Source organism: Streptococcus sp. 2018162 (assembly GCF_019754175.1).
Classification (GTDB): Bacteria; Bacillota; Bacilli; order Lactobacillales; family Streptococcaceae; genus Streptococcus; species Streptococcus hashimotonensis.
Genome location: NZ_JAIJZP010000008.1, coordinates 1 through 57,671, shown reverse-complemented (window position 1 = coordinate 57,671; position 57,671 = coordinate 1). Strand labels below are relative to the sequence as shown.

Here is a 57,671-nt window from a genome sequence, read left to right as displayed (position 1 = left end):
ATTTCACCTTGTGGGTAGTAAGTCCCTTCAGGCATATCATTGATGAAGACATGAATGGCTTCTTTTGGCGCATTAGTATTACGAGATACAACTTCGGTAACTTCACGTGCTAAGGCAATCTTTTGTTCTTCTGTGCGTCCTTCAAACAAATCAATACGTACAAACGGCATATATTTCCTCCTTTATTTTTCGTTTATTGTACCATAGTTTTTATGATTCTCCAAGGATATTTTCATAATGTATTGCAAAATATATTTATATTTTGTTATAATAATATCGCGATCAACAATAAGGAGAATGATTTATGTTTAAGAAAAAAGCAACTCAGATAGTTAGCGAAACGTCAATAAAAAAATCTAGAAAGTTTCTTAATCGGAAAACAGCAGGAATAACTGGTGGCGTCCTACTTACAACATTTATCGGTTCACAATTAATGACTGCTGAGCTTCCGAAAAAAGATGACCTTTATGGACAACAGTATGTAACAGTCGTAAAACATCTTCAAGAAGCAGGTTTTAAAAATATTCAGGGGGTGGAAATTACTGATTTAGAATTTGGAAAAATAGGGGAAAGCGATCTTGTCGAACTCGTCTCTGTTGACGGAGAAGATTGGAAGGAAGGACGGGCTTTAAAAAATATCCCAATTACAATCTCCTACCATGTTCCCAAAAAAGATGCCGTTGAATTCAACCTACCAGCTTCTAAAAATTTAGCAGATGTCGAGAAAGAGCTGAAAGATTCAGGTTTTAAACAAGTCGAACTAACTCCTGTTCTGCTAGTAGAAGAAGGCAATGCGGACAAAAAAGATAAGATTGATCGCCTTCAAATCGGAAATCACACCTATCAATCCAATCATTTTTACTCTACTAGTCTCCCTGTTACATTAACCTATTTTGACGTTAGCAAAGATAACATCAAACTACCAGAAAATCTAGCAGAGGCTAAAACAAAACCAGAGCTCGAAAAACAGCTAAAAACAGCAGGATTTACAGACATCAAGTGGACTGCTGTTGCGGACAAGGATAAAGCAAAGCACGAAAAAATTCAAAAAATTAGTCTCGGTGGCGCAGAGCTTCAGTTGCCCACCAAACAGGAGATTATCAGCAAAAAATCAACCCCCATTGTAATCACCTACTACGATTTCTCTAGCTTCGCTGAACTGCCATCATCCATTTCAACAAAAACAGCTGCAGATACTAAAAAATTGTTTACTGACGGTGGTTTTTCTCAAGTATCTGAAGTAGCAACAGAGACCAATGAAATTGCTAAAAATGGACAAATCATTGCGGTCGAGATTGATGGAAAATCTTTTAACGAGATGAACGATAAGGTCATCAAAAAAGATAGCAAAGTCATTATCAAATATTGGAACGCTGAAAAAGCTATTGCTGAGAAAGCACGTAAAGAGGAGGAAGAGCGTCTCGCCGCCGAAGCGCAAAAAGTTGCAGAAGCAGAAGCACAAAGCCAAGTTCAGCAATTTGCTGCTACACCATCTCAAAACACATATTATCCAAATTGTAAGGCAGTTAGACAAGCAGGAGCTGCACCAATCTATCGTGGAGAACCAGGTTACGGTAGTCATTTAGACCGTGATGGAGATGGAATTGGGTGTGAGTAAGAAAAACGTTGACAGCGTTTACATTGTATGCTATACTGCTCTTATAAGGAGGGATTACTCATGGCCTATAAATACCGTATGATTTTATCGTTCCTACTCGCTGGATTATGTTTGTATCTAGTAGCAACTGTTTTTGCCAAGAGTATATGGGAAGGACCTTTGTTTCTTGCATTTTCTTTTTACAGCCTAATATATGGTTGTGTTATGCTCTACAAGTGGAAACCAACGGCAGCTAAAATTATTTTTGAGTGTGTCGGAAATTTCTTATCATTCCCTTGGTCTTAATATCAAACAAGCTCAAAACGGGCTTGTTTTTCTATTTCCATAAGGACCATTTTATGATAAAATGGAGGGAGTGAAAATTTAAGATTGGAAAGAGAAAAGTGGCTCAATTATATTATAAATATGGGACAATGAACTCAGGAAAAACCATTGAGATTTTGAAGGTTGCCCACAACTATGAAGAACAAGGAAAACCTGTTGTTATCATGACATCTGCACTTGATACTCGTGATGCCTTTGGTGTTGTATCCAGTCGTATAGGCATGAGAAGAGATGCAGTGGCGATTGACGATGATATGGATATCTTTGGTTTTATTGAAAAAATGGAACCGCGTCCTTACTGTGTTCTCATTGATGAAGCACAATTTCTTCGACGTCATCATGTCTACGCACTTGCTCGCGTAGTCGATGAATTAGATGTACCCGTTATGGCTTTCGGTCTTAAAAATGATTTCCGAAATGAACTGTTTGAAGGTTCCCAACATTTGCTCTTATTGGCTGATAAATTAGATGAAATCAAAACAATCTGCCAATATTGTTCTAAAAAAGCGACAATGGTTTTAAGAACGCAGGATGGAAAACCTACTTATGAAGGAGAACAAATCCAAATTGGTGGCAATGAAACCTACATTCCTGTCTGTCGCAAACATTATTTTTCACCAGAAATTAAAGATTTACCCTAATTTTTGAAAATGAAATGAGAAGCGGCTGTAAACCGAGCATCTGTATAGAACTGAATTTGCCTATGACTCTGTGCCAATTTTCATGACCTACAAATAACAGAATGGAAATGAACACGCCCTACAAGCTAACTGGAAGTGTGTTCGGTCAAATATTTAGAAAGGAATTGAATACGGGCTACGAACTGTGCCCGCTTCATGACCTACATATTACAGAAAGGAAATGAACACGCCCTACAAGCTGTGTCAAAAAGATAATTTCTCCAAGTGTTTGTAACACTTGGTCAAAATTCCTATTTTGACTGTGCTTGCTTAACGGGCTTTGTATCTTAATTTTATGAACATCTACGATCAATTACAGGCGGTGGAGGACCGCTATGAGGAACTTGGTGAATTGTTGTCTGACCCTGATGTGGTCAGCGATACCAAGCGTTTTATGGAGTTGTCTAAGGAAGAAGCTGCAACTCGTGATACAGTAACAGCCTACCGCGAATATAAGACTGTACTTCAAAACATTGTCGATGCAGAAGAGATGATTAAAGAATCTTCTGGTGATGCTGATTTGGAGGAAATGGCTAAGGAAGAACTCAAACAAGCTAAAGCTGACAAAGAGGCTTACGAAGAAAAGCTGAAAATCCTTCTTTTACCAAAAGACCCTAACGATGACAAAAACATCATCTTGGAAATCCGTGGTGCTGCAGGTGGTGATGAAGCTGCCCTCTTTGCTGGAGACCTTTTGACCATGTATCAAAAGTATGCAGAAGGTCAAGGCTGGCGTTTTGAAGTCATGGAGGCTTCTTATAATGGTGTCGGCGGTATCAAGGAAGTGGTTGCCATGGTCTCTGGTCAATCCGTTTATTCAAAACTCAAGTATGAATCAGGAGCTCACCGTGTCCAACGTGTCCCTGTGACAGAAAGCCAAGGTCGTGTCCACACCTCAACCGCAACCGTTCTCATCATGCCAGAAGTTGAAGAAGTAGAATACGACATCGATCCAAAAGATCTTCGTGTCGATATCTACCACGCATCTGGTGCTGGTGGACAGAACGTCAACAAGGTTGCAACTGCCGTGCGTATCGTTCACTTGCCAACCAACATCAAAGTAGAGATGCAGGAAGAACGGACCCAGCAGAAAAACCGTGAAAAGGCCATGAAGATCATCCGTGCCCGTGTTGCGGACCACTTCGCACAGATTGCCCAAGATGAGCAGGATGCAGAGCGTAAATCAACCATTGGTACTGGTGACCGTTCAGAGCGTATCCGTACTTACAACTTCCCACAAAACCGTGTGACAGACCACCGTATCGGCTTGACCTTGCAAAAGCTGGATACTATCTTGTCAGGTAAGATGGACGAAGTCGTAGATGCTCTTGTACTTTACGATCAGACGCAAAAACTAGAAGAGCTTAACAAATAATGAATTACGCTCAATTATTTGCAGCATACGAGGAACAATTAGTCGCAATCGGTGAAGAGGCAGAATCCCTGTCCTTCACCTTTCGTGGCTTAAAGGGATTGAACTTTACGGAATTTCTCCTCCTGCTCCGTCAGGAAGTTACACCGACTGACAAAGAAGAGATTGATGCGATTTTTCAGCAACTTTCCCAGCACCGACCTGCCCAGTACATTATCGGCAAGGCTGATTTTCATGGCTTGGAGTTTGCGGTGGATGAGCGAGTCTTGATTCCAAGACCTGAAACGGAAGAATTAGTTGATTTGATTTTGCAGGAAAATAGCGGAGCAGGTTTGCGTATCTTAGACATCGGTACAGGAAGCGGTGCCATAGCTATTTCCCTTGCAAAAGCTAGACCTGATTGGGAAGTGGTTGCGGTTGATATTTCAAAGGATGCCCTAGCAGTGGCTCAGGAAAATGCAAGAACCAACCAAGTCTCTGTTCACTTTCTAGAATCGGATGTCTTGCAAGCAGTGAAAGGGCAATTTGACATCATCGTTTCCAATCCGCCCTACATCTCACCAGATGACACAGATGAAGTTGGACTCAATGTATTGACTTCTGAGCCACATCTGGCCTTATTTGCGGAAGAAGATGGCATGGCTATTTATAGACAAATTGCGGAGCAAGCAGGGACATTTTTGAAGGAGAATGGAAAACTCTACTTTGAAATTGGCTACAAGCAAGGGCAAGACCTAACTGACTTACTCGCTCTGCATTTCCCCAAAAAGCGAATTCGAGTCCTCAAAGACCAATTTGGACAGGATAGAAAGGTCGTAGCGGATGACAATGGATAAACTCCGAAAAATTCTTGAAAATGGTGGTGCTGTTATCCTTCCAACTGAAACAGTCTATGGGCTTTTTGCTCGAGCCTTGAATGAAGATGCAGTCAATCGCGTCTATCAGTTGAAACAGCGGCCGAGGGATAAGGCAATGAACTTAAACGTCTCAAATCTGAACGATATTTATTTTTTCAGTCAAAATCCACCCCATTATCTGGAAAAACTGTATAATAGATTTATGCCAGGACCACTAACGATTATCCTGAAAGCGAACAAAAACGTTCCTTTTTGGGTTAATTCTGGACTGGATACTGTTGGATTTCGTCTTCCAAAGCACGAAAAAACTTTACGTTTGATTGCGGAAACGGGTCCCTTAATCGGACCATCAGCTAATGTTTCAGGACAAGAAAGCGGCAAGAAGTTTTCGGACATCCAGGTACAATTTTCAGTTGATTTGCCTGGCATTGAGGATGACCAAGCTCTGACAGGTATTGATTCAACGATTTTGGACCTTTCTGGACAGAAAGCGCGGATTTTGCGCCAAGGTGCTATCAGCCGCGAAGAGATTCAGAAAGCCATTCCCGAAATAGAATTTGAGGTAGTTTTATGATTCGTCCCATTGAGAAAGGTGACTTGGTAGTCATCCGAGAAATCAATGCTCAATCCTTAGGGTATGATTGTTCATTAGAACAAACTGAGCGACAGTTTTTTAGATGCACGAGTACATTGGGGCATATCTTATTGGTCTATATAGATGACATAAGTGGCGCAGTGCAAGGCTACATTCACGCACAAGTCTATGAAAGTCTCTATTCGGATACAGGCCTCAATATTCTCGGACTAGCTGTTTTGCCTAGTCATCAAGGACAAGGGATTGGAGCAAGTCTGCTGAAAGCCGTTGAGCAAATTGCACAGAAAGAGGGCTGCCATTTTATTCGCCTCAATTCTGCTGATAGTCGTCTCCAAGCCCATCTTTTCTACGAAAAGAATGGCTATCACTCCGATAAAATGCAGAAGCGTTTTATCAAGCACATTTAGCCCAATACAAAGGAGTACCGCACATGATTTTTGACAAAGTTAACTACAAAGAATTTGATAAAGAAGTTTGGGAAGCTATCCAAGCTGAAGAAAAACGCCAACAAAATAATATCGAATTGATTGCGTCTGAAAACGTTGTTTCTAAAGCTGTTATGGCAGCTCAAGGTTCTATTTTGACCAACAAATATGCTGAAGGTTACCCAGGTCGTCGTTACTATGGCGGTACGGAATGCGTTGACGTAGTTGAAAGTTTAGCTATTGAACGTGCTAAAGAAATATTCGGTGCAAAATTTGCTAACGTTCAGCCACACTCAGGAAGTCAGGCCAATTGTGCTGCCTACATGGCCTTGATTGAGCCAGGAGACACTGTTATGGGGATGGACTTAGCTGCAGGTGGTCACTTGACTCACGGTGCATCCGTTAGCTTCTCAGGACAAACTTACAACTTTGTCGCTTACAATGTTGACGAAGAAACTGGCTTGCTTGATTACGATGCAATTTTAAAACAAGCAAAAGAAGTACAGCCAAAATTGATTGTAGCAGGTGCTTCAGCCTATGCACGTACAATTGACTTTGCTAAATTCCGTGAAATTGCTGATGCAGTTGGTGCCAAACTGATGGTGGATATGGCTCATATTGCTGGTCTTGTAGCTGCTGGTCTCCATCCTAACCCAGTTCCTCACGCTCATATCACAACAACAACAACTCACAAAACACTTCGTGGGCCACGTGGTGGTTTGATTTTGACCAATGACGAAGAACTTATTAAGAAAATCAACTCAGCCATTTTCCCTGGAATTCAAGGTGGTCCATTAGAGCATGTTATTGCTGCAAAAGCCGTATCTTTCAAAGAAGTTTTGGACCCAGCTTTCAAAGACTATGCTCAGAAAGTGATTGAGAACAGCAAGGCCATGGCCGAAGTCTTCCTTGCAAACCCTAACTTTAAAGTCATCACAGATGGAACAGACAACCATCTCTTCCTCGTTGACGTGACCAAAGTTGTTGAAAATGGTAAAGTTGCTCAGCATCTCTTGGATGAAGTAAATATTACTCTCAATAAAAACTCAATTCCTTACGAAAAACTCTCACCATTCAAAACAAGCGGTATCCGTATTGGCTCTGCGGCCATTACTGCTCGCGGTTTTGGAGTAGAGGAAGCTCGCAAGGTTGCACAACTAACTATCAAAGCACTTGAAAATGCAGAAAATGAAACCGCTCTTGAGGAAGTCCGTCAAGAAGTGCGTGCTTTGACAGATCAATTCCCACTTTACGAAGGTTTATAATGGATATATTTGTAAAAAAAGCCATCATACATCAATTTAGTCCTGATGATACAGAGCTGGTCCTTGCCGACCAGCTTTTGACTGTTAGCCCAAAAATAGAAGAATATTTGCGTAAAAAGATTGAACGTGTCTTTTCTGATGAAGCAAAAACAGGACAATTTAATCCCGACAATCCTTTTCTTGACTATTTAGATGGTGACCTACTGACAAACTCTGTCAAGATTGCTAATCTCTGGAAAGAAGAATTTTCAATTTCTGAGAATTTAAAAACCAATGACCTCATTTTCATAGAGTTTGAACGAAATGGTGTTGAACATTTTGCCTTTTTGAGAATCTCACTGCGTGAAAATCTCGCCCACGTTGGTCTGGAAAGTGGAAGTCCTTTAAAAATCACCCAGAATAATTTACCTGGAGCGGGTTCAGCACCTGATGAAGCCTTGATTGTCAATCTTCAAACGCGGAAGTATCATTTGATTGAGAAAAGAATCAAACACAATGGAGCCTTCCTCAATTATTTCTCAGATAATCTTCTGCAAGTTACACCAGCTATTTCTGCAAAAAAATCAATCAAAGCAGTAGAGCAAACTGCACAGAAGATTGCTGACAATTTCCATCAAGGCGATTTTCAATTTCAATCAAAAGTCAAGTCAGCTATTTTCAACAATTTGGAAGAAGATAACGAGCTTTCACCTGAAAAATTGGCTGATCAGTTATTCGACAACAACCTGACTGCTCGTTTAAATTTCGTCGATCAACTGAAAGAGGTCATACCTGATAAAATTTCCTTCGATGAAATTGATAGTAGCCGTCAACTTAAGAAATTTGAAAATCAGAAGCTATCTTTATCAAACGGAATTGAGTTGATTGTGCCAAATGCAATCTATGAGGATGCAGAATCGGTTGAATTTATTCAAAATGACAACGGAACCTATTCTATTCTTATCAAAAATATTGAAGACATAAAGAGTAAGTAAATGAAAAAACTGATACGTACGCTGATACTTCTTTTACTGATTTTTCTCGGTTACAAATTCTATCAAACCTACAGTGCAGTAAAGCAAGTGATGACCTATCAAACTATGGTACAAGAAGTATTGGCAGAAAACGACACACCAGCTAATGAAGAACTAGTCCTAGCAATGATTTACACAGAAACCAAGGGACAAGAAGCAGATGTCATGCAATCAAGTGAGTCCGCTACTGGCTATGCTAACACCATCACGGATAGCAGAGAGAGTATCCGGCAAGGAATTATCTACCTGACAGAAAACCTACGGTTGGCTGAGGAAAAAGGAGTAGAGGTTTGGACAGCAGTTCAGGCATATAATTTCGGTCCAGCCTATATTGACTATATTGCTGAGCATGGTGGAGAACATACACTCTCTTTAGCGAAAGAATACTCCAGAACAGTAGTAGCACCAAGCTTAGGGAATACTACAGAAGAAACGTATACCTATTTTCATCCTTTGGCTTTGCTAAATGGTGGGAAGTTATATGTAAATGGTGGAAATATCTACTATGCTAGACAGGTTCGTTTTAATATGCACCTGATGCGCCTCATTAATTTATTTTAATACCTATCAAACTCATCGGAAATTTGATGAGTTTTTTAACTACAGCATTTTTACAAACTAGGTAAAATTGTAGTATAATAAAGAGAATAGGAGACAGAGTGATGAAACGAAATGTATTGATTACAGGTGCAAGTAGTGGCATTGGCAAAGCAATCGCTTATGTGTTTGCTGCTAATGGTGATAATATCATCATTACAGGGCGAAGATTGGACAAACTAGAAGAAATTAAGCAAGATATTGAAAAGCAATACCATGTTCAGGTATCAGTTCATTCATTTGATGTTACGAATATGGAACAAACGATTGTAAATTGTCAAAAAATCTTAGAAGAAGTTGGACAAATTCATATTTTGGTAAACAATGCTGGCCTGGCATTGGGATTGGATAAATTCCAAGACTATGATTTGACTGATATGATGACAATGATTGATACCAATATTAAAGGATTACTAACTGTGACACGTCAGTTATTGCCACAAATGGTTGAAAATAATGAGGGTCATATTATCAATATTGGATCAACAGCCGGTATTTACGCCTATGCAGGAGCTGCTGTCTATGCTGCAACCAAATCAGCTGTCAAGGTGCTTTCAGACGGGATCCGTATTGACACGATTGATAAAAATATCAAGGTAACTACCTTACAACCCGGTATCGTTGAGACTGATTTTAGCAAAGTTCGTTTTCATGGAGATAAAGAGAGAGCAGCGACAGTCTATCAAGGAATTGATGCTCTTCAAGCAAATGATATTGCCAACTGTACGCTATTTGTTGCAAATCAACCTGCACACGTGCAGATTTCTGATATGACCATTATGGCAACCAAGCAGGCAACTGGCTTTACTATTCATAGAGATTAGAGGGGAGATAGCTAGAATGAAAAGAAAATATTTAGCACTCGCTCTTGGCTTGCTCACTATCATGTCGCTTTCTGCCTGTCGAACTGAAAAGAAGGGCGGTTCCGCAAGTACCTCAACTGCTGATACCCAGGTTTCTAATGCCAATACAAGCACTTCATCAACAATCCAACGTGAGATTTCTCTTAGTTCTATGGATATAGATGCTCTAATGCAAGGCAATTACGATAGTATACTAGGCACCTGGCAAAATAGTCAAGGAAATTCACTGGTCTTCAATAGCAAAGGATTAGTAGCAGATAGCCAGTCCTTACTTGGCCGAGGAAAAATAACTGACGGAATTTTTGAAACAGGCTATGTAGACGCAACGATTGGCGATGTAACACTATTAATGATTCCCAAAGGAACACAAGCAAATACAACTGAGACAGACACTACTGACTCTACGCGCGATAGAATGATTGTAATAAGCCAAGAAACAGCAGCAGACGTAGTAGATGTTTATTATCGCTTGACCAATTCAGCCACTAGCGGTATAGACCCATTAAAAAATACTGAAACAGGTGTCCAGTTGGATAGTGGACCAAAAACGATTGATTATGCCAACTCAATTTTAGGCGAAAACAATTGGCGCGTCATTGAAGGTAACTACACGCGCACCGAATCTATTCCTTATAATATTTTGGAAGGCGATGATAATGCCCGTTACACTATTTACCAAAACGGTGTCATTATCAATGCAGATTATCAAATTGTTTATCAACCATAATGATTCTCTAGTTGGTTAGACATGACATTCACATCATTTGAACCAACACGCAATGTTCAAGATTTTCATTTGGCAGCCTTTGCCTACTATGATGGACTAGATGTAATCGACCAACTCAAACCAGGAACACCTGTTCAGCTAGTCGGAGAGCCGTCAAACCCACATGACTCAGAAGCTGTAGCAATCTTTTATCAGGGCACAAAGTTAGGATATATCCCATCAGATAAAAACTCACTAATCAGTCGGTTAATCTATTTTGGACACAGCGATATTCTAGAGGCACGTATTCAGATGTCCAATACAGAAAATCATCCTGATCGCCAGTTTCGAGTCGTTGTAAAACTAAAAGATAATCGTAAAAATGATAGTCGGTAATTTACCAACCTAACCATTTTCTACTTAACACGGAGCTGTGCCCTCCGTTTTTGTTCTTCAATAATACTTAAAAAGGCTGCAAACTCCCTATCCAGGCGATGTTGGTAGGCCTTATTTTTTATTGTGAGGTCTTCAAGGAACACTGGATAGGTTCCTTTTTTATACAATTCTCCTTGAAAGAAGAAGCGGTCCGATAATTTATCAACTGAAACAAGCGAAGAACGCCAGCGGCTTTTACGAGAATGAGAAGGTTTCCAAGATATTTTTAATTGCTTCTCATAAAAGTACCAGCCCATAATATAGATTTTAGTAAGCTGATTTCGTTTTCTGTCTTGGTAGAAACAAGGAACTGCATAAACATTTCCATGCTTTGTTTGCAAAAAAGGATGAAAATCTTTTATCTTTTCGTATTCTTTCTTTGGAATAAGGGTTAATTGATTATCCTTAATAACCTTTTTCTCATCAATAGTATACGAATATCGGTAGGGGTCATAAATGGTTGACTGTCCACGCGCTCTATAACGCTCTGCCATTTCCTTAAAAATAGGTAGACGTCCATAACTATTCATCAGACTAGATAGACTAAGTCCTCGTCGATTATTATTTTTCTTCACACCAAGAATCTGGCAGGTAGGCCAATAATTGATAGGAATGGCTCCTAATCCAACCAGAAGACCGGCGCTGTCAAAATGACTGGCAAAGCGTACCTCACGAGTGTGACCAGTCTCATTTTTCAAATCAACAAATACAGGTTGCTTGTCCTGTTCAAAAACAATTATATAATTTCCAGAAGACTCCGTATTTTCTCTAATTGGAACGGTGTAGAAGTGGTGAAAATTTGGTAATTCTAGTAACTTTCCAAGTGTTGATGTTTTCATAACACAAGTATAACAAAAAATATTTTTCAAATCCACAAAAACGTTTAATTCGTTAAACAAAAAATATAAAGAAGCTGGGAAAGACATCCATGACGACTTTCCCACTCCCACCGTTTATTCAAGGATAGGCGATAATTGTCTTATCTACCGAATCTTCCAAAGCCTGGCGCGATTCTTCTGATAAACGCAAATCTGCAAGGGTTTGTTCTGAAAAATAGTAGGGATTTAAACTATCTACAAATGCAGAAATTGAAATGATAGCTTTCTCCAATATCAGAGATTTTTCAGTGTAAGAAAAGGGAATAGCAGACCAATCATCACTATCAAACATTTCTAAAATATCTTTTTGAACTTGAATTTCAGCCTCATTTTTAGCTGAAACTAGGATTGTTTTTAGTGTAGTACGAAAACTTTCCTTGTCTTGCACCAAGTCTTCCAAGGTCAGCAAGCTTTCATCTGCCTTCTCATAAAAAATATCTAATTCCGTCTCTGACGAAGTAGTCACATGGAGCCAGTCAGCCTTGATACTGGTTTTCATTACTGCATAGGCAGAAGTATTTTCAAAGGGACTGCTGCGCGTTTGAGGATAGAGAACAATCCACTCTTTCTGGAATAGATTGTCAGGTTTAGCTATTTTCAGTTCCTCCTCAGAAGCTGTACCAATCCGCTGGCTGATAGCAGTAGTGGCATCTCGTTGATAGAATCCAATGATACGCGGATTTTGCGGACCACCAATGGCATCAATTTTTGTTCCTAGATCATTAATAATACGTATGTTCAAGGAATGACACTGCTCATTTAATAGTCTATTTTGCTCTTTTCCAAGCCAGTAGATTCCGATACAAGATAGACCAGTAGCAATAAGCAAGACAAGTAACAGCACTTTCGAGTATTTCAGCACAGCCATCACACCTTTCTAAAACGTTTTCATTCACATATTATCATATAAAAATATCAAAAGCAACTATTTTAAGGTACCGCATTAAACGGTTACACAAGTATATAAATTCTAAGTTTACGACAGGAATGTTTAATGATAAAATATAGGTAAATGCGAACTCATAATTTAATAGGTGTAGATACAACACCGTTGGAGGATACTATGGATGAACAAAATCAATTCAATTGGGTAAACTTTTATAAGGAATTTGCTTGGAAATTAGTAGACTATAAAGATAATAGAGCAGAGCTGGTTGAAAAAGTAAAAGCTATCTATACCAAAACAAAGATACATATGCCCACGTTAGAAAAGGACAATCAACTGATAGATATTGATCCTTTTACGATATTTGGACTCTTCAATAAGCAAATAAAAGAGAAGAATCGCATCAAAATTCTGATAGCTATAGCAGAATTATTCCACCTCCAAGCGGAAATCCCATCCTCTTTTGAAAGCATACCAGTACTGATGAATCAGAATGCGACTTTCTATTACTTTATCGGAGATCGTGATGAGAATGATATTGATGACTTATGGGAACTTTTCATTGCTGCTTTGACCTATAGCAAGGAGCCTACGGCTGAGAAGAAAGAAAAATTTTCACACTATTTTGATTTGGCTATAAACAAGAAAGGAAATGGTAACAGCAAGATTACGATGGCCTTGTATTGGATTGCTCCTGACTTTTTCTTGAACTTAGATAGCAGAAATAAGTGGTATGTGTACGAATCTGGGGAGATTCCTACTGATGTCATCAAAAAACTACCAAAGATGAAGTCAAAAATTTCTGCCGATGATTATTTTTATATATCGGACTCTATGCATCATTATTTAAACAGTGCAGAGAGCAAACTGAAAGATTTTAAAGAATTATCAGCCATGGCTTGGAAATACTCTAAACAGATCAATCAAGAAGAGAAGGAAAGAAGTGCAAGAGCAATTTCTCCACTGGCTGAGGAAGCTGATACTGGAAACGTGATAGGTGGAGAAGAGGTAGTAGAAGATAGCTATACGAAAAATCACTTCCTATCAGAAGTCTATATGACAGAAGAAGAGTATGATAAATTAACCTCCATACTCCAAATGAAAAAGAATATCATCTTACAAGGAGCACCAGGAGTTGGAAAGACGTTTGTTGCAGAACGCCTAGCATTTTCATTAATGGGTAAGCCAGATTTAGAAAGGGTCATGACAATTCAGTTTCACCAAAGCTATTCCTACGAGGACTTCATCATGGGCTTTAGACCTTCGACAAGTGGCTTTGAGCTGAGAAGGGGGGCATTCTATACTTTCTGCAAAAAAGCAGAATCTGACAAGGGTCATGATTATTTCTTTATTATTGATGAAATAAACAGGGGAAATTTGAGCAAAATTTTTGGTGAACTGTTTATGCTGATAGAAAATGACAAACGAGGCAAGTCTTTACAGCTCCTCTACTCGGATGAGCAATTCTCAATTCCAGAAAATCTATATCTCATCGGCATGATGAATACCGCAGATAGGAGTTTAGCCCTACTTGATTATGCACTGAGACGTCGCTTTGCCTTCTTTGACATTAAGCCAGGTTTTTCAACTGCGGGATTCAAATATTATCAAACAAATCTGAAAAACGAAAAATTCGATAGACTCATTTCCTGTGTAGAAAAGCTAAATCAGGCCATTTCAACAGAGGAAGTACTGGGAGATAGCTTCTGTATTGGGCATAGTTACTTCTGCGGTTTATCAGCAGAAGTACTGGACCAAGGCTTACTAGAAGCCATTGTTGAATATGAACTGATTCCCCTATTGAAAGAATATTGGTTTGATGAACCGACAAAAATTCATGATTGGAGTAGTAAGTTAAGGAGTACCATCCAGTGATACCTGTCCAAAATATCTACTATATGCTATCTTACGCATTCAAAATCCTTCATAAGCAGGAATATAAACGGATCGCTACTGAAGAATTTAAAAATGCTGCAGATCTACTGGCGGAAATAATGATCATTAGCCTCTCGATACAGGTGAAAAGAGGACTTGGTAGAGAGTATCGTTCTCAAACCGAGTCACTCTCGGCACTTAAAGGTAAAATACATATCGCTGAATCTTTAACACCTCCGAATTGGCGTAGAAAGCAACTTGTTTGCCAATACGATGATTTTTCTCTTGACAGCACAATGAATCGCATTATCAAAGCAAGCATTGAGATACTGCTAAAAGCTGATGTAAGCAGAGACAGGAAAAAGAAATTGAGAAAACTCTTAGTTTTCTTTGGAGAAGTCTCAAAAATTAATCTACACTCAATCAATTGGAATTTACAATATAATCGAAACAATCAATCGTATCAATTACTAATGTCAATCTGCTATTTGGTAGTGAATGGATTAATTCATACAGAGAGGGAGGGGAATAAGAAATTGATGAATTTTCTTGATGAGCGGAGGGAATCCTTGCTATATGAGAAGTTCATTCTTGGATATTATAAAAAGCATTATCCCCAAATACAGGTTACCGCCTCTCAGATACCTTGGGCACTAGATGATGGTTTTGGAGATATGCTCCCCATCATGCAGAGTGATATTTACCTCAAATATAAAGATACTATATTGATTATTGATGCTAAATATTATTCTAGTAACACACAGATTCGCTTTGATAAGCGCACACTCCATTCACATAATCTATACCAAATTTTTACCTATGTGAAAAATCAGGCTTATCGCCTGTCAGATTCAAACAATACAGTAGCGGGAATGCTTCTATACGCTAAAACAGATATAGATATTCAACCTAATCAGGTCTACCAAATGCATGGAAACCAGATTAGTGTCAAAAATTTGGACTTAAACCTGCAGTTTGCAAGTATTGCTGAACAACTGGATGACATCATTACATCGCATTTTCTATCCCCTCCAAAACGGTACTAGTTAGAGTTTTGAGCTAGAAAACAAAAAAACAATCAAAGTAGTAGCACTAAACTACTCTTTGATTGTTTTTTTTATAAGACTCTTTCCTATTTTGGAGTGTCGGGTTAGTTGATTTCCCAGATCAGCGACGCTTTCTTGTTTTCAGTCGTCGGGTAAAACAGTCTTGAGAGACTGGCTGATAGAGCCTCTCCCCAGGCTCTATCACTCCCACTCAATTGAAACAGGTATTCTCCTATCCCTTGTGGGACAAGGGATTAGAAGTAGTATATACTTCAAGGGGGGGATTTTTAGGGGGGAATGATTTTTTCATATGTTGATTTCCATTAAATTTTACTCTAGTTTCATGTGCAGTTTGTATGTTAATTGCATTAGTGAGTAACTGGGCTATCTCTTTATCAGCACCACTGTATAGGTGAGCATAGTGACGCAAAGTTATCTCAGGACTTGAATGTCCTAATCTCTTTGAAAGCGCAAGAATAGAAGCTTTTAACTCATTTAAGACATAGCTTGCATGACTATGTCTTAGACCCTTAGGTTGAATCCTACGAACACCTGCAAGCTCTGCATATCTATTTAATATTCGGTTTATGGTTGATTTTATCATAGGATAGCCATCGTAAGTAAATATAAAGTCATTTTCTTTACCAAGTCCAATTTGAGTTTGTATTTCTCGCCATTGCCTCAATATACTGACAGTTGTATCATCTAATTCAATGATTCTTTTTCCATCATCTGTTTTTGTATATTCTTTTCTAATGTATTTTTTTCTTGATTGAACCTCAAGCATATGGTGGATGCGTAATTGTTGTTGGCCAAATGCAATATCACTCCAATACAAAGCAGTTCCTTCATTAACTCGAATACCAGTCGTATAATATAGATATAGCATTACAAAACATAAATGTTCGTATACATCATCAAGGCATATTTGTTGCAAGACTAACTCGAATTCCGTCCTTGTCCAATAAGGGACAATTTGCTTTCCTTTTGGAATTGCTTTTACTTTTTTTGAAATATTGTATTCAAGAAAATTTCTCTCGACAGCTTTATCAAGTGTTTTACGAAACATACCAAAAACTAGGGAAGCATATGATTGACTGTAACCTGAGCCTCCATTGTTTGCATCTGTCAGTAGCCAAATCTTAAAATTATCAACATCGGTCACGCTTATTTCACGTAGTTTTATATCACCAAATTTTTCAATAATAAGTTGTAAAGCTGGATATCTAGTATTAAACGTTGAGGTCTCGACATATGAACGATAGTAAGGAATATATACTGTGTCCATAAATTCTCGATACTTCATATGATAAAAAGAATAGCCATCTGCCTTATGATACTCTCTTTTTATCCTAGTAACTTCTTTATGCGCTTGAAGTGCTGATGTAAAAACATTCCCGAATCTATCTCTTGATTTTTTCCTCCTTATCCTTTCACCTGTAGCTTTGTCAGTACCTAACTCAATCTGATAAAAAAATTTACCTGATTTTAGGTCTTTGTAAACACCTGGATATTTAGTTTTTTGTTGGGTTTTGTTTGCCATTCTCTGCTGTCTCCTCTGAAATTGTTACTCCAATTAATGATTCGACAGCAGAAGCTGGAACAATAGCAAGTCTCTTGTTATTATACAAATAATAACCTTGATTGACAAGATTCAGTTTAACTTGTTTGATAATGCCTGTGGCTTGATATTTTGTAAAACCCATCTTTATCAAATGGGATTTTTCAATCATTCTGTCTGTCATCATCTTCCTCCTTTGAAATTTTGAGAGTCATTTTTTTATACTTATCATAAACATCTGAATTAAATTCAATTTTATTTTTATCGGACTCGTAGTAAGGATTGTCTATTCGCTCATATTCCACATAATTATTTTTTTCATTATCGAATTTGTATGTAATAATAGATTTATCAGTTACTTCTTGAAGAAGTGTAATCCGTCTAATGAGCTGAATCACAGTGTCAATTTTCTTATCAAAGCCAGCTTGTTTACTAATTGATTCATAAAATTGAAAAGGTGAAAATGGGGTGTTTATTATTATTGTCGTTGCAATAATTGGTTTATCAAAGAAACGACTGGAAGCAGTAGCGTCAGCATTAAATGGGTCAATGATAAGTAAGAAATCAGCATAATTAAAATTACCTCCCCGACCTGGTCTGATTTCTTCGATAATTATAGTTTCTTGCGAACCGACATTTTGAAATGGGTCACGTGAGGAGCCTGTTGTATAGAATGGTTTTCCAATTGATTTTGCAAAGTGTTTGCATAATCTCGATTTTCCAGTTCCAGATGGACCATAAAGCCAAATAATTTCTCTCTTAAATCCATTTTTTAGTGCATTTTCTTTCCAATTTTCAAAATCAATTTCTGTTCGTCTTTTCTTAGCTTTTGAAAATTCTCTATCGTATTTCACAAGTGTATATCCATCAACCTCTTTAATTGCTTCGTCGAATGTTATATCTCCAGCGATTATTTTATTTATGAGGTTTCGTACAACATTGATTGTTTTTTCTTTTCTAGAGTTAGATTGAATTTTTGATTCAATGTTCTCGATTCTTTCAGCATAGTCAAAATTTGCGAAAACTTCATCTACTGAATATTGATATTTTTCACTTGCATCCGCCGTACGATGGATTAAGTAAGAATAAGCATTGTTTACTTTACCTTTCCAAGCTTCGAAAAAGTTTGATTGAACCTCAAACCCATTTTGTGAAAGCTTGTTGATAATTGAATTTAACCAAATAGCATTTTTAAACCTGATGATAATATGATAGTGTGATTCTGTATCAATATCTTTATCGTGGATGATACCTGCAATTTCAAATGGATTCAGTGTTTCTTGAAATAATTTGATTATTTCTTGCAAATTTTTAATTGAAACACTTTCTACTGTTGAACAGAACATATAAGCAGTATGTCGAATAGAAGGTACCTTTTCTGACATTTTTCTCTTTTTCTTCATTTTATTCCTTTCAAATTTTGACAATGACAATGTAATTCATGCTGTCTATAACAAGCCCAGACAGCATTTTTTTCAAGAGCAGATGTTACTCTTGACAATGACAAAATAAAAATTTGGATAATTTAATCGCTATGTTTCGTCAGTGCAAATCTTCAATAAATGTTCTTACGAAATGCACAATTGAAATAGAATTTTAGAGGAAATATGATAAATTTTTCGTTATTTTTCTCAATAATGTATGCTAATTCTTGTATAAACTAGAATGATAGAAAATTTGATTACTTGTTAAGTGATACTGCTCAATAGCTATCCTTTGCTCTTGTTGATGCTGATTTTCTTAAGAACTATGATTTCATTCATCTGTCTTGCAGGCTTCAACAGACTACATTCAATCACAGTTCTTAAAAGAAATTATCAGCAAAACAACAAATCGAGCAACGATAGATTGAGAGTTTCACTTAAGTACAAGCAATCAATTTTTATCGGTTTCTAGAGTTATTTTAAAGAATTAGTCATATATTAACTGAGAAAGCCAATATAAAAATCGAAAAATAGGGTTATCATCTTTCCAATCGTCAAATTCTTTTTCTGCTTTGCGCTTATCTCGTTCAAGAACACGTATTTCTTGATTCACACTTGCACGTTCTCTAATAGCGTTTGAAATATCTTTCTCAACTTTTTCTTTGTCACTGAGTAATCGATTTAACTCTGCATTTCTAGAAGTTAATACTGACTCTGTTCTTTTTAAATCAGCTTTTGTATTTTCAAGTTGCTCATTGTACAGATTTTCTTGTAGTCGTAAAACAGAAGAAGTATCACAATATTCACCAGTATATTTATTTTTAAGTACTAAATACACCGGTGCTTTTTCTCGTTCTTCATGACCGATTATCATTTCTTCTAGACTACTTGAACATTTTAACTTGAAGTCTTTTTTTGACATTTCGCTATAAGTGATGAGAGCAATGTCAAAGTCAGTTGCTTCATTTTGTAGTGTATGCTCAGCGACAGTCGATGACAAAGTTATCTTCATTTTTCAGTTTACCTTTCTTTTTTATTCAAATAACTGAATTGATTCAGCTCTGAAATATATCGCACCATTGTAGTCATAAGCTTCTAAATTCTGAAATTTATATCCAATAAAAATTTTTAAATTTTTATTTAATTCAGCTGGAAGTGCAACTTGAAACGGCTCTGAATTGTCTTGCATAAACCAGTATTTGTATCCTGTTATCTTATCCGTTCTACCATTATCGTCGTACTTAAATTTCAAAGTATAGTCGGTAGACAATAAATAATATGGTTTGCTAACATCAGTTACAACGCTGGCTAAAACTGAAGGACTTAGTTTTTTTGTTTTCATTCTTAATTTCCCTCTCATTTCGATGGTCTTTTTTGTAGTATACTTTTGTGTTAAAATATTCTACAAAGAGTTAAAAAAATCAATTAACGTTAATCTACATTCATTATATCTGCAATAAACTTGTGTGTAAAAAACAGAAAATAGTTCGAATCCGAATTTGTGAAATTATATAATATTCAAGTTATATAAATAGGCTCACATGCTAAATAGTAGGTTTCAGAGTTTTATGATAAAATCCGATAGGAGCAATATTATGAAAATTTATTTCAATGAAAAAGAGCTTGAAATAGCTTCTGTAGCAACGTTTTTAAAGGGAACATATGATTTTGTAGAATACAAAAATAATATTTTTTCTGAACAGATTGAAGAATTTGATAAGTTAAATGGCCAGTACAGGACTGACCACGATATATTATTTAGAATTTTTCAAGAAGAAGTTGAAGAATTGATTGCTCAATCAATGTTTGTAGAATTAAGCAACAAACTAGCAAAAGTATTTGCTAAGGAGCCACTTGCAATAAACTATACTCATTGGATTGTAGAAGAGATTACAAGCAAGGTACGACTAAATAAAAAGAATAAGGAGCAAATGCATAAGTTAATTGCTGATTTTATCCTTTACATCTCTGAAAATTATTATGATAAAAAAATGGAGACTCAATTACTTGCTACTGAATCGTTAGTTACGCTTATTCAATTTGTTGATGGAGAGATATTTCTTAATAAACAAGAAATAGATTTTTTTATAAATAATCAATACCTTACAAAATCTGTGCAGATTAACATTAAAAAGAGTAACGATTATAAGCTTGAATCTTTAATGCGTCTGGTCAGAAAATGTTCAACTGATAACTACAAGAACTTTAATTGTCACTACAAACTAAAGGCAACACTTGAAGCAATTCAACGAAGTCGATTAAGCAAATCGCCACAGAAAATTTCCACTCTTATTCCTGAAGAATATAGAAAGGTAGAGAAGAAGTGGGAAGTAACAAAGTTACAGTTGCAAAATATTATTGAAGAATATAAAGGTTTAGACGAAAATATAAACTATACTTTAAATAAATTGAATGATGATTTCGAAGACTATTATTTGGAACTAAGGAAATGTATTCATAAAGTTACAATTACTATGCTTATCATTGAAAATTTGAATCGTAGCAGTTCTGAGTTAGAAATAATGACGATTGAAAATGTACTAGATTCCTTGAATATTAAGAAATACTCCTTTAAAAGTATTTTGAAAAAATGGAAAGATTTTGATACCGAACTCGAAAAGCAGAACCTTGAGTCAATGTATTACAAAGATATGTATGATTTAATAGATGAATATTTAGGAAAAGCAATTGATTATAGCAAATATTGGAATGATTTTGAAAAGTCCATTATTCAATTATTACTTAAGGTTGAAGAAGCACTCGCGATTACAGATAATAGTGATAAATTGTATCTAGATATTAAAAAGAAACTTCAGCAGTCCAAGGAGGATTGCCTTGAATATGCCAAAATTATTGATATGAGATTAAAAAATTTCTTAGAAAACCGAATATACTAAAAGCCAAGCGATTGTGCTTGGCTTTTAGTATTCATCTAGTTCATGTTTGATTACGTCTTCAACATTACATTCAAGGATTTCACATAATTTATCAATTGTTTTTGTTGTTATTGGTTCACCTAATTTCATTCGATGTAACGTATGTGCGGAAATTTTTTCAACCTTGATTAAATAATATTCTGAAATTCCTCTTTTATTCAAAGTCTCATAGAAGGGTTTATATGAAATCATGTTATTACTCGCTCTTAAATTCTCTTATATAAACAATATGGTAACATTACCAACATATTGACTATATTCAATTTATTGAGTATAATTTTAGATAATAAACAAATTAGAGGTAAAAAATGGAAGTTTTATTCTCTCTCAAGAGATTTTTAACCCTAAAAAATAATCTAATTCCCTCAACACAAAATAGAATAAAAGAACTTGGAAGAGAAATTTTTCAAGCTGAGGTTTCTCTAAATGGTATTTCAGATGAAAAAGTATTTCTTGAGGACTTTAAATGGGATATTCGAACAAGAGGATTTACTATTTTCAATCTGATTCATCTACCGTCCCTGATTGCGTTTATAATCTTTCTTATAGTTGTATTACTAGCCTTAGCAGGGGTTACCATTATTGGTGTCATTATAGAAACAGTTATTCGAACTTTTATACTTTTCCAAGATTTTGAGTTTGAGGATACATTCTTCTATATCCCAATAAAAGCGGTTGAAGACTTTATCTATTATCCACCCTCAATTCCTGTTCCGATTGTGGTTGGGCTTTTGATAGTTTGGGTTTTATACAGTATCAGACAGGTTCAAAAAAATAGAATCTACTATGAAAATGTTGTTATTCCAGAGAATCGAAAGAAAAACGCTCTCGTCCCTGGAAAGCGTAGAAAACAACAATTAGCAGTAGATAATCTGAAAAATACCTTGAAATCCACTGAAGCTCAACTACTGAACCATCAAAATGAAATGATGAATATTATGAATACCATTTCCATTCCCAATCAGTATTGGACTAATGATGAAGTCATAAATTTCCTCATACAAAAATTAGAATATGGGCAAGCGAAGACTATCGGAAAAGCTTTGAATCTTTGGGATATAGAAATATCGACTAGAAGAGTTGAGCAGGCATCAAAAGCTGTTATAAAAGAGACGAGAGAATCAGAAGCTCGTCTGGCTAGACAACGTGCAGAACAACACGCGCAAGAGCAACGTAACATTAGAGATAATACCGAAGCTCAAAATAAAGTGGCAGAAGAATTAAAACGAAGGAATGACCGTTCTGAGTTCTATGATGATATTGCGAAGAAAAACGGTTGGTTATAAATAAGGAGACACACTATGAACAAAAAGAAATTTTTAGCTAGCTTGACACTATTGGCATCTACAGTACTCTTATTTGCTTGTCAGAGTAATGAAAGTACCACAAAATCCTCTGAAAAAATTGTTGAAACCTCCTCTTCATCAAAGGATTCAATCTCCGAGGAACAAAGAAATAAGTGGTTGAAGGAGTTTTATGAAGAAGTAGCTGAGACTGATGGTTCAAACTACCATAATGAGATTGAGGAACGTAGTCAAAAAGCATGGAATGAGAATCAAACCAACATCTTCAATGGACAGGCTAGTCTAAATGTTACTAATGATTACCTTCCTTCTGAATTGACAAAGCTAAATGTCATGATTGACGGTTATGATGAAGCAACTAGAAGATTGAAAGTTACTGTTACTAACAACTATGATGAAACACTGATTGGAACAACAACCAATTCAAACAATAACAACTTGTATGGGACATATTTCACTCTATATGGCTACACAACATTGTCAGGACGTTCTGAGAGGGTAAAAATCGCTCAGATTGCTCTTGCTAGTGATTTACCAGCTGGGGAGTCTATTCAACTTGAAATTCTTCCATCAGCTCTTGCAAATCGTCAAACTGATTATGCTAAAAAAATACAAAATAGTGAGCTAGATTCTAAATACTACCTACTATCAAGCGATTACGGAAATTCTTTATGGGACATTACAAAAGACCAAGTAATGGGCGAAGAGGTTATTTCAGAACAAATAGTGTTATCTAGCCTTGCGAATATCTACATCGTACCCAAGCTAGTATTTAAAACTTACCCATCTACAGCTCCAAGTGATTCAGAGCTAGAAAATCTAATTTCAAACAATTAAAGAAAAGAGCAGACTGATGAACATAAAGAAACTAATATTGACCCTACTCACTCTAACGCTGATAATTGTCCTTTGTGCTTGTGGTAATCAATCGAATGCCAATGATAGTCAGTTATCAGGAACATATTCATACGAAAAAGGCGGTATTGATGGTTCTGAAATGGGATTTGAAGACGAAGAATTGACATTGCATTATGAACTAAAAGTAAGTGGTGATGAAAACATACTTAATATCAATCTCCTTTCAGAGAGAGGCAATAATGTGAAGTACCTCTATTCCGAGAAAGTAACTATTGATACAGACAAACAGATTATCAGTGATAACAATGGTACTGAGCTGAAATATTCAGTATCAGGAGATTCTGTAACAATACCTGATTTAGCAGGAGACAGTGGTGAAACAGTAACATTAAAAAGATAATCGCACAATAATAAAAAAGGTCTTGATAGGAATCAAGCCCTTTTTTATGAACACTTATCCAAACTAGGTAACTTCTTGTAAAGATTGGATTTAAAATACTTCTAATACCGAAATAATGATATAATATTTATTATAAAATTAGTGAGTAAAAGTTATGTATATTTTTGAGACAACTGAACAGAATAATTCCAAAGCAAATGATTTTGAAACAAAGTCATTACTTTATTTAATGAGTTTTAAAATTGACAGTACAGATATAGATACATTTTTTGTAGATTGTTTTAATGATATTACGGGAGCAAGTAGTGACTTGTTGAAACTCTGGGATGTTCAAGCTAAGAACATTTCTTCTCTGAGACCTAAAACTATCGGGAAAAGTCTAATAACATTATTTCAAAACTTTATATCATCTGTTGATTTTTATGAGTATATTCTTTTTATTCCAAAGTTAAAGGCGAACTATCTAATGGATATTTCATTAACTGAATTTAAAATTGATAATTTTAAAGATATAGCTAAAATAAGGGAGGGTCTAGAAGAAGAATATAAACGAAGAAAGAAGCTAGGTTCGCTAAATCTAAAACAATTGTCACAATTGAATACTTTTTTAGAACAGATACATTTTGTAACAGGTGATAGTTCAAAGGCCATTTATATCAAAAATATCATTCGATTTAAAAGTAATATTAGAGATGACAATTTCTTTGAGTCAGTTTTTAATGAAGTTAGAAGTAAACAAACCGAGTTAAAGAATATAAATATACATAATATTTCAATCAATAGTATTGAAGAAGTTTTAAAATTAAACAAACATCTTACTAAGAGACAATTGGAAACATTGGTTGTTAATAGGATAATTGGGGTTGAATTATTTAAACAACGTATTCCAAATGATTTCTTTGATGTAATCAAGGATAAATCATCTTCGGATAGGAAAGACATTATTCAAGATTGCAACGCCAATTTATCCAGATTATTATTTGATAAAAATAGTAATAAGAAAAAATTTTGGTCACTTCTTGAACAAATATTGATTTTAGTAGAAGAGAAAGATGATATTTATCAAATTTTAAATAGAATCAAACAATATCAAATTCCTAAAATTATAAACGACGACTATTCATTATTATATCTGATTTCAATGGTTAAAGAAGGGATGGAAGAAAATGCTTGTTAAAAAAATTGCTTTTGGAAATTTAGAAGAAGCGTTTATTGAAGAACGTTTAACTGACGGTGTTAATATAATTTTTAGTGATGATAATAACAAAGGTAAAACGTTATTATTTCAAGCATTTATGTATTCAATTGGCAATACACCTATTTTCCCCGGAAACTTTAAAAAAGAAGATTACTATTTTTATTCAATGATTAATTGCGCAGGGGTTGATTACGAATTTTTACGAAAAAAAGACACATTTCTGGTTATTTTCCTTCAAGAATTTCATATTTTTGAAACTCTTTCGGAATTAAAATACTTTTTAAAACAACAAAAAATTTTTGATATTCCAGTGATTGAGAAAAACGGTAGGGAAAAAGTAGCAGATTTAGAACTTTTTTATGAGTTGTTTTTTGTAGGACAGGATAATAGAAATCCCTCAAATATTATTAATAAAGGATATTATAATAAGAGTGATTTTTTCAGTATGATAGTCGCACTGAAAGGATATTCTAATATTAGTAATAGTAAAGAATTAGATGAAATAAAAGAAGAAATCAATGCAGTCAAGAACGAAATTAAAGCCAATAAAAAATATTTAACATTACTTAAGACAGATAAACAAGTTTCTAGTTATTTGGATAAATTCACTAGTAATGAAGAATTTGAGAATTTTAAAAATTGTTCGAAGCAACTAAATGATAAAATTGGAGAAATAAAACGAGACCGAAATAGAGAACAAGCTAGACAGGATAAATTAGTTCAACTATTGAAAGAGCTTAATTCGCTTAATAGGGAAATAAAAAGCGGGAATGTTTATTGTACTGATTGTGGAAGCTCTCACATCAGCTTTAAAAATCGCGATGTTAATTTTGACTTAAGTAATGCTGAGGTTAGGAAGCATGTTTTAAATTCTATTGATTTTCAAATTTCAATGAGCAAAAATGAAGTTACCGAGTTAAATGAAGAACTTAATAAAATTCAAGATGAATTAAAAACTCTTTTAATGGATACCCCTAGTGATTTTAGAAAAAGTTTATTGTATTCTGAAATTATCAAAACAGATATGAATTATGATGATAAATTGTTGGAACTAGATAGAAAACTACACAGCTTACAATTTGATAAATCAATTATAGAACAAAAAGGATTAACAAATAGGGATGGAATAAAATCAATTAAAGAGAATGTTGTTGCAAAAATGAATACTCTTTATAAAGTGATTGACCCAGATGGAAAGTTAGTCTTTGATGATTTATTTACTAAGAAGGAAGCTACATATTCGGGAAGTGACGGACAAGTATATTATTTTTGTAGACTAATCTCTCTAAATAATTTATTAAAACATACTTATCCTATTATCAATGATTCTTTTAGAGAGGGGGAAATTTCAACTAGAAAAGAGGAACTAATGATTGATTATTATAAGAAATTAAATAAGCAAGTTATTCTTTCAGCTACCTTAAAAAATCAAGAGTATGCTGTTGATAAATACTCAAATATAGAGGGCGTAAATGCCATTGACTACAGTATAAATGATGACAGCAAGATTCTTAATTCAAAATATACTGATGAGTTTATACTTATTTTAAAAAAGTTTAATATAGAAACATCGACAATTTATTAAAAATCTTTTTCAGTTTTACGAATTCCTGTATTAATTTGAAAAAAGAAATAGAGTATAAAAAAGAATTAGCTAGAAATTTTTTCTGGCTAATTCTTTTTTTCGGGGGGATTTAGGGGGGAATCAAACGAAGATTCGCCCTTTTTAGACTAGTTTGTTCCTGCTAAACTGCTGTAGAATCGCTATTTTGAAGGTAAATCAAGCCTCTCCATTATTCCCACTCAACTGTTGCTGGTGGTTTACTTGTGATATCATAGACGATGCGGTTGACGTGGTCTACTTCGTTTACGATGCGGACAGAGATTTTTTGAAGAACATCCCATGGTAGTTTGGCAAAGTCAGCTGTCATTCCATCAACAGAAGTGATAGCACGGATGGCGATGGTGTAGTCGTAGGTACGACCATCTCCCATGACACCTACGGAGCGAACGCCAGTATTAACCGTGAAATATTGCCAGACATCGCGGTCAAGACCCGCTTTTGCAATTTCCTCACGCAAGATAGCGTCAGATTCGCGAACGGTTTTAAGTTTTTCCTCAGTGATTTCACCCATGACACGAATGGCAAGGCCTGGTCCTGGGAATGGTTGGCGCCACACGACCTCATCTGGCATACCAAGAGCAGTACCGAGGGCACGAACCTCATCTTTAAAGAGAGTATTGAGCGGCTCAATCAGCTTGAACTGCATATCTTCTGGCAGACCACCAACGTTGTGGTGAGATTTGATCGTTTCAGCAGTATCCGTTCCAGACTCGATAATGTCGGTATAGAGGGTTCCTTGAGCCAAGAATTCAACATCGGTCAACTTGCTTGCTTCATCGTCAAATACGTAAACAAATTCATTACCGATGATTTTACGTTTCTTCTCAGGGTCAGATACGCCAGCAAGTAAATCCAAGAAACGCTTAGCAGCATCAACGCGAATAATATTGAGACCAAACTTACCACCCAACATCTCCATAACTTGATTACCTTCATTCTTGCGAAGAAGACCATGGTCAACGAAGATACAAGTCAACTGGTCACCAATAGCGCGTTGGAGAAGGACCCCAACAACTGATGAATCTACACCGCCTGACAAACCAAGCAAGACTTTCTTGTCACCGACTGTTTGGCGGATTTTTTCAATTTCTGTTTCGATGAAGTTTTCCATTGTCCAGTCGCCCTTAGCACCACAGATACCAAATGCGAAGTTTTTCAAAATATCATTTCCATAAACCGAATGACGGACTTCTGGATGGAATTGGATACCGTAGATACGGCGTTCAGTATTTTCAATAGCAGCAAAAGGACAGTCAGCAGAAAGACCAACCAAGTGGAAATCAGCAGGAATTTCAGTCACAGCATCCCCGTGGCTCATGAGTACAAGCTGCTCTTCTGGTGTTCCAGCAAAAAGCGCTGATTCAGTCTTCAGTTGAAGATTTGATTGACCATATTCACGATTTCCAGCCTCACCAGCAGGAACAACCTTACCACCCAATTTATGGGTAATCAACTGCATACCGTAGCAGATTCCCAGAATTGGAATACCCAATTCAAAGATTTCTGGATCAATATCAAAGGCATTTTCTGCGTACACAGAGTTTGGTCCGCCTGAAAGAACGATACCAATTGGATTGATGGCACGGACTTCCTCAGCTGTAATTTTATGGTTTTTCAATTCTGAAAAGACACCAAATTCACGAATTCGACGTGAAATAAGTTGGTTGTACTGGCTACCATAATCCAATACAATAATTTTTTGGACATCTTGTTTTGTCATGTTTTTCCCTTTCGTTTTGAAAAAAATTCAAATACTAGTAGTTATTTTAACATAAAAGCGAACATTTTCCAAATTTTATTTGTTAAATATCTGTTTTGCAAACTATGAATGATAATAAAAATGTTAGTGTTCGTATTTTTATTGTTTTTACTAACTTTATTTTAGGCAATCTGACTTCATTGTTTGCCTAGGAGAATTTTACCAATGGAGTGTAGCCTGAATTAGCCAAACGCCTTTATTTTTGGTAAACTAGAAAGAAGAGAAAGGCTAGATAAATGAAAGCAGCATATATCACAATTCACGATAAAATTAAGGAACAAATCGATAACGGAATCTGGAAAATTGGTCAACGTTTACCAAGTGAACGCGATTTAGCAGATGAATTTGGTGTTTCTCGTATGACACTCCGTCAAGGAATCACACTTTTAGTGGAGGAAGGGGTGCTACAACGCAAGATTGGTTCCGGTACTTATGTCGCCAGTACACGGGTTCAAGAAAAGATGCGAGGCACGACTTCCTTTACTGAATTAGTACAACTCCAAGGAAAGACACCAAGCAGCAAATTATTATCCTATACACGAACCAAACCTAATGAGAAAGAAGTTGAACAATTAGGTTTATCCCGTGGCGAGTATGTTATTCGAATGGAGCGGGTCCGCTATGCAGATAATGTTCCTGTCGTGTATGAGGTTGCCAGCATTCCTGAACGCTTGATAAAAAATGTCCCCAAAGAAGATGTTACCAACCATTTCTTTAAAACACTTATAGACAATGGTTATCGAATTGGAACGAGCAAACAAACCATTTTTGCTCGTTTAGCCAATGAAAAAGTGGCTCAATATTTACAAATTTCTAAAAACCAGGCTATTCTCGCACTAAAACAGGTATCTTATCTCGAGGATGGTCAAGCATTTGAATTTGTAAATAGTCAGTACGTTGGAGAACGTTTCGAATTCTATTTAGAAAATAGTTAACATAAAAATAATTATGTAAAACATTTTAAAATCCGTAATCTTTCTAGTGATGACGGATTTTCTTATTTATTAAATATGGAATTTTTGATATAATAAAGTTTATGGAAATTGAAAAAACCAACCGAATGAATGCCTTATTTGAATTCTACGCAGCCTTGCTAACAGACAAGCAAATGAACTACATCGAGCTCTATTATGCCGATGATTACAGTTTGGCTGAGATTGCTGAAGAATTTCAAGTCAGCCGTCAGGCGGTCTATGATAACATTAAACGAACAGAAAAATTACTGGAAGACTACGAAATGAAGCTACATATGTATTCTGACTATGTGGTGCGTAGCCAGATTTTCGATGAAATACTGAATAAGTATCCAGAAGATGCTTACTTGAAGGAAAAAATCGCTATTCTAACCAGTATTGATAATAGAGAATAAGAGGAGAAGTATATGGCTTTTGAAAGCTTAACAGAACGTTTGCAGAATGTGTTTAAAAATCTGCGTCGTAAGGGAAAAATTTCTGAGAGTGATATTCAGGAAGCAACCAAGGAAATTCGTCTGGCCTTGCTAGAGGCTGACGTAGCCCTTCCAGTTGTCAAAGACTTTATCAAGAAAGTACGTGAACGTGCTATCGGTCATGAAGTCATTGACACTCTGAACCCTGCTCAACAAATCATTAAAATCGTTGATGAAGAATTGACAGCTGTATTGGGTTCTGAAACTTCAGAGATCATCAAGTCACCAAAAATTCCAACTATCATTATGATGGCTGGTTTGCAGGGGGCTGGTAAAACGACCTTCACAGGTAAGTTGGCCAACAAACTCAAGCAGGAAGAGAATGCCCGTCCACTCTTGATTGCTGCTGATATTTATCGTCCAGCTGCCATTGACCAGTTGAAGACCCTTGGTCAACAAATTGATGTACCTGTTTTTGAATTGGGAAACCAGGTTCCAGCACTTGAAATCGTTCGTCAAGGTTTGGAGCAAGCTAAAGCCAATCACAATGACTATGTCTTAATTGATACGGCCGGTCGTTTGCAGATTGACCAAGCCCTTATGGCCGAATTGAGAGAAATCAAAGAGTTTGCTCAGCCAAATGAAATCCTCTTAGTCGTCGATGCCATGATTGGTCAGGAAGCTGCCAATGTTGCGCGTGAGTTCAATGATCAACTGGCTATTACTGGTGTGATTTTGACCAAGATTGACGGCGATACACGTGGTGGTGCAGCCTTGTCTGTCCGTCACATTACTGGTCAGCCAATCAAATTTACCGGTACTGGTGAAAAAATCACCGACATCGAAACCTTCCACCCAGACCGTATGTCCTCGCGTATTCTGGGCATGGGTGACATGCTGACCTTGATTGAAAAAGCCAGCAAAGAATATGATGAGAAGAAATCATTGGAACTCGCTGAAAAAATGCGTGAGAATACCTTTGATTTCAACGATTTCATCGATCAATTGGACCAAGTTCAGAATATGGGACCAATGGAAGACCTGCTGAAGATGATTCCAGGCATGGCTGGTAACCCAGCACTTGCCAACTTGAAAGTTGACGAGCGTGTAATTGCACGAAAACGAGCTATCGTATCTTCAATGACACCAGCTGAACGAGAAAATCCAGATTTGTTGACACCAAGCCGTCGCCGTCGTATTGCTAACGGTTCTGGCAATAGCTTTGTCGAAGTCAATAAATTTATCAAGGATTTCAACCAAGCGAAAACCATGATGCAGGGTGTCATGTCAGGCGACATGAACAAAATGATGAAACAAATGGGAATCAACCCAAATAATCTACCTAAAAACATGCCAAACATGAACGGTATGGATATGTCTGCTCTTGAAGATATGATGGGCGGTGCAGGCATGCCTGATATGAGCCAACTGATGGGAGGGGCTGGTATGCCAGACATGTCCCAAATGTTTGGAGGCGGTTTGAAAGGTAGAATCGGCGAGTTTGCTATGAAACAAGCCATGAAACGCCAAGCCAATAAAATCAAGAAAGCCAAAAAGAAGAGAAAATAATCTCTTCTTTTTTACTTTTTATTCGAAGAAGTAAGATACAGCAATATAAAATAGAAGTAGCAAAGCAGAAAAAATGATTTTTGAACCCAAACACTTTCCGTTATGATGGAAATAATTGAAAATCTCCTTTTTAGTGGACAATCTTTATATTGTCCGTTATAATGGAAATATAATAGAAAACAGAGGACAAGTTATGAATTATATCGCAATAATAGGAGATATTGTCAATTCAAAACAGACTTCCAACCGCTCTAGTATCCAAGAGCGGCTAAAACAACAGCTGAATAGAATCAATCATTCCTTCTCTCAGGACTTCGCATCGCCTTTTACCATTACAAAGGGAGATGAATTTCAAGCCTTATGCAAGCCTAACCCTTATATTTTTTTGATGATTGACCAAATCCAACTAGCCTTTCGTGATGAGGTGGAGATTCGATTTGGAATTGGTTTGGGGGAGATTCTAACAGCTATCGATCCCAAGCTAAGTATTGGAGCAGATGGTCCAGCTTATTGGGAAGCACGCAAGGCTATTGACTTCATTCATGACAACCATGACTATGGCACCAGCAAAATTGCCTTTTCATCTGAATACAAGCAAATCGATCGTGTGATCAACCCCTTGCTAACTTCTAGCGATTTCATCAAAGCTGCCTGGAATCGTTCGCAAACGGATCTGTTTGAAACCTTAATCTCCCAAAAAATCTATCAAGAAGATTTCACACAAAAGCCAATTGCTGAGAAAATGAAACTCAGTCAAAGCGCCTTTACCAAACGTTTGAAATCCAGTGGAATCAAACTCTACCTGCGTAATCGTCAAACTGCCATGAATTTGATTCTCCAGCTCAGTCAGAAAGAAGGATAAAGCATGTCATTTTCAGTTATTTCTAGCTATCTTATTCAACATCCAGTTTTAACAGCCTTGCTTATTGCCCACTTTTTAAGTGATTTCACCTTCCAAAGTCAAGCACTGGCAGATGCTAAAAAGCTTCAGTTGAAAGCTCTTTTCATGCACCTTTTCATTGTTGCTATCCCTCTTCTTATTCTAGCCTTACTGACCCCCGTTCAAAACGGAGATTTATTTTTTCAAGTTTGGCTGAGTCATCTTGCGATTGACTATGTCAAATATTTTCTCAACAAACACCATTGGATAAAGGACTCCTGGGAAGCTGGAGCATTCTTAGCTGATCAATTGCTACATATCATCTCAATCATCATTCTTTATCACACTATCGGTGTTAATGTCGCTTCACACTCACTCTGGATTGAACCAAATTATCTCCGCCTGCAAATCCTTTTTATCCTTCTGATCAGCAAGCCCGTCAATATTCTTTTCAAACTCTACTTTAGCAAATATCAGGTAGCGGAAGGAGAAGAAGAGCAGACTGTGACAGGTGCAGGAGCCTTGATTGGTCAATTGGAGCGCCTCATAATGGGAATTTTTCTACTTCTAGGCCAATACACAGCTATCGGACTGGTATTTACAGCAAAGTCCATCGCACGCTATGATAAAATATCCAAAAGCCAAGCCTTTGCTGAATACTATTTAATTGGTTCGCTATTTAGTATCATTAGTGTACTCGTTTTGTATGCTTTGTTGATTTTATAAAAGAAAAAAGTTTACATAATTTATTTTGTGTAAACTTTTTTTTGTAAAAATAGACTTTATTTTATTCTTTTCAATACATGGGTTTATGGTTCAGCTCCCATATAATTACTTCAATAAATCACGATTCAAATATGCATTTCTAGTAATCAAATCAAGTGAATAATGAGTTTTCAAAAGTACGTTTTTCAGTACATTCTATTGTAAAGATTTTATAGGATATTTTTAGAATTCTTATTAGTCAATATTTTTTATTTTTGAGGCTCTACAAAATTGAATACCAACATGATAATACATTTAAAGTAGCTATGATATTATTTTGAATAATATTTTTATTTTGTAATTTCAGCAAATGTAGTCTTATTGGAAAGAGAGAATTTTTATGGATTTTTATACAATAAACTAGTTACAAGCATTTTCTTTGTGTGTTCGTCCCATAATTTTTATAGCTTGCTTGACAACGACCTTTTTAATTGATAGACTAAACTTGAAAGCGATTACTTTAATTAAAGATGTTAGAGTTTAAAAATACTGTAATAGGTTGGTTGAGCTTATTATTTTTGAACGTTATTGGAGGAAATGTATGAAAAAGAATAAACCATTTATTACTTTGATTAGTGCAACATTGTTTGTGACAAGCGTTTTATTTGTCAGGGCAGATGAAGTATTTACAAATTTACCATCATCTGAAGTTATCATCGGAACGGACGACAGACAGTATTTATCTGATACAACTAGTACTTTAAATAAGAAGATGGTAAGAATTACATTTGAGGGTCTTAATGAACATGGTCAGAGAATAGTAGGTAGTGGATCTGGTGTAATGATTAGTGAAGATATTGTCTTGACAGCAGCTCATTGTGTTTATAACTCAAGAAATAAGGAGTATTATCAAAATGTAAAGGTTGTTCCATCAGCAACCTGGAATGGAGAAACTTTTACAGCACCACTTGGATATTCTGTTGCACAGGAGACGGAAGTATTGAGTGGCTATTTAACTGGAGATAGTACACAAGATATTGGTGTTATTAAACTTCAATCATCGCTTGGTAATCAGACAGGATATCTAGGATTAGCAGTTCAGCAAGCTAATGTTGGACAGTATATTAAGACCATTGGTTATCCAGGTGATCGAATGGGAATGTATTTATCTGAAGGAAAAATCATAAGTTCATCTGGTTCAACTATCACTTATAATTTAGACACGTCTGGTGGACAGAGTGGTAGTCCAATTCTAAACGAAGCTAATCAAATTATTGCAATACATTATGCAGGGAACCAGACTGAACAGCATAATATAGCAAGACTTATTACACCAGATGTTCAACAACTTATAGAAACAGTCAATTCAACTTCAGGCGCGGTCTACCGGGTATACAACCCTAATTCTGGATGGCATCATTATACAAGTAGTCTTGGTGAGAAAAATCATTTAGTAAGTTTGGGATGGAAAGATGAAGGAATTGCTTGGGAAGCAGGGAATAATGTTCCTGTTCACCGTCTCTATAATCCAAATAATGGTCATCATTTTTACACGACAAACACCGCTGAAAAAGATTCTCTTGTGGCGATAGGGTGGAAATACGAGAACATTGCTTTCTACTCAGGTGATAACCTAGAAGTTTTTCGACTCTATAATCCAAATACAGGTGAACACTTTTATACAGTCAATTATTTAGAAAGAAATCACCTTATTGCTGTTGGTTGGGGGTATGAAGGTGTTGCATTTAAAACTAAATAGGTTGGAGGAAGTATTATGAAAAAAATTTTTTTAGGTTTGGTAACAGCATCTTTATGTTTATTGGCGATCCGTTCGGTTTCTATTAGTGCTGAAGAGACGGTTAGTAGTGTTTATGCGGTAAATCAATCTGATAGTGCATTAGAATTTGTCGCAACTTTTACGGGATATGAATATGTAGGATTACCTCTAGAGTTGACTGTAGGTCAAGTTGGACAGGTAAAACGTCCAATGGAGCATTATTTAGCAAAAACACAGTACTCTTTTACATTAGAGAGTTCCGATCCGAGTGTATTGAGTTTTAATGAGAATGGCGAATGGATAGCGCTTAAGTCAGGAAAAGCTATAATAAAATTTGGCGTTTCTGATCCTAGCAAGAATCCTAAATTTAGTAATGAATTGAAACAATTAGGACTAAGTACCAATTGGAGAATTCAAGAGATTTATATGGAACCCGTTACAGTAACAGTATCTAACACTACGAATGCTATGTATCGTCTTTATAATCCTAATTCTGGCGAACATTTTTATACCGCTGCTCTCGGAGAGAAGAATTATCTATCAGCAGTTGGATGGCATTTTGAAGGAATTGGATGGAATGCCCCTGTAGTTGGTGAGCCGGTATATCGTCTTTATAATCCAAATAACGGAGATCATCATTATACGACTTCAAAAGGGGAACATGATATTCTAGTAACGCTTGGGTGGCGTTCAGAAAATATTGGCTGGCAGTCTGGCGGTACAATTCCAGTTTATCGCCTCTATAACCCTAATGCACTCGGAGCAGGAAGTCATCATTATACGACTTCAAAAGGGGAAGCTGACTATTTGGATAGTATTGGATGGAATTATGAAGGAATAGGCTGGTATGCAGAATAGCCTTTACTACAATACAAAAAACATTAGTAATGACACACTTCCGTTACTAATGTTTTTTTGTATTGTAATTCATTATTTGGAGAATCTTATCCGAAAAATGAGAAATAAAAACATTTATAAAAAGCACAAATAACATTGCACAATTATATTATAAGGATGAGAATTTTCAAGTCATCGCAATCATAACCAACAAAACTCTTAACGCTGAGAGTTTCATTCTTCGAAATCGTTCCCAAGATATTCAAACTGGGCTGTTGACAGCTGAGAACAAAGAGATTGAGGAGTATAGTGTATAATCAACTAAAATATCTATGATGAATTGCGAACAGAATGGGCTTATTTAAATAATCTATAACTATATAAAATCATTAAAATACTAAAAAAACTTGGTGGGTATGTCAAACGAATCCAGAGCATCGATATACTATGGATGTATACGGTAGAATTATACAAATAAAACGTGAAAAGAAAAAACTAAAAATTTATGAACAATCGACTTAACATAGTCTAACCCCATGATAATACCGAGATAGAAACATAAAGCATATTTTTGCTGATTTTTCCTAATGCACATCTTTCCGAAAAACTATAATTTTCTTGAAACTTATATGATATTATGCTATACTACTCATATAGATAAAATCAGGAGAAAATGATGAGACGCGAGTTATTATTGGAAAAAATTGATCAGCTGAAAGAAATTATGCCTTGGTATGTTTTGGAATATTATCAGTCCAAGTTGTCTGTGCCTTACAGTTTTACAACCTTGTACGAATACTTGAAAGAATACCGTCGTTTTTTTGAGTGGTTACAGGATTCAGATTTGGTAGCTGTTGAACGAATTGCTGACATTCCGCTGGATGTTCTGGAACATCTGACAAAAAAAGATATGGAGTCCTTTATTCTATATCTGCGGGAGCGTCCCTTGCTGAACGCCAATACCACGCAGAATGGTGTGTCGCAGACCACCATTAACCGTACCCTCTCGGCCCTTTCTAGTCTCTTCAAGTATTTAACCGAAGAAGTGGAAAATGAGCAAGGTGAGCCCTACTTCTACCGCAATGTCATGAAGAAGGTGTCCACCAAGAAGAAGAAGGAAACTTTGGCAGCGCGGGCGGAGAACATCAAGCAAAAGCTCTTTTTGGGCGATGAAACGATGGAGTTCTTGGACTATGTCGATAAAGAATATCAGGTAAAGTTATCCAAGCGGGCCCTCTCCTCTTTCCAGAAAAACAAGGAGCGGGATTTGGCGATTCTGGCACTTCTCTTGGCTTCTGGTGTCCGTCTGTCAGAAGCGGTAAATTTGGATCTTCGAGATGTCAACCTCAATATGATGATTATCGAAGTAACCCGTAAGGGTGGCAAGCGGGACTCGGTCAATGTAGCTGGTTTTGCTAAGCCCTATCTGGAAGCCTATATGAGCATCCGTCAGCAACGCTACAAGGCTGAAAAAACGGATACAGCCTTCTTCCTATCTGAATACCGTGGTCTGCCCAATCGTATCGACGCTTCTTCTATTGAAAAAATGGTGGCTAAGTACTCTGCGGACTTCAAGATACGTGTGACACCCCACAAACTCCGTCACACGCTGGCAACACGGCTCTACGACGCCACCAAGTCGCAAGTTCTGGTCAGTCATCAGCTGGGCCACGCCAATACCCAGGTCACCGACCTCTACACTCATATCGTCAACGATGAGCAGAAAAATGCTCTTGATCAGTTGTGATATTGCGTAAAATAAATTATGTAAACAAAATATTAAAAGAGCTGGAATCAAATCCAACTCCACTACTAAAAGTTTGTGTCAACATCTCAGCGCAGTGGTTGATTGGCTTTAACAGTCTGGGAGACTGTTAAAGGTGGGAGATAGGATTTGCTTCGCAAATCTCAGCACTTCGTGTTTCACACTCCAAATCCGACCTATACGACTGAAGCGAACAGAGTTCGCCTTATTTCCAACCTCCAACAGTCACTACTCTGACTGTTGGAGCTGTGCGGGGGTGGGGATACGAACTCCTTTTTATTTGTCGAGTTCTTCCCCACTCCCACTCCTTTTTCTACTCAATCTAAATCAATTCTTTCAATTTTTCCTGATTAACTGCTGGGTACTGGTCCAAAAATGCTGAGAGTGTTCGTAAAACGGCAGGAATATAGCCTATCTGGTCATTCTCCACCTGCAAGACCAAGAGTGGCTCGTGGAGGCTCATACGGAGCAAGAGCCAGCCGTCACCATAAGGCTCAGTCAGGTCAAACCGCACTCCTTCTTCGTTTTCTGGGTTAAAAGCAAAGCCTTCGAGACTGGTTTGGCGGAGATCAGCAATGACCTGTTCACCCAGTGCTCGATAGTCTGCCGCTTCTAGTTTGAAACGCACTTCTTGGGTTTCAAGCGGTTGTTTAAGCTGTGCAATCAAGTCGTCCAAGGACTTGCCTTCCGCTTGCAGTTTTGGTAAGAGCATGAGAATCTTAGCCGCCACATAGGTTCCGTCATCAAGAAAGTAATTTTCCTTAAAGGCAGCGTGTCCAGAGGTTTCGATAGCCAACTGGCAATCAACTCCCTCTTTGTTTGCTAAAATAGCACGGTTAATCACGTTGCGATAGCCTGAGATATAGCGAATTTGTTTACCGCCCAGGCTTTCTATAAAGACTTTAAGGTGTTCAGTTGTTGGGGAATTGGTCACAATGCTGGTTCCTGGATGTTCAGCTAGGACAATCTGGCTGAGAACGGCAATCAGGTTGTTACGATTGAGAATTTCTCCTGACTTGGTGACCAGGGCGGCACGGTCAACGTCGGTATCAAAGATAATGCCTAGATCTGCCCCTTGCTTCAAGACGGCCTGGCGAATGCTTTCCATAGCTTCCTTGTTATCTGGGTTTGGAACATGGTTTGGGAAGGTTCCGTCTGGGTCTAGGAATTGTGAGCCTGTGGTATCTGCTCCCAGCTCTGCCAAAACTTTCTCAGCAAAAAATCCGCCTGCACCGTTTCCAGCATCGACGATGATATTAAGTCCTGTCAGTGTTTTTTCTTGTCCACCACAGGCGGTACGAATTTTACCAATCAAGTCTTGGGCATAAAGCGTAATCAGGTCAGCACTGGTGACACTTCCAAGGGAAGAAGCTGGCAAGTCTTCACTATGCGAGAGGATGAAGTCAATATCTTCGTGCTCTGCTCCGCCATTTTCCGAAAAAATCTTAATGCCGTTGAAGTAATAGGGCAGGTGGCTGGCAGTGATCATGACACCAGCGTGGCACTTGAACTGAGGATACTGGGTGCTCATGAAGAGGGCTGGCGTGGTGGCCATGCCGAAGTCAATCAGCTGAACTCCCAGACGAACGGCTTCTTCTGTAAAGGCTGAGATCAAATCTGGACCACTGAGGCGGCTGTCTCGACCGATACCGATGGTCAATTGGCCTTTTTGATAGGCCTGCGCCTGTTCTGGCTTTTGAGTTAGCCAATGAATAAGTCCGCGAACCACTTCCTTGGTGGCTTGTGGAGTGAGATTGACAGCATATTCGTCTGTAGCGATGGCAATGCCACGAATATCTGATCCATTTTGCAAGACGTGATGGTGGGACATAGTAACCTCCTAATTCAAACTTATACTCTTCGAAAATCAAAAGCAGACGTTGTTGACTTGATTTGATGAACTTCAGTTCTATCTGCATCTTCGTCGCCTAGTCTGATTTTGATTTTCATTGAGTATAAATTTAGTATATCATAATCTAAAGCGCTTTCAAAATGAAAAAAGCACAGCTTTTACTGTACTTTTGTGATGCTTACAGTGGTCCCAACCTCCAGTTGACTTTCCACGGAAATAGCTAGTTCCAACTGATTCAAGACCCGCTTGGTTAGATAGAGCCCAAAACCTGTCGCTTTTTGGTGTTCACGGCCATTAAAACCTGTAAAACCTTCGTCAAACAGGCGTGGAATGTCTTCGGCTAGAATCCCAATTCCCGTATCGGAAATGGAAATTCCCTCATTCAGCTCAATTGCCACCTTGCCCCCAGTCTTGTTGTACTTGAGGGCGTTGTCGATGATCTGTGATAGGGCAAAACTGAGCCACTTTCTGTCGGTTTTTAGTAACCAATTTCCATCGATGGTCACTGAAATGTCTTTTTGCAAGAACTGATTGCGGTATTTTTTGACCAACTCCACAACTACTTCTCTCACTTCCACCTGTTCAAATCGAAAATCGCTGGCATGGTTGGTCAGTTTGAGGTAATTGAGGAGATTTGCCATATAATTGTCCAAGCGTAAGAGCTGGTGATTGACATCCTGCTGGTTGAGATTATCAGTCTGGCTCATCAAAGACAGGGCAGCCAGAGGCACTTTCATCTGGTGGGACCACATTTTGACCATGGCTTGCAGGTCCTCTTCCCGCGACTTATAATCCAAGAGCTGCTCCCGCGTCGATTCCTTCTCGGCCTCAATCAAGTTGAGATAGGCAAGGTCCACAGGCTTATTAAGCAGGGGCAAAGCTTCTTCATGGACATACTCTTCTAAGGCTCTCATGCGGTTGCGAAACTTCCAAAAAAGCCCTGCAGTCAGAAGGATTAAGAGGGTTAGGGACAATAGCAGAGCGTTTTGCAGGAATTCGGTGGGCAGTTTGTAAAGTAAAAAGAGCAAGATAAAACTACTAGCCAAGACCAGATAGGCGAAATAAAAACTACGGTATTCTCGGATAAATTTTGCTATCATTTGACCAGGTACCCCACGCCACGAACAGTATGAATACGGTCAAATCCCACTTCACTCACCTTCTTACGCAGACGAGTCATGTTGACATTGAGCGTGTTCTGATCGATAAATTCTTCATTTTCCCAGAGTTTTTCCAAGAGTTCTTCCTTGCTAACAATCTGACCTTGTCGTTCTAGTAAGGCGGATAAAATTTTGGTTTCAGTAGGCGAAAGCTGAACCTGTTCTGATTCGCTTGAAAAACGCCCGTCCAAACTAAGCTGGAATTGGTCGATAGACAAGTCAGTTGATTTGCTGAATTGATTGACCCGACGCAGGAAGGCACCGATTTTGGCATCCAAAATCCCTAGTGAAAACGGTTTGGATACAAAATCATCGCCACCCATGTTCATAGCCATGACCGCATTCATTTCATCATCACTAGAGGAGATAAAGATAATGGGCATGGTCATGGTTTTACGGATCTCTGTCGTCCAATAAAAACCGTTGTAATAGGGTAGGCTTATGTCCATCAGCACCAAGTCTGGTTTGATTTCAGCAACTTCCTGACTGACAGCTCGGAAATTCTGCACACTTTCTACCTGATAAGATTTTCCCAAATGCTGCTTCAAGAGTTGGACGATCATCTCATCATCTTCAACAATATAAATCTTCTCTTTTTTCATCATTTTCATTCTGCAAAAGCCAGGACACAGGTCTTGGCTTTTTATTTATATACTTCTTTTCGATGCCCGACTTCAAGGGCAGTTACAATCAATTTATCATCTTCAATGCTGACGATGACCCTGTAATTTCCGATACGATACCGCCATTGGCCAGAACGATTAGCAGTCAAGGCTTTTCCGTATTGTCTGGGGTTTTCAGTCACATGACTGGACAGGTAGTTGGTAATCTGCTTTTGAGTAAATTTGTCCAGCTTTTTCAACTGTTTGATAAAACGACTGGTTGGTACAAGTTTATAACAGGTCTTCATCCGTCAACCCCAACTCTTCCAACATTTCCTCCCAGCTAATCGGCTCAATTCCATTCGCCAAGTCTGCTTGGTATTCTGCCCAAGCAAGGTCTGCCACACGCGCATCGTATTCGTCTTCAAGGGCTTCAAGGGTTTTAGTCCGAATGAGTTCTGACAAACTGACACCTTCAAACTTTGCCATAGCCTGCATAAAAAGCTTGTCCTGCTCAGAAACTTTCAATGTGATAGCTGCCATTTTTCTTACCTCTTATAGTATTCCTTTGGTATTACCATTGTAACACCATTTCCCTGAAAATGCAAGAAATCTCGCACAAGGCGAGACTTCTTCTACCGTTCAATAATGCGGTAATAGGTGCGACTAGTCCACTTGTAAATGACAAAGTAAATCAGAGCGACTGCCAGTAGGGTAATTCCGCTGACGGTATAAATCATAAGCGAAGAGGTGACACCAAGGGTCAATAGCATTTGCTTAAGCATAATAAGAGAAATCACGAAATGCAAGGTCGCCATAGCTAGTGGCATAAAGAAGACCGTAAGTGTTTGCGAGTTAATGGTCTTTTTGACTGCTGTTGCACTCATGCCCACTTCTTGTAGAATCTTGTAGGATTTCTTGTCTTCATGCCCTTCCGAGTACTGCTTGTAGTAGATAATCAAGGCTGCACCCAGTAGGAAACTAATTCCCAGCAAGAAACCTGTAAAGAGGAAACCGCCTCTAAAGCCCATCAGTAAATTGTTGAAATCGGATTTTTGCATAGCATATCCTAGGAATTCTCCGTTTGCATCGTTGATATTATAAGAGTCCCCAGTTTGCTCACCAATTGAAGTAACCTCTTCATCAGTCAAGTCGGTAAAGACACGGTAGTCCAGGCTAACCTGATAGCCTTGCGGATTATTGGACTCATAATACTCACGAACACTATTCAATACAGTGTCATCACTGACTACCATAACGGCGGCATTTAGCGTATTGGTGATGTCTGGGAAAATAGCCTGGTCAAGATTGGCTACATTCTCAAAGGTATGATCGCCCAAAACAAGCTTCTTCAGCAATGGTTTTTCACTCGGACGCATAAAGGCAACTTGATTGGCAGCCAGCTCTGGCAGGTCATTGCCCAACTTCCTGAAATCATCTTGGGTGATGAAGTAGGTAAAGGCCATCTTGCTAAAGTTTGGATTGGCAATAGTCTCTGGACTAATGACAATCTCTTTATTGGCAATAGTCTCTGGACTAATGACAATCTCTTTCCCACCATCATAGACCAGACCAGCTTGGTAGGTCAGGTAGGACAGACTATCTTCCGCTTTTTCTGGAAAATGGCTGAGCACCGATTGCTGATAGGCACTTTCACCCTGACTTCTATCCGCAACTTTGTAGGTAATAGATGTTTCCTTTGGATAAAGACCACTTGTCATGCTTGACATGCCAGTATAAAGTGAAGTCGTTGTTGCAATGGTCACAAAGGCCATGACCGCAAGTAACGTAATATTGGCCAAACCCGTTGCGTGCTGCTTCATCCGAAAAATCATCTGCGAGGTGGTAATGAAATGCTCTGGCGTATAGAAATACCGCTTGTTTTTCCGACGAGCCTTCAAATACCAAGTCATAAAACTGATGTAGAACAGATAGGTCCCCGCAATGACAAAGAGCACAGCGATAAAGAACCGAAAGATAAGAGCTACACCTTCTGCTTTAGATGAAAGTGATAGGTAGTATCCAATACCCAGTCCCACTACACCAAGAGCAGCTAGAAGAACATTGCCTTTTGGCTCCTTCTCTCCTTTTTCACTAGCTCGGAACAAAATCAGTGGACTGGTCTTGCCAATGGTCCGAATAGCTAGCAATTCCAAGAGAAAGAAGATACCAGCAAAGAGAAAGGCGGTCATGGCAAATGCCAGAGGTGAAATACTAAAGTGTAAGTCACTATAATTGGTCAAATTCACAAAAATCAAGTAGAGAACATTGGCAAACACACCAGCTAAGACAGAACCAAGAACCACAACTAGCAAGAAAATCATTATCAATTCGAGGCTGGCTATCAAGGCTACTTTTTTCTTGTTCATCCCCAGCATGTTATAGAGACCAAATTCTCTCGCCCGTTGTTTCATCAAGAAATTAAAACTATAAATCTCAATAATGACCGAGAAAATGGTCAGAACAACAACACCAAGACCGATAGAAACGGCACCAGAGCCCATGGTCTTCATAACTGGACTCAGCATGAGCAAGAACATGGAACAAATCAGAGTAAATAGCACAAGACTGGCTAAAACAAAGGGAGCAAAAACACCCATGGATTTTCGGATATTTTGCCCAGCAAGTTTGAGGTAAAACATCTACTCACCCCCTAAAAGTGCAGACATGTTGAGCGAAATCTCCTTGGCAAAGTCTTGATTGCTCTTACCTGCCTTGTACAATTGGTGGAAAATCCGACCATCCTTGATAAAGAGTACTCGCTTAGCATGACTAGCTGCGTTGGCTGAGTGAGTTACCATGAGAATGGTTTGACCGTCACGGTTGATGTCTTCAAACAAATTCAGCAAGTCCTCTGAATTGCGATAATCTAGGGCAGCCGTCGGTTCGTCTGCTAGGACAATTTGTGGCTGGGTAATCAAACTACGAGCAATGGCCACGCGCTGCTTTTGTCCACCAGAAAGTTCAAAAGGACGTTTTTTCAATAAATCTTGAATCCGCAGTTTTGGCGCCAAAACTTTCAACCGTTTTTCCATTTCCTCATGGCTGGTACGGGCCAATACCAGAGGTAAAAAGATATTATCTTGAATCGACAGAGTGTCTAAGAGATTAAAATCTTGGAAGACAAAGCCTAGGTTACGCAAACGAAAATCCGCCAGCTTGCTTTCCTTGATTTTCGTAATATCCTGATTGTTTAAGATAACAGAACCCCTCGTCGGCTTGTCCAGGGTTGCTAGAATGTTGAGCAAAGTCGTCTTACCTGAACCACTTTCCCCCATAATAGCGATAAACTCGCCCTCCTCTACCTTAAAATCCACATCTTGCAAGGCACGAGTTTCCTCTTTTGAAAAGCGCGTGCGGTAAACTTTTTCTAAATGATTGATTTCTAATAACATAGTTACTCCTACTTTTCTTTTTTTATTCATCTGCTTGATCAAGTACTTCTTGATAATTGATACGATCTGATTCAGCAATATTATCTTCTAAATCCACCTTATAATAACCATCCTGGACACCGATGGCCCAGTCATTGCTAGTGGTTACATAGAGATTATGCAAGGATACTGTCTTTTTCACTGCCCCTTCTTCTTTGACAACAGGCCATTCCATAAACTTAACTTCTGTTCCTTGAATACTATCTTCGGCAACTTCCTGTTTGCTAACGGCATAGTCTTTTCCCTTGTAATGAAAGGTTTGATAGCCCTCATCAAAGCTAAGGCCTGCTGATGAGGAAGAACAAGCGGTTAGCATTATACTGCCCAAAGCCAGCAAGCCAAATACTTTCTTTTTCATAGTTTCCTCCCTCTAGTATGCCATAAATCTTATACTTTGCAAATCATGGGCGAGCTCTTCTAAGAATAAGGCTTGTTCCATGAGTTCAGCTTTCTCTTTTTCTGAGAATACCACCTCTTCCATTTTCTTTGCTTGTAAAAATTTAAATGACATATAATTTCCTTCTTTCTCTTTCTTATGAGTCTATTATAGAAAATATTCTATCTGCCTTCTCTTACAGTTCTGACGCAAAAACTTACAGCTTTGTAAGGAAAGCAAAAAAAGACACCATTTCTGGCATCTTTCAATCTAGGCTATTTTGTCTCCCCGATAAAGGCAATCATGTCGTCTAATTCTTCCTTGCTTTCCGTCACAAGGAGATAGGCATCATTCCCTTGTAGCTCTGCAAAGGCATCTGGCATGCGTTTGACGGTCTTAATCTTGCCAGCAAATTTCTGATGAATGTCATCTGCTGAGTAAACATATTCGGTCGTATCTCGGCGAGTTGCTACTAAGCAGTATTGAGGTTCAAAGCGACGTTCTTCAACTGTTCCACCTGTCACTACATTGGCATAATCACGGAAAAGGTCAATCGAATGCGCATAGTTGTATGCTTCTACGGTAAATCCACCAGCCATACGATTATTGTACTCAATGGCGATGTAGTCATCCCCTTCCTTGAAAAACTCGATATGGAAGAAACGCTCTTTCATACCAAAAGCTTTGATAATCGCTCGACCATATTTTACTAATTTTGGATCTAGTCCTTTTTCGATGAAGTAAGCATTGTCCTTTCTAGACAACATTAGCTCCAGAGGAGTATGAACATAGGTTAAACCTGTTTCGAAAACAACATTTCCCTTGCTATCCACCAATCCATCATAGGTTGTGATAATGCTTGAATTGACAAATTTTTCAAAGAAATAGGCTGTTTGACCATCCCAGGCTTCTTTAAAGGTTTCCAGGTCAGCTTTTTTTGTTAATTTAAAGGTACCAGATGCCCCAACGCCGTTGTCGGGCTTGGCAATCATTGGGAAGCCAATTGTTTTCACGGCCTTTTCAATATCTTTTTCTGCTTTGACAACCATACCTGGCACAACAGGAACACCTGCTTTGGAGAAATATTTCTTCATTTCAGACTTGAATTTTGTCTTTTTAAGATGACTTGGCTTAGCTCCAAAAATATTAAATTGTTCACGGAGTGCGGCGTCATTTTCCAACCAGTGCTCGTTGTGTGATTCCACTCGGTCGATTGGACCATGCTTGTAAATAAGAAAGGCTGCTGCACGCTTGACTTCATCCAAGTTTTCAAGATTCTCAACACGGAAGTATTCTGTTAAGGCATTACGAAGTTCTTCAGGCAATTGGTCGTAAGGTTCTTGCCCGATACCTAGAACCGTAACGCCTTCTTTTTTAGCCAATTCAATGGTAAATGGTTGAAAATTTTCCGGATAAAAAGGTGAAATAACGAGATAATTCATAGGTAGCCCTTTCTAGTTTATAATCCGATAGAATGAAGGAAGAATGGCATTTGCTTTCTCCACCACACCCAGTCGTGGGCCACATCTGTTCCCCAAGTATCAAACCAAGCTGGGATATTCTTCTCTTCAAAGGCACGTTTTAGGTTGTAGAATGAGTCCAGACCGTCTTGTTCCCAATCGCCCAAACCTGTGCAGACGATAATATCAGCCTGGCGGTATTTATCAATAAACCAGCCGTCGTTTTGGTTCCAAATGTAATCTGATGGTGAGTTTTGATAGACAGCATCGTCATTGCCATAGTCTTGATGATGATTGAAATATCGTGCATCGTAAATCCCAGAAAGTGCAATGACTTTTGTAAAAACATCTGGATGTTGTAAGAAGAAATTCAGTGCATGATAAGCTCCCATTGAGCAACCTGTTGCCATCATACCATCAAACCAGCCTGTTTTATGCTTGATAAATGGAATCGCTTCTTCAATCACATAACGTTCATAGGCACGGTGAGCTTCTGCCTTATCATGAATGGATTTCCAGTCTGCCAACCAGCTTTCTGTATCAAAACTTGTCAGGGTGAAAAACTGAACATGACCTGCTTCAATCGAGCCACGACAAGCTTCAATCATCCCAAAATCAGCATATTCATTGTAAGATCCGCCTGATGAAGCAAATACGACAACTGGAATTCCTGCGTGACCATAGCGATTTAGATTCATTTCTCTGCCAAGATTACCTGACCAATGACTTAAAAATTCAACATGCATAGTAAAGCCTCCTGTTTAAATATTTTTGTTTTATGACCAATGTTCGCTTAGGAATCGTAGGCAAGCTGGCAAATAGAGCGCCCAAGCCTCCTCATTGTGAACAGCTCCCGAAACAACTTCCAAGGCGATATTGTCCAATTCAACACCGCCAGCAATCAACTGACGATAATAGCTTAAAGACGAATTAATATAGGCCTGCTTGATATTGCCAGCCATCAGCGTTTTATCTGTATCATCTGCTTCCTCTGTCCCAACATAGATGTAGACACGTTGATCTGAGTCTAATTGTTGACGTTCAATATAACGGTCGAAAGCATCTTGATGAAGCCAGTTGGCAGATGAAAATACTCCTAGACAGCCAATCTGGTTCTGATAAGCCAATCCCATAAACTGGGTGATATTGCCTCCCAACGATGAGCCGATCATAGCTGTGTGGGCCTTGTCAGACTTGGTACGGTAATTTTGATCAATGAAGGGCTTGACTACATCCATCACAAATTCAGCATACAAGGTTCCCTTACCACCGAACTGCACCCCAGGAATCCCCATCTCACTAAACTTCCAAGCAGCGTATTCATGCATGCGATCAGCACCATCATTATCAATAGCCACTACGATCATTTTTGCAATGTCTGGATTACGCTTAATAGTTGGGATGACTTTCCATGAATGACCTGAAAAAGCTTCCTTACTGTAGAGTACATTTTGCCCATCGTGGAAATAAACAACGGGATAGGTCTCTTCTGTATTTTCAGCATATCCTTTCGGCAATAAAACACGGACTCGACGTTTTCTTCCTGTAAATGGTACATCTAATTCATGAGTTCTCATGTCCAAATAAAAGTAAGACTTATTCATATCTATCTCTTCCTTCCGTATTTTAAGTATTATATCATAGTTTTTCTGGAATATTCAGAAAATTTAGTTATTTATTTGCAATTTTCGGATTTTCCGAACATAGTTAGTTAATGTCACAGAATTTTCTCATACATTTGGCGGTAATAATCCAATTCTTTTTCTTCTTGTTGTGTGATGTCTTCAAAAATATCTAGCAAAATGGTACCTTTATCTCGTTTCCATGTTGCCACAAATCGCCCTTTATAAAATACAACAGGTTTGACAATACCCGTCAAAGTATAGATATTACGGATGTATTTAGGATTAAAAAAGGGATTAGCTTTCTTTTCATAGCCTAGCAAAAGTTGGTCAAATCCTGCAACGAAGAGGCAGTCAGGCAGTTCTGCTTCTTCTAATTCTCCCAGATAAAAGCGTTCTTCTCCTGCTACTTCAAGAGTTTTCAGGTCTAATTGCTTCATCCAGTTTAGAACCGTTGACTTATTTTCCTTGAAATAATAACGAGCATCCGCTAAACTGACAGGGCCAAAACCTGCAAAATACCGTCGAGCGATTTCCAGCTCTGCTTTTTCCCGAGAAAGTGGCTGAAAGTCTATCAGACGATAAAAACGCTTGGCACCGTATTCTTGATAGACTTCTCCACGCTCGACCATGTAGCGAAAGAGGCCGCCCCAGGCGTTAAAGACCAGCTTCTCCTCTTCCTGCGTCATCTTTTCCCCACGGCAAAGGACCTTGAGTTCCTCACGGGTCATAGGACCTTGCTCAAGGGCTTCTAAAATCAGCTGGTGATATTTCTGCTTGGTCTGAGGACTAAAACCGTCCCGTCCTTCTGTCTTTAAATATTCGGTGCTGGCCAGCCGCCCCTCGTGGATATAGAGGGGAATTTCCGACTTGAGATAGGCATGAACCGTTCGCCGAATGGACCACTGGCGTGTCAACTCCTCCTGCCAGCTACCCTCATGAAAATCCTCCGCTGTCATACGGTTACGAAATCCGACATGAACATAGGGCTGAAACTGAGCCTGCAAACCATTGAGATTTTGGCAGATTTGCTGAACAGACTGGGGTTTCAACAGACCTTGTTTCTGCAGAATAATTCCCTTCCAAGTATCGTGGTGCATCGTATTTCTCCTCCGCTTTTCTAATCCCAGTATAACACAAAAGACACCCGAAGGTGTCTGGAGATAGATGATATCCTTAGCAAGTCAAAAATTATGACCAAGAAACTTTTTCAAATCCAGTAATGGTTGTGCCAGAAAAGTCTGATCACTTTCCATTTCAAATTTCATCAGCGAAAAGTCATAAGAGTATTCTTGATAAACCCCTTTTAGTTGCAACTTTCCACCTTTTAGCATGCTAATGTCAAATTGTAATTCATCATCAAACTGGGGTTTATAACCAGCCTGTCCTGATAAACTGCCATGCATCAAGCACAAATCCTTAAAAAACTTTTCTAGAAAGGTGGTTGAAAGATAAACTTTGGCTCCATTGATTTGAAAAACTCCAGCAGATACATAAAGATTGGCTTCAATGGAGATTCCCCCGTCAGAAGAGGAGCCCATTGATAAGGGGCATCCCTCTAAGGAAAAATAATCTCCATTATGTCCTTCTAACTTGAAAATCGTTTCTTCCATTACGTCAACTTTCTATACATCAATAGCCCAAAAACTCTTCCAAGTCCTTGAGGGAACGCTCTGCTATTGCCTCGTAACGCTCCTTCTTATCGCGGATACGCGGACCGTCCAGCTCCTTGATGATGCCAAAGTTGACATTCATAGGCTGGAAGTGCTTGCTTTCGGTGTGGGTGATGTAGAATGGCAGAGCTCCGATGGCTGTTGTTTGCGGGAAGATGACTGGGTCTTCGCCACGGAAGCGGCGAACAGCGTTGATACCAGCCACTAAGCCAGAGGCAGCAGACTCGACATAGCCTTCTACTCCTGTCATTTGACCTGCAAAGAAAAGATTAGGATTTTTCTTGGTCGCAAAGGTCTGTTCCAATAAGTTTGGCGAATCCATGTAGGAATTGCGGTGCATAACGCCGTAGCGGACAAACTCCGCATTTTCAAGCCCTGGAATCATCTGGAAGACCCGCTTCTGCTCCCCCCACTTGAGATGGGTCTGGAAGCCAACAATATTGTAAAGGCTACCTGCTGCGTTATCCTGACGGAGCTGGACAACTGCGTACGGTGTCTTGTATTCGCCGTCACGAGGTCCCTTGTAGTCTTCTGGGTATTCCAGACCAACTGGTTTCATTGGACCATAGAGCATGGTTTTGATGCCACGTTTGGCCATGACCTCAATAGGCATACAGCCTTCAAAGTATTTTTCTTTTTCAAAGGAGTTAAGCGGTGCTTCCTCAGCTGAAATCAAGGCCTCATAGAAAGCGGTGAACTGCTCCTTATTCATCGGAGCATTGAGATAGGCAGCCTCTCCCTTGTCGTAACGGGACTTAAGATAAACCAAGTCCATGTTAATGGTCGAGCTGTCCACAATCGGCGCTGCCGCATCGTAGAAGTAAAAACCGTCGCCACCGTTGAGGGCGTGAATCTTCTCCGCCAAGGCGTCAGATGTCAAAGGTCCCGTCGCGATAACTGTAATCGCATCTTCGGGAATCTCAGTAATCTCGCCACGAATGACCTCAATTAGCGGGTGGTTGTGAATCTCATCTGTGACTGCTTGAGAGAAATTCTCACGGTCCATGGCCATAGCCCCGCCAGCCGGCACACGGTGAGCCTCACCAGCTCGCATGATAATGGAATCCAGGCGACGCATCTCTTCCTTGAGCAGACCGACCGCGTTGGTCAAACTGTCACCACGGAACGAATTGGAACAAACCAACTCAGCAAACTTGTCGGTCTTGTGCTGAGGAGTGGCTTTGACACCTCGCATCTCGTAGAGTTTGACAGGAATGCCGCGTTTGGCAATCTGATAAGCAGCTTCTGAGCCAGCCAAGCCAGCTCCGATAACATTAATGTGGGTTTGAGACATGAAACTAATACCTCTAGCCAGAAGATCTGACTACTGTTTGGGAATACCCCAAAACAGAACCTTTCTAAATTTTATACCTATCTAGTATACCAGAAAATGGCTAGAAAAGACAAAACTACCTTCATTGAAATGAAAGTAGCTCCTATTTTTTACATAATATATTTTATGTATAACATTTGTTATTCTATAGCTTATTTACAATAGCTCCGCTATATCTCCAACAACCTCAAAGTTCCAACCAAGTCTCCTATAAGAGTCGATTTCTTCCTGACTATACGGGAAAGTATTCAGCAAAATGGAATCCATTCCCAATTCATGAGCAATAGCTATATCGGATGTCAAATCATTACCAATCATAACCGTTTCCTCAACATCAAGATTATTTTCCTCTAAAACCAGTTGAAGAAATGCTGGTTCAGGCTTCTTCATCTTAAAGTCGGAAGAGATATAAATTTTTTCCATCAAATCAGCACAACCTGTCTGTTCAATTTCTGCCTGAGTAAAAATTCGTTGAGCATTGGAGAGAATAAATAATCGTGCTTCTCTATCCTTTAATGTCTGTAGACTAGTTAGGGTATTTTCATAAGCCTCCAACTTTTCACGTGAAAGTACGCGGAAAATCGCGGCTACTACTTGTCCAAAAGTCTCTAAATCAGTCGGTTTATTGGTACTTTGGTTTTCATTTGGTGCATCCGTTAATAGGCGAATGAAGATTGTTTCTAAATCAATTTCAACATACTGATAACTCACTGTTTCCGCGAGAGATCTCTCTGCCTCTTCTACAAAACGATGATAGGCATTTTTCAACTGGCGCGGCCGATAGGAACAACCAAAAGCATTGTAAATCTGTGTTAGCTGATTCCAGACCTCTAGTTTATTTTCATCTGTACGAATATCAACCAATGTACCATAAAAATCGAAGATATAGTTTTTGTAACTTTTCATGTCTTTCTCCTAATCTTTAGACAGCATTTTTTATATTATACCCCACAACGAAAACGTTTGCAACAATAGAACGAAAAAACCTACCACATTAAGTGATAGGTTTTTATTTTGATTGGAAACTCTATTATTTAAGAGTAACTGAAGCGCCTGCTTCTTCCAATTTAGCTTTGATTTCTTCAGCTTCTGCAGTTGCAACGCCTTCTTTAACCATAGCTGGTGCACCGTCAACAAGCTCTTTAGCTTCTTTAAGACCAAGACCAGTGATTTCACGTACAACTTTGATAACGCCAACTTTTTTGTCGCCAGCAGATGTCAATTCAACGTCGAATGAATCTTTAGCTTCTTCAGCAGCACCACCAGCTGCAGCAACAGCTACAGGAGCAGCTGCAGTTACACCAAATTCTTCTTCGATAGCTTTAACAAGGTCGTTAAGCTCAAGGATAGTAGCTTCTTTAATTTCAGCAATAATGTTTTCAATGTTCAATGCCATTGTGATTTTCCTCCAATTTAGGTTTTTAAATAGTTTGTAGCACTAAGCAGCTACGCTCTGACGCATTAAGCTGCGTCTTCTTTTTCTGCAACAGCTTTGACAGCGTATGCAACGTTGCGAACTGGCGCTTGAAGTACAGAAAGCAACATAGAAAGCATGCCTTCGCGGTTTGGCAATGTAGCAAGTGCTTCTATTTCTTCTTTAGAAGAAACTTTACCTTCTACAGCTCCACCTTTGATTTCAAGAGCATCAGCAGTTTTCGCGAAATCGTAAATTGTTTTAGCTGGAGCAACTGCATCGTTTGAGAATGCAACTGCAGATGGACCTACAAACAATTCTGCAAGACCTTCAAGACCAGCTTGCTCAGCAGCACGACGCAAGATTGAGTTTTTGATAACTTTGTACTCAACTTCTGCACCACGCAAGTTACGACGAAGAACTGTATCTTGTTCTACTGTCAAACCACGAGCGTCTACAACAACGATAGATGTTGCAGCTTTCATTTGCTCAGCAACGGCATTTACTAATTCCGCTTTTTTAGCGATAATAGCTTCACTCATTTTTTTACCTCCGTTTTTATTTTGGGCTAGGCACAAAAAAATCGCACCTAAACCTAGACACGAAAGTACAAATACGTTTATCTCAATAATCGTTTTGTGCCTCGGTAGGATGTTTATGAGTCCAGCTCCCCTACTGTCTTAGGTCAGTTTTTTCAAACCTCAATTATCATAACACAGTATTTTCAATAATGCAAGACTTTTCTCCTATTTTTTTAATTTTTTAAACATTTTTTCAAACTGGTATTGCCGTTTAGTTCACTTCAGTTGTAGAGGTCAGACTTGGAATGTGAAACACGAACTGCTGTGATTTGCTTCGCAAATCCTATCTCCAACCTTTTTAGCTCGATTTTTTCATTTCTAAGCTCAGGCTGAAACAGTTCACTGAACAGTTTTACTCTACTGGCCTGTTAAACCCAATCAACCACTACTCTGAGAAGTGACTTTGGACTTTTTGCCCAGCCTCCGCTTGTCTAAGTAAGCTAAGATAAACTAACATGACTATAAAAAACAACTGCTATTCCCTTGAGAATAGCAGTTTAATCTTATTTAATCTTGTCTTCTTCGTAGTCACCATTTGGACAGACAACTTGTTTACCACCACCACGAACTTTTTTCTCAACGAGATAGTGGTCGCATTTCGGACAAGAACGCCCGACTGGCTTGTCCCAAGAAGTAAATTCACACTCTGGGTAGCGATCGCAACCATAGAAAAGACGATTGCGTTTACTCTTGCGTTCGATCACCTGACCTTTTTGGCAAACCGGACAAGTCACACCGATTTCTTTAGTGATTTGCTTGGTATTGCGGCAATCAGGGAAATTGCTACATGCATAGAATTTTCCAAAACGACCTAACTTGATGACCATTTCATGTCCACAAACATCACAGTCAAAGCCAGCTGGTTCATCCTTAATTTGGATTTTTTCCATCTGTTCTTCTGCCTTAGATAATTCTACCTTGAATGGCTGATAGAAACCGTCAATGACCTTCTGCCACTGCTCTTTCCCGATTTCTACATCATCCAATTTTTGTTCCATATCGGCTGTAAATTTGACATTGACAATATCTGGGAAGAATTCAACAATCAGCTTATTAACGATTTCTCCGAGTTCAGTTGGTTCAAATCGCTTAGCCGCAAGCTTAACATAGTAACGTTTTTGAATGGTTTCAATTGTTGGTGCATAGGTTGACGGGCGACCTACACCATTCTCTTCTAATGTTTTAATTAAGGTTGCTTCAGAGTAGCGAGCTGGTGGCTGAGTAAAGTGTTGTTCTGGATTTGTTGACGCGCGTACCACCGTGTCACCTTGTTCCATATCTGGCAACATCTTATTTTTATCAGCGTCGTTATAGACAGCCATATAACCATCGAATTTTACTTGGCTACCATTAGCAGCAAAGACAATACCATTTTGACCCAAACGAACACTCATGGTATCAAAAACTGCTGCAGCCATCTGACTTGCGACAAAACGATTCCAAATCAGTGTATATAGTCGTAATTGGTCCTTGTCCAGATATTTTGCAATTGATTCAGGTGTTAAGTTAACATTTGATGGACGAATGGCTTCGTGGGCATCTTGTGCACCACTGGCATTTTTTACTTTATTACCATGCTTTGAATAGGTAGCACCAAAACGCTCCGTGATAAAGTCAGCAGCTTGTGCTTGTGCAACAGGGCTAATACGTGTTGAATCCGTACGCATATAGGTGATCAAACCTTGGGTACCACCTGCGCCAAGACTGACACCCTCATAAAGTTGTTGGGCAACCATCATGGTTTTACGAGTACGGAAATTGATTTTATTAGCCGCATCCATCTGCATAGTAGAAGTTGTGTAAGGCAGAGGTGCATTTCGTTTACGTTCCTTACGCTCAACCTGTTCTACTAAGAAATCATCCCCATCGAGTCGGGCGAGAATTTCTTTAACCTGCTCATTGTTTTCAATTTTAGTTTTCTTTCCATCTATACCGTAGAATGAAGCCTGGAATTTTTTGCTCCCCTTTTTGAAGGTTGCATCAATTGTCCAATATTCTTCTGGTTTGAAATTGCTGATTTCATTTTCACGGTCGATTATTAATTTGAGAGCAACCGATTGAACACGTCCTGCTGACAGACCTTTTTTGACTTTCTTCCATAAAATAGGTGATATGGAGTACCCTACAATACGGTCTAAGACGCGTCGAGCTTGCTGGGCATCTACCAAGTCTAGATTAATAGCACGTGGCTCCTGAAAGGCATTTTTTACTGCATCTTTTGTAATTTCATTAAAGACAACACGGTTTTTATCGTTTGCGTCCAATCCCAAAATGTGAGCCAAATGCCAAGAAATTGCTTCTCCTTCACGGTCCGGGTCACTCGCGAGAAAGACTTGCTTAGCATTTTTTGCTTCTTTTTTCAAAGAATTGATGAGTGGTCCTTTTCCACGTATGTTGATGTACTCAGGTGCATAGTTGTTATCAAAGTCAATAGACATACTAGATTTCTTCAAATCTCGAATATGCCCGACTGAAGCAACGACCTTATAATTTTTACCAAGATATTTTTCGATTGTTTTTGCCTTAGCAGGCGACTCTACAATAACGAGATTTTTCTTGGTTGTTGTTTTTTTCTTACTAACTGTTTTTGTAGCCATTCTTATACCTTACAAATATTTTTAACCTCACAAAGAATATACTATTTTTCAGTCAGTGTCAAGATATTTATTTTCCTATAGGAAGACTTGTTTTAAAATTGATACTCAGAAATGATGTCCAAGCCTGATGTGATGCACTTTGCCCCCTCTTGAATCAGATGATGACAACCATCTGATTTTCCGTCCATAATGGAACCAGGAATGGCATAGACTTCCCTTCCTTCTTCCAAGGCACGTTCGCAAGTAATCAAGCTACCAGACCGCATTTTTGCCTCACAGACCACCAGACCTTCTACCAACCCAGCAATGATGCGGTTACGTTCTGGGAAATGGTATTTGAGTGGCTGAGCACCAGCTTCATACTCTGTCAGCACCAGATGGTGTTTGCCAATATAGGTCTGCAAATCTTTATTTTCTTTTGGATAAATATTATCTAAACCTGTTCCGATTACAGCAATGGTTTGACCTCCATTTTTCAAACTGGCGATGTGGGCAGCCGTATCAATTCCTCTTGCCAAACCACTAACAATGACAAAGCGATTACTCAATTCCTTGATAATCTTCTGAACTGACTGAACACCGTTTTTACTGGCATTTCGTGTACCAACAACTGCCAGCTTTGATTTTTCTAGCAATTCTAAATCCCCTTGATAAAACAAAAGTACAGGTGGATTGTAAATCTGTTTGAGCGCCAAAGGATAGATATCATCTAAAATTGAAAATGATGGATACTTATTAAATTCCTCGCGACAGGCTTTTGTATCTAGATTCTTATAATTTTCCATGAATAGCACTGGATTTTTACATTCAGACACTACAGCGACATTACGTAAGGTCAATTTTTTACCGTGTTTTTCTTGATAGGCCAAAACTTTATTAATATTAAGATTGGTCAAACCTGCTTTTTTCCATTTAAACAATTCAAAATTATTCATTTTCTTCACCTCATTCTTATTGTTCGTAATGGAAAGAAAAAATTCTCCCAAATGGAAGAATTATTTTTGAGGTATTTCTTTGATAACACGCGCAGGATTTCCCGCTAAAACGACATTATCACCAAAAGACTTGGTTACAACAGAACCAGCACCAACAACGACATTGTCCCCCAAGGTCACGCCTGGTAAGATTGTCACACCACCACCAGCCCAGAAATTATCACCAATGGTAATAGGAGCCCCGTATTCCAAGCCAGAATTGCGTTCGTCAGGGTCCAAGGGATGCAAGGGAGTCAACAATTGCACATTGGGACCAAGCATGGCATTTTTCCCAATTCGTATCGGACAGACATCAAGCATAGTACAGTTGAAATTAGCATAAAAATCCTCTCCGACATGGATGTTACTTCCGTAATCACAGTAGAAATTTGGCTCCATGTAAATCCGCTCACCTGTAGTTCCAAACCAGTTTTTCAAGATTTGAGAACGTATAGAGCCATCTAATTCATTATTGAAGTCCCGCATCTTTTGGCGAGCCAGCGTTCTCATTTGTCTAAGTTCTGGATCGGCAGCTATATAAAATTGTCCTGCTATCATCTTTTCTTTTTCTGTAGGCATACATCTGCTCCTTTTTTTCTTCTTAATACATATCTTAGGTTTTATTAATCTAAAAGTCAATCCTTCTTGACAAGTCCAGCTAAGATTTGGTATTGTTCTTATTAATTTAAACCAACGGAAGAGGGAATTATGCAAGAAAAACATGAACAAACTATAACTTTGACTGCTGTAGAATTGCTTGGGTTGATACAAACTGAATCGGTGCAATTACTAGACGTTCGTGACCCAGAAGAATATTCAGCTGGTCATATTGATGGTGCTATTAATTGTCCCATGGATCGGATTGCCACATTTGATGGACCGGTCGACCAACACTATCTCCTCATCTGTAAGAGCGGAAAACGTAGCAAGCTGGCCAGAGAAATCCTGTCATCTAAGGGATATAAGGCAAATGATATTGCAGGTGGCATGGATGCTTGGGACGGATTGATTGTGAAATAAGGGAGTGGGACAGAACTCGACCAGTCTAAAACATACTAAGATTAGTAGTGAGGAAATCTCCGACGGGAGAAAGTACTCACTACTTTTTCTTTATGATAAAGTAGAGGTGTCTTGTTAAGTCGAGAACTCTTTTGACGCTAGACGTCGCATCAAA

At 38.4% G+C, this 57,671-nt stretch carries 61 protein-coding genes and 1 other annotated feature (1 of these 62 running past the window's edge); of the genes, 30 read left to right on the top strand and 31 right to left on the bottom strand.

All coding sequences use genetic code 11. The features are described from left to right. On the bottom strand, positions 1–170 hold the 5' portion of the coding sequence (locus tag K5Q22_RS07340) for a 4-oxalocrotonate tautomerase (protein ID WP_002934978.1). 13 nt of this gene lie to the left of the window's left edge; 170 of the gene's 183 nt are visible here — the first part of the coding sequence; the start codon lies at positions 168–170; its stop codon lies off the left edge, out of view. Between the two features lie 134 nt (positions 171–304). On the opposite strand from K5Q22_RS07340, the gene K5Q22_RS07335 reads away from it, so the two are divergent. The 13 genes from K5Q22_RS07335 (at position 305) to K5Q22_RS07275 (ending at position 10,711) form a co-directional block, all read left to right on the top strand. Beyond that, on the top strand, positions 305–1,618 hold the full coding sequence (locus K5Q22_RS07335) for an excalibur calcium-binding domain-containing protein (protein WP_205014225.1): 1,314 nt from the start codon (positions 305–307) through the stop codon (positions 1,616–1,618). 60 nt (positions 1,619–1,678) lie between these two features. Next, a complete protein-coding gene (locus K5Q22_RS07330) occupies positions 1,679–1,903 on the top strand; it encodes a hypothetical protein (protein WP_024385203.1) in 225 nt (74 codons plus the stop codon). 98 nt (positions 1,904–2,001) lie between these two features. Continuing rightward, positions 2,002–2,583, top strand: a complete 582-nt coding sequence (locus K5Q22_RS07325) for a thymidine kinase (protein WP_012028098.1) — start codon at positions 2,002–2,004, stop codon at positions 2,581–2,583. Between the two features lie 334 nt (positions 2,584–2,917). Then, positions 2,918–3,997 carry a peptide chain release factor 1 gene (prfA, locus tag K5Q22_RS07320; RefSeq protein ID WP_015646857.1) on the top strand — a complete coding sequence of 360 codons (1,080 nt, stop codon included), beginning with the start codon at positions 2,918–2,920 and terminating at the stop codon, positions 3,995–3,997. After that, positions 3,997–4,830 carry a peptide chain release factor N(5)-glutamine methyltransferase gene (gene prmC, locus K5Q22_RS07315; RefSeq protein ID WP_024406331.1) on the top strand — a complete coding sequence of 278 codons (834 nt, stop codon included), beginning with the start codon at positions 3,997–3,999 and terminating at the stop codon, positions 4,828–4,830. Before prfA ends, prmC begins: the two co-directional genes overlap by 1 nt. Next, a complete protein-coding gene (locus K5Q22_RS07310) occupies positions 4,817–5,425 on the top strand; it encodes an L-threonylcarbamoyladenylate synthase (RefSeq protein WP_205014228.1) in 609 nt (202 codons plus the stop codon). The genes prmC and K5Q22_RS07310 overlap by 14 nt, the downstream gene beginning before the upstream one ends. Next, positions 5,422–5,853, top strand: coding sequence for a GNAT family N-acetyltransferase (locus K5Q22_RS07305; RefSeq protein WP_205014230.1), 432 nt, complete (start codon positions 5,422–5,424; stop codon positions 5,851–5,853). The genes K5Q22_RS07310 and K5Q22_RS07305 overlap by 4 nt, the downstream gene beginning before the upstream one ends. A gap of 23 nt (positions 5,854–5,876) precedes the next feature. Continuing rightward, positions 5,877–7,136: a serine hydroxymethyltransferase gene (gene glyA, locus K5Q22_RS07300; protein WP_205014232.1), complete on the top strand. Its 1,260-nt coding sequence runs from the start codon at positions 5,877–5,879 to the stop codon at positions 7,134–7,136. After that, on the top strand, positions 7,136–8,110 hold the full coding sequence (locus tag K5Q22_RS07295) for a nucleoid-associated protein (RefSeq protein ID WP_015646852.1): 975 nt from the start codon (positions 7,136–7,138) through the stop codon (positions 8,108–8,110). The genes glyA and K5Q22_RS07295 overlap by 1 nt, the downstream gene beginning before the upstream one ends. Next, complete coding sequence (locus tag K5Q22_RS07290) at positions 8,111–8,710, top strand: lysozyme family protein (RefSeq protein ID WP_002934990.1); 600 nt, start codon at positions 8,111–8,113, stop codon at positions 8,708–8,710. It abuts the gene before it with no gap. Positions 8,711–8,811: 101 nt separating this feature from the next. Then, positions 8,812–9,570, top strand: a complete 759-nt coding sequence (locus tag K5Q22_RS07285; protein ID WP_205014234.1) for an SDR family NAD(P)-dependent oxidoreductase — start codon at positions 8,812–8,814, stop codon at positions 9,568–9,570. Positions 9,571–9,586: 16 nt separating this feature from the next. After that, positions 9,587–10,336: a DUF6287 domain-containing protein gene (locus K5Q22_RS07280; protein WP_205014237.1), complete on the top strand. Its 750-nt coding sequence runs from the start codon at positions 9,587–9,589 to the stop codon at positions 10,334–10,336. 21 nt (positions 10,337–10,357) lie between these two features. Further along, complete coding sequence (locus tag K5Q22_RS07275) at positions 10,358–10,711, top strand: HIRAN domain-containing protein (protein ID WP_024408909.1); 354 nt, start codon at positions 10,358–10,360, stop codon at positions 10,709–10,711. A 20-nt stretch (positions 10,712–10,731) separates the two neighbouring features. Here the strand turns inward: K5Q22_RS07275 and K5Q22_RS07270 are convergent, their stop codons facing one another. After that, positions 10,732–11,589, bottom strand: coding sequence for a hypothetical protein (locus K5Q22_RS07270; protein WP_205014241.1), 858 nt, complete (start codon positions 11,587–11,589; stop codon positions 10,732–10,734). 118 nt (positions 11,590–11,707) lie between these two features. Next, on the bottom strand, positions 11,708–12,496 hold the full coding sequence (locus K5Q22_RS07265) for a hypothetical protein (RefSeq protein ID WP_205014243.1): 789 nt from the start codon (positions 12,494–12,496) through the stop codon (positions 11,708–11,710). Between the two features lie 195 nt (positions 12,497–12,691). Here K5Q22_RS07265 and K5Q22_RS07260 point away from each other — a divergent pair, with 195 nt between their 5' ends. Both K5Q22_RS07260 and mcrC read left to right on the top strand, forming a co-directional pair. Next, positions 12,692–14,389: an AAA family ATPase gene (locus K5Q22_RS07260; RefSeq protein WP_205014245.1), complete on the top strand. Its 1,698-nt coding sequence runs from the start codon at positions 12,692–12,694 to the stop codon at positions 14,387–14,389. Beyond that, positions 14,386–15,435, top strand: coding sequence for a 5-methylcytosine-specific restriction endonuclease system specificity protein McrC (gene mcrC, locus K5Q22_RS07255; RefSeq protein ID WP_205014247.1), 1,050 nt, complete (start codon positions 14,386–14,388; stop codon positions 15,433–15,435). Before K5Q22_RS07260 ends, mcrC begins: the two co-directional genes overlap by 4 nt. 232 nt (positions 15,436–15,667) lie before the next feature. On the opposite strand, the gene K5Q22_RS07250 is transcribed toward mcrC, so the two are convergent. The 5 genes from K5Q22_RS07250 to K5Q22_RS07230 all read right to left on the bottom strand — a co-directional run bounded on the left by K5Q22_RS07250 (position 15,668) and on the right by K5Q22_RS07230 (position 19,762). After that, on the bottom strand, positions 15,668–16,978 hold the full coding sequence (locus tag K5Q22_RS07250; RefSeq protein WP_205014248.1) for a site-specific integrase: 1,311 nt from the start codon (positions 16,976–16,978) through the stop codon (positions 15,668–15,670). Further along, positions 16,950–17,180 carry a DUF3173 domain-containing protein gene (locus K5Q22_RS07245; protein ID WP_398578139.1) on the bottom strand — a complete coding sequence of 77 codons (231 nt, stop codon included), beginning with the start codon at positions 17,178–17,180 and terminating at the stop codon, positions 16,950–16,952. Before K5Q22_RS07245 ends, K5Q22_RS07250 begins: the two co-directional genes overlap by 29 nt. Further along, on the bottom strand, positions 17,161–18,399 hold the full coding sequence (locus K5Q22_RS07240) for a Rep family protein (protein WP_205014250.1): 1,239 nt from the start codon (positions 18,397–18,399) through the stop codon (positions 17,161–17,163). Before K5Q22_RS07240 ends, K5Q22_RS07245 begins: the two co-directional genes overlap by 20 nt. Before the next feature lie 508 nt (positions 18,400–18,907). Further along, positions 18,908–19,432, bottom strand: coding sequence for a hypothetical protein (locus tag K5Q22_RS07235; protein WP_024406349.1), 525 nt, complete (start codon positions 19,430–19,432; stop codon positions 18,908–18,910). Between the two features lie 21 nt (positions 19,433–19,453). Then, complete coding sequence (locus K5Q22_RS07230) at positions 19,454–19,762, bottom strand: hypothetical protein (protein ID WP_205014251.1); 309 nt, start codon at positions 19,760–19,762, stop codon at positions 19,454–19,456. 253 nt (positions 19,763–20,015) lie between these two features. Here K5Q22_RS07230 and K5Q22_RS07225 point away from each other — a divergent pair, with 253 nt between their 5' ends. After that, on the top strand, positions 20,016–21,317 hold the full coding sequence (locus K5Q22_RS07225; protein WP_205014252.1) for a hypothetical protein: 1,302 nt from the start codon (positions 20,016–20,018) through the stop codon (positions 21,315–21,317). 24 nt (positions 21,318–21,341) lie between these two features. Here the strand turns inward: K5Q22_RS07225 and K5Q22_RS07220 are convergent, their stop codons facing one another. Continuing rightward, complete coding sequence (locus K5Q22_RS07220; protein WP_024406352.1) at positions 21,342–21,548, bottom strand: helix-turn-helix transcriptional regulator; 207 nt, start codon at positions 21,546–21,548, stop codon at positions 21,342–21,344. A gap of 116 nt (positions 21,549–21,664) precedes the next feature. On the opposite strand from K5Q22_RS07220, the gene K5Q22_RS07215 reads away from it, so the two are divergent. The 5 genes from K5Q22_RS07215 (at position 21,665) to K5Q22_RS07195 (ending at position 26,701) form a co-directional block, all read left to right on the top strand. Beyond that, positions 21,665–22,642 carry a hypothetical protein gene (locus K5Q22_RS07215; protein ID WP_205014253.1) on the top strand — a complete coding sequence of 326 codons (978 nt, stop codon included), beginning with the start codon at positions 21,665–21,667 and terminating at the stop codon, positions 22,640–22,642. 15 nt (positions 22,643–22,657) lie between these two features. Next, positions 22,658–23,497, top strand: coding sequence for a hypothetical protein (locus K5Q22_RS07210; protein ID WP_205014256.1), 840 nt, complete (start codon positions 22,658–22,660; stop codon positions 23,495–23,497). A 16-nt stretch (positions 23,498–23,513) separates the two neighbouring features. Further along, on the top strand, positions 23,514–23,918 hold the full coding sequence (locus tag K5Q22_RS07205; protein ID WP_205014258.1) for a hypothetical protein: 405 nt from the start codon (positions 23,514–23,516) through the stop codon (positions 23,916–23,918). 154 nt (positions 23,919–24,072) lie between these two features. Next, entirely contained in the window at positions 24,073–25,095 is a 1,023-nt protein-coding gene (locus tag K5Q22_RS07200) for a hypothetical protein (protein WP_205014259.1), read from the top strand. After that, positions 25,085–26,701 carry a hypothetical protein gene (locus K5Q22_RS07195; RefSeq protein ID WP_205014261.1) on the top strand — a complete coding sequence of 539 codons (1,617 nt, stop codon included), beginning with the start codon at positions 25,085–25,087 and terminating at the stop codon, positions 26,699–26,701. The genes K5Q22_RS07200 and K5Q22_RS07195 overlap by 11 nt, the downstream gene beginning before the upstream one ends. A 208-nt stretch (positions 26,702–26,909) precedes the next feature. Here K5Q22_RS07195 and guaA read toward each other — a convergent pair whose 3' ends face one another. Beyond that, complete coding sequence (gene guaA, locus K5Q22_RS07190) at positions 26,910–28,460, bottom strand: glutamine-hydrolyzing GMP synthase (RefSeq protein ID WP_205014264.1); 1,551 nt, start codon at positions 28,458–28,460, stop codon at positions 26,910–26,912. A gap of 275 nt (positions 28,461–28,735) precedes the next feature. Here guaA and K5Q22_RS07185 point away from each other — a divergent pair, with 275 nt between their 5' ends. The 8 genes from K5Q22_RS07185 to xerS all read left to right on the top strand — a co-directional run bounded on the left by K5Q22_RS07185 (position 28,736) and on the right by xerS (position 37,401). Then, positions 28,736–29,434, top strand: coding sequence for a GntR family transcriptional regulator (locus K5Q22_RS07185; protein ID WP_172115228.1), 699 nt, complete (start codon positions 28,736–28,738; stop codon positions 29,432–29,434). Positions 29,435–29,535: 101 nt separating this feature from the next. Further along, positions 29,536–29,868 carry a putative DNA-binding protein gene (locus K5Q22_RS07180; protein WP_002935001.1) on the top strand — a complete coding sequence of 111 codons (333 nt, stop codon included), beginning with the start codon at positions 29,536–29,538 and terminating at the stop codon, positions 29,866–29,868. 12 nt (positions 29,869–29,880) lie between these two features. Beyond that, on the top strand, positions 29,881–31,455 hold the full coding sequence (gene ffh, locus K5Q22_RS07175) for a signal recognition particle protein (RefSeq protein WP_205014266.1): 1,575 nt from the start codon (positions 29,881–29,883) through the stop codon (positions 31,453–31,455). A gap of 193 nt (positions 31,456–31,648) precedes the next feature. Further along, complete coding sequence (locus K5Q22_RS07170; protein ID WP_205014267.1) at positions 31,649–32,317, top strand: SatD family protein; 669 nt, start codon at positions 31,649–31,651, stop codon at positions 32,315–32,317. A 3-nt stretch (positions 32,318–32,320) separates the two neighbouring features. Then, a complete protein-coding gene (locus K5Q22_RS07165; protein WP_205014270.1) occupies positions 32,321–33,061 on the top strand; it encodes a DUF3307 domain-containing protein in 741 nt (246 codons plus the stop codon). Between the two features lie 580 nt (positions 33,062–33,641). Next, positions 33,642–34,799: a trypsin-like peptidase domain-containing protein gene (locus K5Q22_RS07160; RefSeq protein ID WP_205014272.1), complete on the top strand. Its 1,158-nt coding sequence runs from the start codon at positions 33,642–33,644 to the stop codon at positions 34,797–34,799. Between the two features lie 15 nt (positions 34,800–34,814). Next, positions 34,815–35,675 (top strand): hypothetical protein, encoded by an 861-nt coding sequence (locus K5Q22_RS07155; protein WP_050572598.1) that lies wholly within the window; start codon positions 34,815–34,817, stop codon positions 35,673–35,675. A 655-nt stretch (positions 35,676–36,330) separates the two neighbouring features. Continuing rightward, the gene (gene xerS / locus K5Q22_RS07150) at positions 36,331–37,401 is read left to right on the top strand and encodes a tyrosine recombinase XerS (protein WP_202846355.1); all 1,071 of its coding nucleotides are present in this window, start codon (positions 36,331–36,333) and stop codon (positions 37,399–37,401) included. A gap of 340 nt (positions 37,402–37,741) precedes the next feature. Here the strand turns inward: xerS and K5Q22_RS07145 are convergent, their stop codons facing one another. The 21 genes from K5Q22_RS07145 to K5Q22_RS07045 form a co-directional block, all read right to left on the bottom strand. After that, complete coding sequence (locus tag K5Q22_RS07145; RefSeq protein WP_205014274.1) at positions 37,742–39,250, bottom strand: phosphomannomutase/phosphoglucomutase; 1,509 nt, start codon at positions 39,248–39,250, stop codon at positions 37,742–37,744. A 179-nt stretch (positions 39,251–39,429) separates the two neighbouring features. Beyond that, positions 39,430–40,371 (bottom strand): sensor histidine kinase, encoded by a 942-nt coding sequence (locus K5Q22_RS07140; protein ID WP_205014276.1) that lies wholly within the window; start codon positions 40,369–40,371, stop codon positions 39,430–39,432. Next, positions 40,368–41,036 (bottom strand): response regulator transcription factor, encoded by a 669-nt coding sequence (locus tag K5Q22_RS07135; protein WP_161949707.1) that lies wholly within the window; start codon positions 41,034–41,036, stop codon positions 40,368–40,370. Before K5Q22_RS07135 ends, K5Q22_RS07140 begins: the two co-directional genes overlap by 4 nt. Before the next feature lie 38 nt (positions 41,037–41,074). Beyond that, on the bottom strand, positions 41,075–41,341 hold the full coding sequence (locus K5Q22_RS07130) for a type II toxin-antitoxin system RelE/ParE family toxin (protein ID WP_109371427.1): 267 nt from the start codon (positions 41,339–41,341) through the stop codon (positions 41,075–41,077). Continuing rightward, positions 41,325–41,576: a type II toxin-antitoxin system RelB family antitoxin gene (gene relB, locus K5Q22_RS07125; RefSeq protein ID WP_205014278.1), complete on the bottom strand. Its 252-nt coding sequence runs from the start codon at positions 41,574–41,576 to the stop codon at positions 41,325–41,327. Before relB ends, K5Q22_RS07130 begins: the two co-directional genes overlap by 17 nt. Before the next feature lie 92 nt (positions 41,577–41,668). Beyond that, entirely contained in the window at positions 41,669–43,675 is a 2,007-nt protein-coding gene (locus tag K5Q22_RS07120; RefSeq protein ID WP_205014281.1) for an ABC transporter permease, read from the bottom strand. Next, a complete protein-coding gene (locus tag K5Q22_RS07115) occupies positions 43,676–44,428 on the bottom strand; it encodes an ABC transporter ATP-binding protein (RefSeq protein ID WP_205014283.1) in 753 nt (250 codons plus the stop codon). Between the two features lie 22 nt (positions 44,429–44,450). After that, entirely contained in the window at positions 44,451–44,825 is a 375-nt protein-coding gene (locus tag K5Q22_RS07110) for a NisI/SpaI family lantibiotic immunity lipoprotein (protein WP_205014285.1), read from the bottom strand. Positions 44,826–44,837: 12 nt separating this feature from the next. Further along, positions 44,838–44,978 (bottom strand): hypothetical protein, encoded by a 141-nt coding sequence (locus K5Q22_RS07105; RefSeq protein WP_205014288.1) that lies wholly within the window; start codon positions 44,976–44,978, stop codon positions 44,838–44,840. Between the two features lie 140 nt (positions 44,979–45,118). Further along, positions 45,119–46,285 (bottom strand): acetyl-CoA carboxylase biotin carboxylase subunit family protein, encoded by a 1,167-nt coding sequence (locus tag K5Q22_RS07100; RefSeq protein ID WP_205014291.1) that lies wholly within the window; start codon positions 46,283–46,285, stop codon positions 45,119–45,121. 17 nt (positions 46,286–46,302) lie between these two features. Further along, positions 46,303–47,049, bottom strand: a complete 747-nt coding sequence (locus K5Q22_RS07095; RefSeq protein ID WP_205014292.1) for an esterase family protein — start codon at positions 47,047–47,049, stop codon at positions 46,303–46,305. Positions 47,050–47,079: 30 nt separating this feature from the next. Next, positions 47,080–47,907 (bottom strand): alpha/beta hydrolase, encoded by an 828-nt coding sequence (locus K5Q22_RS07090; RefSeq protein WP_205014293.1) that lies wholly within the window; start codon positions 47,905–47,907, stop codon positions 47,080–47,082. 113 nt (positions 47,908–48,020) lie between these two features. Next, positions 48,021–49,025: a DNA glycosylase AlkZ-like family protein gene (locus K5Q22_RS07085; RefSeq protein ID WP_205014294.1), complete on the bottom strand. Its 1,005-nt coding sequence runs from the start codon at positions 49,023–49,025 to the stop codon at positions 48,021–48,023. 84 nt (positions 49,026–49,109) lie between these two features. Then, positions 49,110–49,538, bottom strand: a complete 429-nt coding sequence (locus tag K5Q22_RS07080) for a hypothetical protein (protein ID WP_205014295.1) — start codon at positions 49,536–49,538, stop codon at positions 49,110–49,112. Between the two features lie 19 nt (positions 49,539–49,557). Continuing rightward, positions 49,558–50,892: a methylenetetrahydrofolate--tRNA-(uracil(54)-C(5))-methyltransferase (FADH(2)-oxidizing) TrmFO gene (trmFO, locus tag K5Q22_RS07075; RefSeq protein ID WP_205014296.1), complete on the bottom strand. Its 1,335-nt coding sequence runs from the start codon at positions 50,890–50,892 to the stop codon at positions 49,558–49,560. A 195-nt stretch (positions 50,893–51,087) separates the two neighbouring features. Continuing rightward, positions 51,088–51,837 (bottom strand): HAD family hydrolase, encoded by a 750-nt coding sequence (locus tag K5Q22_RS07070; RefSeq protein WP_024390389.1) that lies wholly within the window; start codon positions 51,835–51,837, stop codon positions 51,088–51,090. Positions 51,838–51,961: 124 nt separating this feature from the next. Continuing rightward, positions 51,962–52,327, bottom strand: a complete 366-nt coding sequence (rplL, locus tag K5Q22_RS07065; protein WP_002936483.1) for a 50S ribosomal protein L7/L12 — start codon at positions 52,325–52,327, stop codon at positions 51,962–51,964. Between the two features lie 65 nt (positions 52,328–52,392). Then, entirely contained in the window at positions 52,393–52,887 is a 495-nt protein-coding gene (rplJ, locus tag K5Q22_RS07060; RefSeq protein ID WP_002936486.1) for a 50S ribosomal protein L10, read from the bottom strand. Positions 52,888–52,913: 26 nt separating this feature from the next. Beyond that, positions 52,914–53,048: a sequence feature (ribosomal protein L10 leader region), on the bottom strand. A 381-nt stretch (positions 53,049–53,429) separates the two neighbouring features. Further along, positions 53,430–55,523: a type I DNA topoisomerase gene (topA, locus tag K5Q22_RS07055; protein WP_024408846.1), complete on the bottom strand. Its 2,094-nt coding sequence runs from the start codon at positions 55,521–55,523 to the stop codon at positions 53,430–53,432. A 92-nt stretch (positions 55,524–55,615) separates the two neighbouring features. After that, a complete protein-coding gene (dprA, locus tag K5Q22_RS07050) occupies positions 55,616–56,458 on the bottom strand; it encodes a DNA-processing protein DprA (protein WP_205014299.1) in 843 nt (280 codons plus the stop codon). A gap of 60 nt (positions 56,459–56,518) precedes the next feature. Continuing rightward, complete coding sequence (locus K5Q22_RS07045; protein WP_205014301.1) at positions 56,519–57,076, bottom strand: sugar O-acetyltransferase; 558 nt, start codon at positions 57,074–57,076, stop codon at positions 56,519–56,521. A gap of 129 nt (positions 57,077–57,205) precedes the next feature. On the opposite strand from K5Q22_RS07045, the gene K5Q22_RS07040 reads away from it, so the two are divergent. After that, positions 57,206–57,517, top strand: a complete 312-nt coding sequence (locus K5Q22_RS07040; protein ID WP_205014304.1) for a rhodanese-like domain-containing protein — start codon at positions 57,206–57,208, stop codon at positions 57,515–57,517. The last annotated feature ends 154 nt before the right edge of the window (positions 57,518–57,671 follow it).

Bases quoted from the DNA above. Each gene is read 5' to 3' on its own strand.
- K5Q22_RS07335 (WP_205014225.1), top strand. From the start codon at position 305: ATGTTTAAGAAAAAAGCAACTCAGATAGTTAGCGAAACGTCAATAAAA.
- K5Q22_RS07330 (WP_024385203.1), top strand. From the start codon at position 1,679: ATGGCCTATAAATACCGTATGATTTTATCGTTCCTACTCGCTGGATTA.
- prfA (WP_015646857.1), top strand. From the start codon at position 2,918: ATGAACATCTACGATCAATTACAGGCGGTGGAGGACCGCTATGAGGAA.
- prmC (WP_024406331.1), top strand. From the start codon at position 3,997: ATGAATTACGCTCAATTATTTGCAGCATACGAGGAACAATTAGTCGCA.
- K5Q22_RS07310 (WP_205014228.1), top strand. From the start codon at position 4,817: ATGACAATGGATAAACTCCGAAAAATTCTTGAAAATGGTGGTGCTGTT.
- K5Q22_RS07305 (WP_205014230.1), top strand. From the start codon at position 5,422: ATGATTCGTCCCATTGAGAAAGGTGACTTGGTAGTCATCCGAGAAATC.
- glyA (WP_205014232.1), top strand. From the start codon at position 5,877: ATGATTTTTGACAAAGTTAACTACAAAGAATTTGATAAAGAAGTTTGG.
- K5Q22_RS07295 (WP_015646852.1), top strand. From the start codon at position 7,136: ATGGATATATTTGTAAAAAAAGCCATCATACATCAATTTAGTCCTGAT.
- K5Q22_RS07290 (WP_002934990.1), top strand. From the start codon at position 8,111: ATGAAAAAACTGATACGTACGCTGATACTTCTTTTACTGATTTTTCTC.
- K5Q22_RS07285 (WP_205014234.1), top strand. From the start codon at position 8,812: ATGAAACGAAATGTATTGATTACAGGTGCAAGTAGTGGCATTGGCAAA.
- K5Q22_RS07280 (WP_205014237.1), top strand. From the start codon at position 9,587: ATGAAAAGAAAATATTTAGCACTCGCTCTTGGCTTGCTCACTATCATG.
- K5Q22_RS07275 (WP_024408909.1), top strand. From the start codon at position 10,358: ATGACATTCACATCATTTGAACCAACACGCAATGTTCAAGATTTTCAT.
- K5Q22_RS07270 (WP_205014241.1), bottom strand. From the start codon at position 11,589: ATGAAAACATCAACACTTGGAAAGTTACTAGAATTACCAAATTTTCAC.
- K5Q22_RS07265 (WP_205014243.1), bottom strand. From the start codon at position 12,496: ATGGCTGTGCTGAAATACTCGAAAGTGCTGTTACTTGTCTTGCTTATT.
- K5Q22_RS07260 (WP_205014245.1), top strand. From the start codon at position 12,692: ATGGATGAACAAAATCAATTCAATTGGGTAAACTTTTATAAGGAATTT.
- K5Q22_RS07250 (WP_205014248.1), bottom strand. From the start codon at position 16,978: ATGGCAAACAAAACCCAACAAAAAACTAAATATCCAGGTGTTTACAAA.
- K5Q22_RS07245 (WP_398578139.1), bottom strand. From the start codon at position 17,180: ATGACAGACAGAATGATTGAAAAATCCCATTTGATAAAGATGGGTTTT.
- K5Q22_RS07240 (WP_205014250.1), bottom strand. From the start codon at position 18,399: ATGAAGAAAAAGAGAAAAATGTCAGAAAAGGTACCTTCTATTCGACAT.
- K5Q22_RS07235 (WP_024406349.1), bottom strand. From the start codon at position 19,432: ATGAAGATAACTTTGTCATCGACTGTCGCTGAGCATACACTACAAAAT.
- K5Q22_RS07230 (WP_205014251.1), bottom strand. From the start codon at position 19,762: ATGAAAACAAAAAAACTAAGTCCTTCAGTTTTAGCCAGCGTTGTAACT.
- K5Q22_RS07225 (WP_205014252.1), top strand. From the start codon at position 20,016: ATGAAAATTTATTTCAATGAAAAAGAGCTTGAAATAGCTTCTGTAGCA.
- K5Q22_RS07220 (WP_024406352.1), bottom strand. From the start codon at position 21,548: ATGATTTCATATAAACCCTTCTATGAGACTTTGAATAAAAGAGGAATT.
- K5Q22_RS07215 (WP_205014253.1), top strand. From the start codon at position 21,665: ATGGAAGTTTTATTCTCTCTCAAGAGATTTTTAACCCTAAAAAATAAT.
- K5Q22_RS07210 (WP_205014256.1), top strand. From the start codon at position 22,658: ATGAACAAAAAGAAATTTTTAGCTAGCTTGACACTATTGGCATCTACA.
- K5Q22_RS07205 (WP_205014258.1), top strand. From the start codon at position 23,514: ATGAACATAAAGAAACTAATATTGACCCTACTCACTCTAACGCTGATA.
- K5Q22_RS07200 (WP_205014259.1), top strand. From the start codon at position 24,073: ATGTATATTTTTGAGACAACTGAACAGAATAATTCCAAAGCAAATGAT.
- K5Q22_RS07195 (WP_205014261.1), top strand. From the start codon at position 25,085: ATGCTTGTTAAAAAAATTGCTTTTGGAAATTTAGAAGAAGCGTTTATT.
- guaA (WP_205014264.1), bottom strand. From the start codon at position 28,460: ATGACAAAACAAGATGTCCAAAAAATTATTGTATTGGATTATGGTAGC.
- K5Q22_RS07185 (WP_172115228.1), top strand. From the start codon at position 28,736: ATGAAAGCAGCATATATCACAATTCACGATAAAATTAAGGAACAAATC.
- K5Q22_RS07180 (WP_002935001.1), top strand. From the start codon at position 29,536: ATGGAAATTGAAAAAACCAACCGAATGAATGCCTTATTTGAATTCTAC.
- ffh (WP_205014266.1), top strand. From the start codon at position 29,881: ATGGCTTTTGAAAGCTTAACAGAACGTTTGCAGAATGTGTTTAAAAAT.
- K5Q22_RS07170 (WP_205014267.1), top strand. From the start codon at position 31,649: ATGAATTATATCGCAATAATAGGAGATATTGTCAATTCAAAACAGACT.
- K5Q22_RS07165 (WP_205014270.1), top strand. From the start codon at position 32,321: ATGTCATTTTCAGTTATTTCTAGCTATCTTATTCAACATCCAGTTTTA.
- K5Q22_RS07160 (WP_205014272.1), top strand. From the start codon at position 33,642: ATGAAAAAGAATAAACCATTTATTACTTTGATTAGTGCAACATTGTTT.
- K5Q22_RS07155 (WP_050572598.1), top strand. From the start codon at position 34,815: ATGAAAAAAATTTTTTTAGGTTTGGTAACAGCATCTTTATGTTTATTG.
- xerS (WP_202846355.1), top strand. From the start codon at position 36,331: ATGAGACGCGAGTTATTATTGGAAAAAATTGATCAGCTGAAAGAAATT.
- K5Q22_RS07145 (WP_205014274.1), bottom strand. From the start codon at position 39,250: ATGTCCCACCATCACGTCTTGCAAAATGGATCAGATATTCGTGGCATT.
- K5Q22_RS07140 (WP_205014276.1), bottom strand. From the start codon at position 40,371: ATGATAGCAAAATTTATCCGAGAATACCGTAGTTTTTATTTCGCCTAT.
- K5Q22_RS07135 (WP_161949707.1), bottom strand. From the start codon at position 41,036: ATGATGAAAAAAGAGAAGATTTATATTGTTGAAGATGATGAGATGATC.
- K5Q22_RS07130 (WP_109371427.1), bottom strand. From the start codon at position 41,341: ATGAAGACCTGTTATAAACTTGTACCAACCAGTCGTTTTATCAAACAG.
- relB (WP_205014278.1), bottom strand. From the start codon at position 41,576: ATGGCAGCTATCACATTGAAAGTTTCTGAGCAGGACAAGCTTTTTATG.
- K5Q22_RS07120 (WP_205014281.1), bottom strand. From the start codon at position 43,675: ATGTTTTACCTCAAACTTGCTGGGCAAAATATCCGAAAATCCATGGGT.
- K5Q22_RS07115 (WP_205014283.1), bottom strand. From the start codon at position 44,428: ATGTTATTAGAAATCAATCATTTAGAAAAAGTTTACCGCACGCGCTTT.
- K5Q22_RS07110 (WP_205014285.1), bottom strand. From the start codon at position 44,825: ATGAAAAAGAAAGTATTTGGCTTGCTGGCTTTGGGCAGTATAATGCTA.
- K5Q22_RS07105 (WP_205014288.1), bottom strand. From the start codon at position 44,978: ATGTCATTTAAATTTTTACAAGCAAAGAAAATGGAAGAGGTGGTATTC.
- K5Q22_RS07100 (WP_205014291.1), bottom strand. From the start codon at position 46,285: ATGAATTATCTCGTTATTTCACCTTTTTATCCGGAAAATTTTCAACCA.
- K5Q22_RS07095 (WP_205014292.1), bottom strand. From the start codon at position 47,049: ATGCATGTTGAATTTTTAAGTCATTGGTCAGGTAATCTTGGCAGAGAA.
- K5Q22_RS07090 (WP_205014293.1), bottom strand. From the start codon at position 47,907: ATGAATAAGTCTTACTTTTATTTGGACATGAGAACTCATGAATTAGAT.
- K5Q22_RS07085 (WP_205014294.1), bottom strand. From the start codon at position 49,025: ATGCACCACGATACTTGGAAGGGAATTATTCTGCAGAAACAAGGTCTG.
- K5Q22_RS07080 (WP_205014295.1), bottom strand. From the start codon at position 49,538: ATGGAAGAAACGATTTTCAAGTTAGAAGGACATAATGGAGATTATTTT.
- trmFO (WP_205014296.1), bottom strand. From the start codon at position 50,892: ATGTCTCAAACCCACATTAATGTTATCGGAGCTGGCTTGGCTGGCTCA.
- K5Q22_RS07070 (WP_024390389.1), bottom strand. From the start codon at position 51,837: ATGAAAAGTTACAAAAACTATATCTTCGATTTTTATGGTACATTGGTT.
- rplL (WP_002936483.1), bottom strand. From the start codon at position 52,327: ATGGCATTGAACATTGAAAACATTATTGCTGAAATTAAAGAAGCTACT.
- rplJ (WP_002936486.1), bottom strand. From the start codon at position 52,887: ATGAGTGAAGCTATTATCGCTAAAAAAGCGGAATTAGTAAATGCCGTT.
- topA (WP_024408846.1), bottom strand. From the start codon at position 55,523: ATGGCTACAAAAACAGTTAGTAAGAAAAAAACAACAACCAAGAAAAAT.
- dprA (WP_205014299.1), bottom strand. From the start codon at position 56,458: ATGAATAATTTTGAATTGTTTAAATGGAAAAAAGCAGGTTTGACCAAT.
- K5Q22_RS07045 (WP_205014301.1), bottom strand. From the start codon at position 57,076: ATGCCTACAGAAAAAGAAAAGATGATAGCAGGACAATTTTATATAGCT.
- K5Q22_RS07040 (WP_205014304.1), top strand. From the start codon at position 57,206: ATGCAAGAAAAACATGAACAAACTATAACTTTGACTGCTGTAGAATTG.